The organism is Agrobacterium sp. MCAB5 (assembly GCF_052114365.1).
In the GTDB taxonomy this organism is placed as follows: domain Bacteria; phylum Pseudomonadota; class Alphaproteobacteria; order Rhizobiales; family Rhizobiaceae; genus Agrobacterium; species Agrobacterium tumefaciens.
In genome coordinates, this window is the sequence record NZ_JBFREP010000006.1 from 173,015 (window position 1) to 230,685 (window position 57,671).

Sequence of the window (57,671 nt, forward strand, 5' to 3'; positions counted from 1 at the left end):
GCCATTCGCGATGTTCGCGCCAATCTCTGCGCTCGCGCCATTCTCTGCGGGCCTGACGTTCACGCCACTCCCTGCGGGCTTCCCAGCGATCACGTCTGTCCCAGCCGCGCTCATATCTCGGCGGTCCATTGGGCCGGCAATATCCGCGCGGCGATAGATGAAAGCCGCGTCCGCAAGCATAGTCCACACTTTGAACGTTGGATGCCAGGGGTGCGGCCGGTTGACCGACAGGCATAGCGTTCGCGCCACTGCCGAACAGGGCACCGAGAATTATTCCAGCGCTTAAAATCATCTTACGCATTTCATCTCCCTCCTTCCGGGATGGAGGGATTTAGCGCCCTTGCCGGTGAACTGTGGCTGAATGAATCTTGATGTTTTCGTGGCAAAAACTCCACAATTGTGGCAGATGCCGGCTTCGCGTTTCGATCACTGCGAAAGGGTTAAGCGGCGTCAAAGCGGCGCGGCTCACTGCCCCGCCCCAGTCAATGCAGACCTGTTATTCTTTTATGTGCCAGTGGTTTGAAGGGGCTCGATGTATCCCCTCCGGTTGCAGTCCCGCGGTTTTCGTCATAGTCCTCAAGCGAATGAGGAGACGGTGATTGAACCCCAATCTGGACACAAAGCCCGAACCAAAGCCAAAGAGCAAACGCCTCATCTGGCCTTGGGTGCTGTTGGCCGTTCTAACGCTTGCAACCTTTCTCGCGCTTGCGGGCATCTATATTTACAGGGAGCTGACATCGACGGCCGAGGATCTGGCTCGAACCTGGCGCGACCTCGTGCAGTTGTTCTGGCTGATAATGCCGGACCGTCAGCCCTAGTCTAGGCTAACAGACAGGCGCTAGTGGCAAAGCCTGAGCGCAGCATGGAATCCCAAAAAAATTGAAGAGTTTGCGGCGGCGGTGTATCGGATCGCAAACTCTGTTTTTGGGAACCTGAATGCAACCGTCTTTTAGATTGCCGCCGCTGGAGGCGCTTGTTGTTTTTGAGGCAGCGTCCCGTTTGGGCAGCTTCTCCCGCGCGGGCAACGAGCTGGGCCTGACGCAGAGCGCCGTCAGCCGGCAGATTGGCAAGCTGGAAGCGTTCATTGGCTCCAAGCTTTTCGAGCGCGTGCCGACAGGCGTGCGACTGACGACCATCGGCGAAAACTACTCGATCGATATATCGCGGCTGATCCTCGATATCGCAAGTGTCACGGACGGCGTCCGCTCGTGGACCGGCGCCAGCCAAATCACCATCGCCTGCTCTCGCGGGATTGCGGATCAATGGTTCATGCCTCGCCTGCAGAAACTGAAACGCGATATTCCCGGCATCGAATTGCGGGTGCGGGTAACTGACGATGTGGCACATCTGCGTCTGGATGAATTCGACCTGGCTATTTTCTATCGCAAGGAAAGACCGATTGGCGTCTGGCTATCGGAACTCGGCCAGGAGGAGGTCGTCCCCGTTTCTGCCCGCGGCATGACCAATCTTATGGAGCAGAGGGCACCGGTTTTGATCTCCATCGAAGATTCGATGCGGGAATGGCAGGATTGGAGCGACTGGTGGCGCTCGTCACACCTGTTGCCGCCACAGGATGCAATCCAGTGGAAACTCGGAGACTATGGCCTCTGCGTCGCGGCGGCATCGCAGGGGCTTGGTGCAACGCTTGGGTGGACCTGGCTCATCCGCGACCAACTGGATAGCGGAGCGCTCGTTCCTGTGCATTCCCATGCCATGCGCTCGGAAGGCAAATTTTACCTGATGCGACCGGCAGATCGCCACCAGCGTAAAATTGTGCGCGAGGTTTCCGATTGGCTGATTGCAGACAACCATAAAACCGCGCGTTGAAAGCCGTCATGCCTGCGCAGGAGGTGTCTTGCGGCGCCGGTCCAGGAGAAACCGCGCGTAGCCGATGATGGTGAACAGCAGCCAGGCGACCTGTGAAATCAGCGAGCCGAGGTTGAAATTCCATATCAGCGAGTAGATCAGAAACACGCCACCCAGAACATTTAAGAGAGTGTAGCGCCAGTCTTCTATCGTCAGAAGTCGTAGCTGCAACAGGGCATAGGCGAAGAGATAAAAAAACGCTCCTGCAAGGCCGACAAGATCCGCTAGCCCCATTTGTAACCACTCCATAAACACGCCCGCCCGGCGAGCGCCTGCTACACCGGACCCGCTCCGGCGCATCCCTTTACTCCGCTTCGCAGATAACCGGATGCGCTCAGATTTCATGACCCCATGCGCAAAAATCATACCCCCCTGCGCGCATCGGTATCTAGTGCCGAACCGTCGAGTACGATACGCCACTGCCAGCCGCGCCTCGTCCGGCCCCGATAAAAAACAGGGAACCCAAACATGACATCCTCCCCCTTTTCCTTCTCGCTCGACCGGCGGCATTTTCTTGCCGGCGCGGCCAGCCTCGCGGCGCTTTCTGCCGGTTTAATCACAGACGCCAGTGCGCAAGGCGCGGACACACCGAAGAAGGGTGGCGTTTTGAAATTGGGTATCGGCGGCGGCAGCACCACGGATAACCTCGATCCCCGCATCCTGAAAGACTGGGTGCCGGTCAATCAGGCCTTCATGATCATGAACGGCCTTGTCGAGATCGATGCCAGCAATCACGCTGTGCCTGAATTGTTCGAAAGCTGGGAAGCGCAGCCCGGCGCCGTGGAGTGGGTCTTCAAGCTGCGTCAGGGTGTCACCTTCCACAACGGCAAGACCCTGACGGTGGAAGACGTCATCTACTCCATCAACCTGCACCGTGGCGAAACCACCTCTGCGGCACGCTCGGTCGCGTCTGCGCTCAAGAGCGTCGACAAGCTCTCCGACACCGAGGTCAAGATCGTCCTCGAAAGCGGCAATGCCGACCTTCCTTACATCCTGTCCGACTACCATTTCCTCGTTGTGCCTGAAGGCTGGACGGATTTCAGCAAACCTGTCGGCACCGGGCCATTCGTGTTCGAAAGCTACGATCCGGGCGTTCGTTCGCGCTTTACCCGTAATCCGAATTACTGGAAGCCGAATGCCGCTCACGTTGACGCCGTGGAAGTCATCGTCATCAACGATATCGCCGCACGCACCAATGCCATGATGTCGGGTCAGGTCCATGCGATCAACCAACTCGACTTCAAGACAGTAGACCTGCTGCGCCGTAACCCCAACCTCAACATCGTCCAATCGGCTGGCGGCCAGCACTTCACGTTCCTGATGGATTGCACGCAGGCGCCATACAAGGACAACAATATCCGCCTTGCCATCAAGCACGCCATCGACCGCGAGCAGCTTTTGAAAACCGCGCTGCGTGGCTACGGCCGCATCGGGAACGATCATCCGATCCCGAGTTCTGACCGCTTTTATGCCGCGGATCTGGCGCAGCGTCCCTACGACCCCGAGAAGGCGAAGTTTTATCTGAAGCAGGCTGGCCTCGATACGCTCAAGGTAGAGATTTCCGCTTCCGACGCCGCCTTCTCCGGCGCTGTGGATGCAGCGGCGATTTTCCGCACGAGTGCGGCCAAGGGCGGCATCGATGTTTCTATCAAGCGCGAACCCGCCGATGGCTACTGGGACAACGTCTGGATGAAAGCTCCATTCTGCATGTCATACTGGGGCGGACGCCCGACAGCAGACCAGATGCTGACCATCGCTTACCAGTCCACCTCGGCGCAAAATGATACGCACTGGAAGAACGAAAACTTCGACAGGAAACTCATCGAGGCGCGTGCACTTCTCGATGATGCGAAGCGCAAGGAAATCTATGCCGAGCTTCAGGCGCTCATCTCCAATGAGGGCGGCGCCATGATCCCGATGTTCGGAGATTATCTGGATGCGACATCCAAGAAACTGAAGGGCGTGACCACGCATCCGATGTTCAACTTCATGGGTGCCCGTCTCGCTGAAAAGGTCTGGTTGGACGCATAATGACTAAGCTTATCCTGAAGCGCATTGCTTTGGGTATTTTGACGCTTCTGCTGGTGTCGGCGCTTATTTTCGCCGGCACTCAGCTTCTTCCCGGAGATGTGGCGTCGGCAATACTCGGACAGAATGCGACGCCTGAATCTCTCGCCGTGCTGCGCGCCGATCTCGGTCTGGAGCAGCCCCTTCTGCAACGTTATCTTTCCTGGCTCGGCGGTTTCGTAACCGGCGACCTTGGAAATTCGCTGGCAAACCACCAGCCTGTCGCAGCTCTCCTATGGCCGCGGTTCTGGAACACCATGGCGCTGGCGCTGTATGCCGCCGTCGTGTCCGTTCCGGTTGCCGTACTTCTGGGTCTGTTCAGTGCCATCTGGCGCGGCAGCCTGTTCGATCGGGCTGTCAACATCGTTGCGCTGGGCTTTGTCTCCCTTCCGGAATATTTTCTGGGCCTGTTGCTGATCCTTTTCGTGTCCGTGCAGTACAATCTTTTGCCGAGCCTTGCCGACACTTATCCGGGTATGGGCTTTGCGGATTGGCTGAAAGCCACCACGCTTCCTGCTCTGACGCTGGTTCTGGTTACTGTGGCGCAGATGCTGCGCATGACCCGCACCGCCGTTCTTGCGGTGATGGATCAGGCCTATGTCGAAACAGCCTATCTCAAGGGATTGCGGACCAAACGCGTGGTTCTTCGCCACGCGCTTCCCAACGCCGCGGCCCCGATCGTCAACGTCGTATCGTTCAACATCGCCTATCTCATCACCGGTGTGGTGCTGGTAGAGGCCGTGTTCAACTATAACGGCCTTGGCCGTTTCATGGTCGATGCCGTTTCGAAGCGGGACCTTCCACTGGTACAGGCAGCAGCCCTCGTTTTCGGCGCAACCTACGTCATTCTAAACATCATTGCCGATGTGTCGGCAATTGCGCTTAACCCGCGCCTGAGGCATCCGCGATGAAAATGCTCCGCACCATCACCCCAACCGCATGGGTCGGTCTTTTCATCATTTCGGTCAACATCGTCCTGTTCGCAGCCGGTCCGCATATCGCGCCTTTCGGGCAGGAGGAGATCGTCGGTTCGCCTTTCGATCCGCCTTCGGCAATGCACTGGTTTGGCCTTGATCAGAACGGACGCGATATGCTGTCGCGCCTTTTGGCCGGTGCGCAAATCTCCATCGGCGTTTCGCTGGCGGCGTCCCTGCTCTCCTTCACAATCGGCATCACGCTTGGTTTCATCGCGGCCATCTTTGGCGGCTGGCTCGATATGGTTCTTTCGCGCATCGTCGACACTGTCATGTGTATTCCAGTGCTGATCTCGGCTCTTGTCGTGCTGCAGGCGCTAGGCTCGTCCATCCCCGTGCTGATAGTGACCATTGCGCTTCTGGATTCCACCCGCGTCTTCCGTCTGGCGCGCATTGTCGCCCAGGGCGTGAATGTGCTGGAATATGCCGAGACCGCGCGCCTGCGCGGAGAAGGCCTGATCTGGCTAGTGTTCAGGGAGATACTGCCCAATGCCCTGCCGCCGCTCATTGCGGAATTCGGCCTGCGTTTCTGCTTCACCTTTCTGTTCGTGGCCGGTCTGTCCTTTCTCGGGCTTGGCGTTCAGCCGCCTTTCGCAGACTGGGGCGGCATGGTGAAGGACAACCAGCAGGCCATTCTTTACGGCCTCTACGCACCGCTTTATCCGGCCGCTGCCATCGCCGTTCTCACCATCGGCGTCAATCTCGTCGTGGACTGGCTGCTGGCTGGCCGCAGCGCAATTCAGGGAGCAGACCGATGAGTAACAATGAGGTCCTGAAAATTCGCGGCCTGAAAGTTGCCGCACCGAATGGAGCAATTCTGGTTGATGGTATCGATCTGGATCTCAAGCGCGGTGAGGTCAAAGGGCTGATCGGTGAATCCGGCGCCGGTAAATCCACCATCGGGCTTGCCGCCATGGGATATGGCCGAAACGGTTGCCGAATCGTTGGTGGAGAAATCGTCGTGAATGGCGTTTCGCTGATGACGGTGGATCGCGCCGGTCGTGAGGCGGCGCGCGGTGCGCGCATCGCCTATGTGGCGCAAAGTGCAGCTGCGGCGTTCAACCCTGCCATGAAGATTGGCGAACAGATTATCGAGGGGCCGCTTTACCACGGCGTCATGAACCGGCGGGAAGCCGAAGCCTGGATGCTGGAACTGCTGCAAGCGCTGCAACTTCCCGATTATCAGCATTTCGGCGACCGTTACCCGCATCAGGTCTCCGGTGGGCAGTTACAGCGCGCGATGGTGGCCATGGCGATGTCATGCCGCCCTGACATACTCGTGCTGGACGAACCCACAACGGCACTCGATGTCACCACGCAGATAGAGGTTCTGGCCCTGCTCCGCAGCCTCATCCAGCGCTACAATACCGCCGCCCTCTACATCACGCATGACCTTGCCGTCGTCGCGCAGATTGCTGACAGCATCATGGTCTTGCGCCATGGCAAAAAGGTAGAAGCAGGTTCTGCCGAGGATATCCTCGAGCACCCGCAGGAAGACTATACGCTCCGTCTTGTTTCCGAACGCCAAGCCAGCATGTCCGGCGAATCCGTCCAGAACAGGGGTGGTGAAATCCTGCTCGAAGCGCGTGACGTCACCGCCTACTACGGTCGCAAGAAGGTGCTGGACAACGTTCACTGCGAAATCCGAAAGGGCGAAACACTGGCAGTCGTGGGTGAATCCGGTTCGGGAAAATCCACTTTGGCCAGGGTTATCGCCGGGTTGCCGCCGCAATCTTCCGGTGTCGTTTCGCTTGCTGGACACCGGCTTGCGGACAAGTACTCCAGGCGTTCGCGCGAAGATCTTCGCCGTATCCAGCTCGTTTACCAGCTTCCGGATGTGGCGCTCAATCCACGCCACACCGTCGGCGAGATCATCGGCCGTCCCATGTCGTTCTATTTCGGAATGAATGAAGATGAGCGCGCCTCCGAGGTGAACCGGTTGCTGGACCTGATCGGTCTGCCCCGGGAGTTTGCAGAGCGCCTGCCAAAAGCGCTTTCCGGGGGGCAGAAGCAGCGCGTGTGTATCGCACGCGCACTTGCCGCAAGACCCGATCTTATCATCTGCGACGAGGTGACATCGGCACTTGATCCTCTCGTGGCGGAAGAAATTCTCAGACTGTTGCGCTCGTTGCAGGATGAACTGGGCGTCTCCTATCTGTTCATCACCCATGACCTCGGCGTCGTTCGCCGGCTCGCCAACAGGACGATGGTGATGCAGCATGGCCGCATTGTCGAAACCGGCACGACCAAGGAGGTTTTTGCACCTCCTAACCAACCCTATACCGAACAGCTCATCACCTCGGTCCCCGAACTGCGGCGCGACTGGCTGGATGGCGTGCTGGCAAAACGTGGCCTCCCCGCCGCATGATCTGCGGGGCGGTTCACTCTTTGATGGGTGTCGCCTCGCATTCTTTCATTGTTGTCTCCCGGCAAAGCGATGCCCGCTTCAAATGACCCGACTGGAATACCCCAAATGACAATACGTGTTGAAGAACATATCTGGATTCCCATGAGCGATGGCGTACGCCTTGGTGCTCGCCTTTGGCTGCCGGAGGGCGCGGAACAATCGCCGGTTCCCGCCATTCTCGAGTATATTCCCTATCGCAAGCGAGACGGAACCCGCGGGCGCGACGAGCCGATGCACGGCTATTTTGCCAGCCAGGGATATGCCGCAATTCGCGTGGACATGCGCGGCACCGGCGAATCCGATGGCCACATGGCAGACGAATATCTGAAGCAGGAACAGGACGATGCACTCGAGGTGATCGACTGGATTTCCCGCCAGCCGTGGTGCAGCGGCAATGTCGGCATGATGGGCAAGAGCTGGGGCGGCTTCAACGGCCTGCAGGTGGCCGCCCGCCGTCCGCCGGCACTGAAAGCCGTCATCACCGCTTATTCGACCGACAACCGTTATACCGACGACATTCACTACATGGGCGGCCTGCTGCTGAACGACAATCTGTGGTGGGGCACCATCATGCTTGCTTATCAGAGCCGTCCGCTCGATCCGGAGATCGTCGGTGACACGTGGCGCGACAGCTGGATCGAGCGCCTGGAGAAGCTCCCCTTCTTTCCCGCACTCTGGCTGGAACACCAACGTTACGACGATTACTGGAAACACGGCTCGGTCTGCGAAGACTGGAGCGCCATTCAATGCCCGGTCCTTGCCATCGGCGCATGGGCAGACAGCTATACCAATGCCGTCCCGCGGCTTCTGGAGAACCTTCAGGTCCCGCGTCGCGGCATCATCGGTCCGTGGGGCCATATCTACCCCCAAGATGGTGTTCCCGGTCCCGCAATTGGCTTCCTGCAGGAAGCAACGCGCTGGTGGGACCATTGGCTGAAAGGCAAGGAAACCGGCGTCATGGACGAGCCGATGCTGCGCGCCTTCGTCAGCGACACGATCGAACCGACCGGTACGCGCACGACGACGCAAGGCCGCTGGGTGGGCGAAGCAACATGGCCTTCGCCTGAAATTGCAACCCGCTCACTTTACCCCGGTGCAGCGAAGGAACTGCGCGATACGGCAAGCGAACCGGCAATTCTCAGCATTCGTTCGCCGCAAAGCCACGGCAAGGCGGGCGGGGAATGGATGGCGACCGGATGCCCCGGCGAACATCCAACCGATCAGCGGCTCGACAACGGTGGCGCGCTCGTTTTCGAAACCGCCTTGATGGAAGAGGATTTCGATATTCTCGGTGCGCCGGTAGCGCGTCTGCGTATTGCCGCAGATTGCCCTGTCGCGCAGATTTCACTGCGCCTCAACGACGTCCTGCCGGATGGCCGTGTCACACGTGTCAGTTATCAGGTTTTCAACCTGACCCACCGCGATAGCCACGAAAATCCGGAAGCATTGGAACCCGGCAAATTTTACGATGTCGCAATCAAGCTCAATGATTGCGGTTATCGTTTTGCCAAAGGGCACCGGCTGCAACTCGCCATCGCCACGGCCTACTGGCCGATGGTATGGACATCGCCTTACGATGCGACGATCAGCGTTTCCGTTGCAGAAAGCGCGCTTGACCTGCCCGTGCGTGCCACCGGTGACGACAAGCCTGTGCGTTTCGAGGCCCCCGCCCACGGCCCATCGACACCCATGACGCAGGTCGATCCCGGCACGGTCCGCCGCTGGACCGAACAGGACCATGAGACGGGTATCAACACCTATGTCACGGAAGGCGTGGGCGGCTTGTTCGGCGAGGGCGTGTTGCGGTTTGACGACATCGACACCGAACTCAGCCATAGTCTGCGGCGTGAATTGACCATTCGCGACGGAGATCCCCTCTCCGCGAAATACGTCCTCACCCAGACATATGAAATTGGCCGGGATAGGTGGCGCATCAAGATCGAGAGCCGCACCGAGATGCGCTCCGACAGAGAAAATTTCTACCTGACAGGAGAACTTTCGGCACTCGAAAATGGCAGCCTCGTCAAAACCCGGAAGTGGGATGAGCGCTACAAACGCGACCTCATCTGATGTCGCATGGCCCTTGCAGCTATTTGCGGGGGCCTACAACATACCATTGTCTCGATACCGTATCTGTCAGCTTTCCTGTTCAGGAGCGATCAATGTCACGGTTGGGAAACAGGATCGATATCGGCCTACGTCTCGTGTCAGAAGCGGGAGACCTTGAACTGCGGCATGAGCCCCAATAAAAGAGTCTGGCAAAACGTCTGTGCGGGATCCGCCTGCACGACGATACTGCGTGAAGACCTTCCCGCTAAAAACAATGCAGAGCGAGTAAAAGGGATGGCCAAGCACAACTTTTTGTCGAGACGCAAAAATTAGAAAAACTAATAGTTGACGCAACCGTGCAAGCACGCTATAACGAACCATCGAATTTGCTTGCTTAGCTTTGCTTGTTGCGCGATTGGCACCGCGTTCTGAACGAACCTTTCCTTTCAAAATCGCTATCAATGTTCGCAGCGCTTTTTAGTGCTGTGGGTCCTCTATCGCTATGAAAGGGTTCATCATGACCACTGGCACAGTTAAATGGTTTAATTCCACTAAAGGCTTCGGCTTCATTCAGCCTGACAACGGCGGCACAGATGCCTTCGTTCATATCTCCGCCGTTGAGCGGGCTGGTATGCGCGAACTCGTCGAAGGCCAGAAGATCGGCTTCGACCTGGAACGCGACAACAAGTCCGGCAAAATGTCGGCCTGCAATCTGCAGGCTGCCTAACGGGTTTTGCTTCCCTTTGACCACGGATGTACTGGCACTGCCGGAAGCACCCCGAACCAATCAAGGCCAGGCAAATTGCCTGGCCTTTTGTTTTCCGCTCGCATGCCGAGCCTTACCACCGGAACACCCATGACAGAAAAATACAGTATCTCGCGCCAGAAGGCCGAGGTTGCCTTCAGCAACATCCAGACGCCGTTCTTCGCAAAGGACAAAGCGCTCGACGAGCTTGATTCGATCACGCAATCCCGCGACGCCAAGACCTTGCGGCTGCGGGAAGCACGTCTTGCAAAGGAACAGTCTGATCGCATTTCTGCGACATCCGCTCTTCTTGCCAAGCGTGCCCGTGCACGATGATGGTTTTGACGGCATCGTCAGAACAGGTGCCTGAAGCCAATTCGCATCAGACGGCTTCCTAACCATCCCGGTATATACAGACGCCGGGCCTTGAGCTGTTGCATGCCTGTCAACTCCCAGGCAAGCTTACGTTCCAGCTGCCCAAGCGCGGCGCCAGTTATATTAAATCACTAAATTAGAATTATATTTAAAAACCGAAGCTATCGGCGTTTACGTCTCGCTCCAAGTCATCGTGTAACGCGTTCCCTTGGCCTGTTCCGGGTGCGTATGCGTTTGCTCGACACGAGCACCAATGTTCTGAGCCATTGCCATAATCAGCTTTGTTCCGAGGCCAGTACCACGCGGAGATGCGTCGGGCTTTGAACCGACACCATCGTCTTCGACAACGAGAACAAATTGCCGATTTTCTTCCGAAAGTCCGACGCGAACCGTGCCGGATTGATCTGGATAAGCGTATTTCAGCGCGTTGGTCAGCAGCTCGGTGATGATGACACCCAGAGCTACGGCATGGTCTGCCTTGAGGCTGATGTCACAAAGCGATGTTTCGACGGTAATGGACGAAGATCCGGGAACCGCCTGAAACAACCCATCGATGATCGACGTCAGGTACGAATTGAGCGATACCAGACCTATATTGTCGGTATTGTAAAGGCTGCGGTGAACGCCGGCGATCGCCGAAATCCTGCTTTGGGTTTCCAGCAAGGCGACTTCGGCTTCCTCAGACTTGATGGTGTTTATCTGCAGGCGAATCATGGCGGATACCAGCGAGAGGCTGTTGGCGACCCGATGGTTCATCTCCTTCACCATCATTTCCGCATGTTCCTTGGCCTTCACCAGCAACCGGTCGGATTCCTCCTTCGTCTGACGCAGACGATGGTTTTCCAGCGACTGATCGATAGCCGTAAGCAACAGCGGGAAAAAGTCGTCACCGACATTCTTTATGACGTAGTCGGCGGCACCCGCCTTGAGGGCGTCGATCGCGATCTGGGCTTCGTTCGATCCCGTTACATAAAGAACGGGAACCCGCCCCGGCAAGGACTGAATCGCGGCAAGGAACTCCATTCCCGTCGATGTCTGGAAGTAATGGTCCAGAACGACGATATCGAACTGCTCGTCTTGAAACATCTTGAGCCCGGACGCCACGGATGCGGCATGGACCACCTCCATTCCGTGACGACCGAGGATCCGGCTGGAAAGCCGCGCCAGAGCCGGATCATCATCAACATACAAAACGCGCAATGCCATCATGCCTTCAAGGTACTTGAATTACGGAGAAGAACAGGCCGAGGTTCTTTATCGCACTCGCAAAGCCTTCGTAGTCGACCGGCTTGGTTATATAGACATTTGCACCAAGGTCATAACATTTCTGAATCTCGGTTTCGTCATCCGTCGTCGTCAAAACGACCACCGGCAAACGGCGCGTATATTCGTTACTCTTGATCTCCTCGAGAATTCGGATACCCGACATATCAGGGAGGTTAAGATCGAGCAAAACGAGAAGATATCGATCTTTGCTGACAACGCCATCGCGGTTTTCACCGAGGATGTAGTCGAGTGCCTTTGCACCGAGCGTAAAGGGCATGATCTCGTTATTCACACCTGCGCGACGTACGTTCTTCTCGATCAGCCGAGCATGACCTTCGTCATCCTCGATCATAATGATCGTTACCTCTTGACCGGTTGCCTTCATTTTTCGCCTTCTTTCGTCACTTTTCTGAGATCGCTCGGCAACAGCAATGTAAATGTACTGCCTTTGCCAAGTTCGGAACTCACCTTAATGTCTCCTCCTAAACTTCTTATTAGCGACCGAACATGGGCAAGGCCGATGCCTTCCCCCGGCTGATCCTGATCACCGGCGCGGCGAAAGAGTTCGAACACCCGCTCCAGATCATGCTCGCCAATGCCGCGCCCGTTGTCGCTGACTTCGATGCTGATGGCACCCCGCCCGGACGGATAAGCACGGGCAGTCAATCGCAGCGGTCGTCCCGGCATCTGGTATTTCACCGCATTGTCGAAAAGATTGCCAAGGATTTGGTCGATAGAGATACGATCCGTCACGACTGTCAGCTTTGATGTCTCGACACTGATCTCGCCGCCATTGGCATTGATCTGGTGACGAACCGTCTCGGAGAGCGATGACAGTAATGTCTCTATGTCGACTTTTTCCGGCTGCAGCTTTCGCTGACCATCGCGCGATATCTTCAAGATCGCATTGATCAGCTGGTCCATCTTGCGTGTCGAAGAGCGGATGAAACTGATCGCCTCGGGAAGATCTTCCTCGACAGCCAGTCTGGCATCCCGAACCACGTCGTCGGAAGGCATTTTGCCGTCTGCGAGCACATATGCGGTGACCGGCTTCAGGGACGTATCGAATTCGGAGAGGAACCCCATGATATTGACGAGCGGCGCACGCAAATCATGCGTGACGATATAGGCGAAGCGCTGAATTTCCTGATTGGCGCTGCGAAGATCACGGGTTCTTTCCTCAACCCGCTCCTCCAGATGGCGATTTAACTCGTCAACATCTTCCCGAGACCGGTTCAACGCACGGATATATGTGAAAACCAGAAAGATTGAACCGCCGACAACAAGCAGGATCGCCAGCGTGCCGCCGAGCGTTACCCATTGCAATGTATTGGCGGCGCCAAGTTGGTCTCCGACGATGATGCGGAGCCGATCGTCGGTCTGCGATTGCAGCTTCGACAAGATCGCCCTGATTTCGTTCATGAACCGTTTGCCGTCATTCTCACGGACGACTTCGACTGCCTCGGTGATGCGTCCTGCCTTTTGCAGATCGATGGTTTCCTGGGTTTCAGCCAGCTTGTTGGCGACGGCATTACCGAGATCCGTCAGATCCTGCTCGTATTGCTTCTGGTCCTTCAGCACTTCGAGAAGTCTGGACTGCCTCTGCGGCAACAGGCTCAAGGCCTCCTGATATGGGCTCAGATACTCGATGTTGTTGGTCAGCAGATAACCCCTCTGCCCCGTTTCAATGTCCTGCATCGACGTCAGGATATCGAGAATGGCAGCCCGCACACGGCGCAACTCGGCTGTTTCTTGCGAGTACCGGTTGTTCACCTGCACCAGCCACAGCGAAGTGGCGACCATTCCGGTCAATATTGCAACACCCACAGCGAGCATAAACAGGCTTCGCTGAGCAAAAGGCGAAAAACTAATCACAGTTGTAAATTCCCGGCATGCACCTCATTCGCGCGCAAACTAGAATATGCGGCGCATTGAATCGAACGTTTTATTTTCGATTCATATGGGAACCACTTTTGACGACGCGCGTTGAGCAAGGCTGTAAAAAATATTCCGCTCAGAATAGCGGATAGCGGTGCGAAACTTCACGGTTTTTCAACCCGGAATGCCAGAATTGCCTTAAACAACCTGAACCAGATGGCCCGGGGAAACGGTTTTATAGTTTCGCGTCGGCGTTTGAAATCCCATCGGCCGTATCGGGCTTTTCAGTTCATCGTTGGATATGCCGCGCTTTATTCCGCGTCGCGCCGGATCGGGTACCGGCACTGCCGCCATGAGTTTCTTCGTGTAGGCATGTTGCGGATTGTCGAAAACAGCAGCGCGCGGACCGATCTCCACAATCTCACCGAGATACATCACCGCGACGCGATGGCTGACACGCTCCACCACCGCCATATCGTGGGAGATGAAGAGGAAGGCGAGATTGAGGCTCTGTTGCAGGTCGAGGAGCAGGTTGCAGACCTGCGCCTTGATCGAAACATCGAGAGCCGACACGCTTTCGTCGGCAACAATGACCTTCGGATCGAGGGCAAGCGCACGGGCAATCGCGATGCGCTGGCGCTGGCCGCCGGAAAATTCGTGAGGATAGCGGCTCGCCATGTCGGCGGTTAGACCAACCTTTTCGAGGAGATCGGCAGTCTTTTCCTTCGCCTGCTTCGTGGTGCCCAGTTTGTGCTTGATGAAGGGTTCGGAAATCGCCGTACCCACCGTCATGCGCGGATTGAGCGACGAGAACGGATCCTGAAAGATCATCTGTACGGACTTACGCATATTGCGCAGGCCGACGGTATCGAGCCGCATCACATCGTAACCATCGAGCGAAACCTCGCCGGCCGTCGGTTCGACAAGACGCATGATCGAGCGGCCGGTCGTCGACTTTCCGCAACCGGACTCGCCGACCAGTGCAAGCGTCTCCCCCTGAAACAGATCGAAGGAGACGTTTTCGACCGCGTGAACCGCACCCGTCTGCCGGGCCAAAAGGCCGGAGCGGATGGGAAACCGCGTCACGAGGTTCTTGACCGACAGGACAGGTGTCTGTCCGCTCGCAACCGTTTCGGCCACTTCTACCGGCTCGGTCGACAGGCCGGTTTTCATGTCGAGCACCGGAAAGCGCGTCGGCCACTGCCGGTCGCGCATCGAGCCGAGCTTCGGCACCGCCGAAAGCAACGCCCGCGTATAGGGATGCTTGCCGCGCTGGAATATATCCCCGGTTGGTCCGGTCTCGACCTCATCGCCCCGGAACATCACAATGGTGCGGTCGGCGATCTCCGCCACGACGCCCATATCATGAGTAATGAAGAGGACCGACATGCCCTCCTCTTCCTGAAGCAGTTTGATCAGATCGAGAATCTGGCCCTGAATGGTGACGTCGAGCGCGGTCGTCGGTTCATCGGCGATCAGCAGTTTCGGCCGGGAAGCGAGCGCCATTGCGATCATCACGCGCTGGCGCATGCCACCGGAAAACTGATGCGGATACTCGTCAAAGCGACCGGCCGCGTTGGGAATACGAACCTTTTCGAGAAGCCGGACAGTCTCCGCCCTTGCCTGCTGCTTCGAAAAGCCCTTGTGCCGGATGAGGACCTCGGAAATCTGGCGGCCGATCGTGAAGATGGGATTGAGCGACGTCATAGGCTCTTGAAATATCATCGAGACGTCGTTGCCCCGCACGCCCCGCATTTCCTTCTCGGAAAGCGCCAGAAGATTGCGCCCGTTCAAGAAAACTTCACCCTCAATCCGGCTGAAAGCGGGGCTAAGCAGGCGCATGATGGACAGCGAGGTGACGGACTTTCCCGAACCGGACTCACCGACAATCGCGACGGTTTCGCCCGGAGCGACATCGAAGGAGACGTTACGGACGACGCTCTTCCAAGCATCATCGACGAGAAAAGAAGTGGTCAGGTTTCTAACGGAGAGAACAGGTGTCGTATTCATGATGTCATCGTCCCACAGCATAGGCCTGCATCAGTCGCGGGGTTGCGGCGGCCCGCAGCAGGCCATCGGCATCCCGCTTTGCGGCAGTCAGGCGCCCCACCGACCACGCATCGGCAACGGTGACCTTGTGTCCGCGGCGGCGAAGCTCCTGCAGCGTCATATCACCCACGGTGCTTTCCACCATGATCTCGCCCGGCGAACTGGTGCGCGGATAAAACGAGCCCGGAAAATGCGAGGTATGGAACAGCGGCATGTCGATGGCCGCCTGCAGGTTCTTGCCGTGATGCGCATAACGCAGGAAGAAGGGCAGCTGCCACTGATCCTGCTGATCGCCGCCCGGAGTACCGAACACCATGGAAGGGCGTCCCTGATGCAGCGCGAGCGAGGGTGTCAACGTGGTGCGCGGGCGTTTTCCAGGTGCGAGCGAGGTCGGCAGGCCTTCCTTCAACCAGAACATCTGGGCGCGGGAATTAAGCGCAAAGCCCAATCCCGGAACGATTGGCGATGATTGCAGCCAGCCGCCGGAGGGCGTGGTTGAGACCATGTTGCCCCAGCGGTCTATGACATCGATATGCACGGTATCGCCGCGTTTTTCGGTAAGATGCGACATGGTGGGCTCGTAGACGGTGCCCTTGCCGCTCATTTCGGCGAGCATGGCCATGGTGGCGTCCACCTGCTTCTCGTAACCCGGCACGATGCCGGGACGCAGATCGAGCGATGCCTCTGTGCCGATCAGTTTACGACGCCCGGCATTGTAGCCTTCAGAGAGAAGATATTCCGTCGGAATCTGGCCGAAATCAGGATCGCCGTAATAGACCTCACGGTCGGCAAAGGCGAGCTTCATGGCCTCAACGATGGTGTGGATGAAATCGGGGCCGGACGGGTCCATGGCCGCAAGATCGAAGCCTTTCAACAGGGCGAGCGACTGCAACAAAACCGGTCCCTGCCCCCAGGCAGGCGTCTTTGCAATCGTCCAGTCATGATAATCAAGCGTCTGCGGCGCTTCGATGGTCGCGCTCCAGTCCGCCATATCCTGCGCCGTCAGCACGCCCTTGTGCTTGGTGCCGCTTGCATCCATGACTTCAGCGGTGTTGACGTAAGTGTCGATGGCTTCCGCTACGAAACCCCGATAGAAAGCGTCGCGTGCGGCTTCAATCTGGTTTTCGCGACCCGAACGCGCTTCGGATTCAGTGACGATCCGCTTGTAGGTTTCCGCAAGTACAGGATTCCTGAAAAGGGCGTGCGGCTCGGGTGCGGCACCACCCGGCAGCCAGGTCTCGTAGGATGTCGGCCATTCCTTCTCGAAGAATTCCGCCAGCCCCTTGATGGTGGCGGAAACGCGCGGCAGAGTCGGATGTCCGTATTCGGCATAATAGATGGCTGGTTCCAGCACCTCGCGCACGCTCATCGTGCCGTAGTCGCGCAGCATCAACATCCAGCCATCGAAGGCTCCGGGAATGACGGTTGCAAGCAGACCATCGCCGGGGATCAGCTTAAGCCCCTCCGAGGTATAGTGCTCGATGGTAGCGCCACTCGGAGCAGGCCCCTGCGCGCAGATGACTTCGACCTTGTCCTTCTTCTTTGAATAAAAGACGGCAGGCATGTCGCCGCCGGGGCCACAGAGATGCGGTTCGACGATCTGCAGCACGAAGCCGGCGGCAACCGCTGCGTCGAAGGCGTTACCTCCCTTTTCGAGGATTGCCATGCCCACGGCCGATGCGATCCAGTGCGTCGAGGTGACGACGCCGAATGTGCCAAGGATCTCGGGGCGTGTGGTAAATTCGGTCATTCAGTCAGTTCCTTATGAGAAATCATGCTTCGCGCGGATCGAGCGCATCACGCAGGCCATCGCCCAGGAGATTGAAGCCTATGACGACGAGGAAAATTGCAATCCCGGGCCACATCGTCATCCACGGCGCTTGGCTCAGAAAGTTCTTAGCGGTGTTCAGCATGGAACCCCACGACGGCGCCGGTGCCTGCTGGCCAAGGCCGAGGAAGGAAAGGCTCGCTTCCGCAATGATGGCCGTCGCAACCGTCAAGGTTGCCTGCACGATGATGGGAGCAAAGACATTTGGCAGGATGTATCGTGTCATGATGTCGAAGTGGTTGAGGCCAATCGACCTTGCCCCCTCGACATAATCTTCCATCTTGACCGCCAGCACCTGACCACGGGTCAACCGAACGAAAATCGGCATGGCGGAAAGCCCGATGGCGATCATCGCATTGGTAAGGCTCGGGCCAAGGAAGGCCGCAAGGGCAATAGCCATGATGAGGAACGGCATAGCCAGCAGCGCTTCGGTGATGCGCGAGATGACCATATCCACCCAGCCACCGAAATAACCGGCGATCAACCCGAAGGGCACGCCGATGACCACCGCAATCATGACGGAGACAACACCCGCCATCAGCGAGGCGCGCGCGCCATAAATCATGCGCGAAAGGATATCACGGCCAAGATCGTCGGTGCCAAGCCAGTGGGCGGCGGACGGCGCCTTGCGGATGGCCGACCAGCTGGTCGCAATAGGGTCAGCAATCGGCAGGATCGGTGCTGCAACGGCAAGTACCGTGAAGAAAAGCACGATAATCAGACCGGCGAGCGCCGATTTGTTGCGCTTCATTTTCTTCCAGGCGCGGCTTTCCTGCCGCGGCACCGGTACGGACAGGTTTTGATCGAGAGCGGTCATGATATCAGGCCTCAGATCGTCGCCCTGAGGCGAGGGTTAAGCAGGACATAGGCAATGTCCGCCAGCAGGTTCATGAGGATGAAGCCGACCGCGGTGCAGAGCACGATGCCCTGGACGACGGCGTAATCGCGGGTGAAGACCGCATCGACGGTCATCTTGCCGAAGCCGGGAATGGTGAATATCTGCTCCGTCAGAACCGCACCGGCCAGCAACTCACCGAAAAGCAGTGCCAACAGCGTGATGACGGGCAGAAGCGCGTTGCGAAAACTGTGAGACAGGATGATCTCGCGCGGCGAAAGCCCCTTGGCCCGGGCGGTGCGGATATAGTCTGAACTCAAAACCGCAACCATTGCCGAACGCGTGTGGCGCATCAACGTTGCCGCAAGCGCATTGCCGAGCACGAAGGCGGGCATGATCATCGTCTCGATGGAGCGAACGGGGTCGACGAATATCGATTCATATCCGGATGCCGGCAGCCAGCCGAGCTTCACTGAAACCAGCAGGATCAGCATGATACCGAGCCAGAAATTCGGGATCGACAGGCCGGAAAGCGCCACGATATTGGCGGTGTAGTCGATCCATGTGTTTTTCTTGACGGCGGCCAGAATGCCGATCGGAATACCGATGACCATCGCAAAGAACATCGCCATCACAGCCAGCTGAATGGTGACCGGCAGCTTCTGGCCGATCAGTTCCAGCACCGGCTGGTTGGTCCTCAGCGAAATACCGAAATCGCCGGTCACCACGCCGCCCAGCCAGTTGATGTACTGGAGCGGTACCGGGTCGTTCAGGCGATACTTCTCCCGCAGGAATTCAATCGTCGCCGGATCACGCTCCTCACCCGCCATGGCGAGAACCGGATCACCCGGCAACAGTTTCTGCAGCGAGAAGACGAAGATGGAGATGATCAAAAGCGTCGGGATCGCGACCAGCAGTCGCTTGCCGATATAGACAGGCATGGCATTGCCCCCGTTCGTGCACGTTCTGGAGGGCCGCACGGCAAGCCGTGCGGCGGATTTGAAGCGCTTAGTCCTTGCTGACGCCGAGAAGGCGGATCATGCCATCAGGCGAAGGCTCCCAGCCCTTGACCTTCTTGGAGATGGCATAGGCATAGGGCTGATGGCCGAGATAGATGATCGGCATGTCGTCGTTTAGGATGACGCTTGCCGCATCGTATTTCTCCTTGCGGACCGCATCTTCAGTCGAGGCGCGTGCTTCGTTCAGCAGCTTGTCGACTTCAGGATTACAATATTTCACATCGTTGATGCCGCCCTTGCAGGTGACGAACTGGTGAAGATTGCCATCGGGATCGATACGACCAGACCAGTCGGAACGGCTGAGCTGATAGTTGCCGGCGGTCTGTTCGGAAAGAAGCGTCGCAAATTCGGTGGCCTTCAGCGTAACGTTGAAGCCAGCCTCCGCCACCATGGACTGGATCACCTGCATCATCTGCGTCTGCGTGGTGTTGTTGGCGTGCTGAAGTTCGATATCGAGCTTCTCGTAGCCAGCCTCCTTCATCAGCTGCTTGGCCTTGTCGATATCGCGTGGCGGCACCGGCAGGTTCTGGTTGAACCATGGGCTTGTCGGCGGGAATGACTGATTGCCGGCCTTGGACGTACCCTCAAACACGATCTGGCCGATCGCTTCGCGGTCAATCGCGTAAGAGAAGGCCTGACGCAGGCGCTTGTCCTTGCCGAGCGGATTGTCAGCGCGCGCGCCGTTGTTGATGTTGACATACATGGCCATGTAGCCCGGACCGATCACGTCCGCATATGTCAATTTGGGGTCATTCTTGACGGATTCCGCATCGGACGCCGAGATACGTTCGGCAATGTCGAGATCGCCAGAGCGGAGGTTTGCAAGCTTCACAGTGGTATCGGGAATTGGCAGGTAGACGATCTTGTCGACCTTGATCTTGTCCTTGTCCCAATAATCCGCGAATTTTTCGAGGACGATACGGTCCTGCTGGATGCGCTCGACGAATTTGAACGGTCCGGCGCAAACCGGCTTGGAGCCGAAATTCGCGCCCAGTTCCTTGGCGGCCTTCGGCGCGACGATCATGCCCGCGCGATCTGAAAGCTGGGCAAGCAGCGTGACATCGGGCGTCTTCAACGTGAACTTGACTTCCAGCGGCCCGGTGGCCTCAACCTTTTCAACCGAGGACAACTCGCTCTTACGGCGGGATTCCGGAAGGGTCATGTTGCGCTCGATGGTGGCAACGACGGCGGCCGCATCCAGCGTCTCGCCGTCGTGGAACTTCACGCCGTCGCGAATTTTCATCGTCAGCACCTTGCCACCCTCGGACCAGGCCCATTCGGTGGCAAGCTGGGGAACGATCTTCATGTCCTGCGAGATATCCACCAGCTTGTCGCACATGGAGGTGTAGACGATACGGCCGACGAAGGTGCGCGATTGCGCGGGATCAAGCACGTCCGCGTCATCGTTGAGGCCGATGCGCAATTCGGAAGCCATGGCTGGTGCGGTCAGAAACGCGCTTGCCAATAGCGCCGCAGTCAGTGTGTAGATTTTCTTCATGTTCGATCCTCTGGTCTGGTTTTCTTTGACTTTTATCATTGGCCGGCCCCGAAGGACCGGCGGGTTTACGTCCGCGGCCTATGAGGCCGGGGTAAGCGGATTGTCGGCTTCGTTGATGCTCTTCGCCGCACGGTCTTCCGCAGCGCTCTCCTCCTGAAACCCGAGCGAAGTGGCGCGGATCAATCGTTCCTGATGCATGAGAAGGTGCTGGCGCATCGCCTCTCCGGCACGCGCCGGATCGCGATCGGCAATGGCATCGACGATGGCGACATGCTGTTCGAAAGACGCCTTGCCATTCGTGCCACTGCGCCGGGCGAGTTCGCGTATCGACTGCCAGGCATCGTCCTGGCGAATACGGTTCACGACATCGAAGATCGACAGGAACAGCTTGTTGCCAGCACTCTGGGCTATCTGGCGGTGGAGCGAGCCGTCCCACAATTCCTTGGCATCGGCATCCGTGCTTTCGCCGGTCTTCTTGACGAGCGCGCGCATGCGCTCCAACTCGGCGGGCTTGGCGCGCATGGCTGCAAGCTGCGCCAGTTGCGGTTCGATGCGCAGGCGGACTTCCATGATTTCCATGATATCGGTGCTGGCGACCATTTCGGTCACCTGGGTGGACCAATCGTCCGGCTTTTCACCCACAAAGGTTCCGGCCCCCTGGCGACGCCAGATAAGACCCTCGGCCTCCAAAACCTCCAGAGCACGGCGGATTGACCGGCGGCCGACATTGAAGGTCTCGGCAAATGCCCGCTCCGTCGGCAGACGGCCGTCATTCGCGAGATTCTTTGTCTGAATGTACTCGCGCAGCTTTGCCAGAGCGTAGTTTGAATTGTCGTTAGGGTTTGTCGCCAAGCCGCACCATTTGCGTGAACCAATCGAACATTGGTTCATTTGGTGAGAAATTTCGGCAGACGTCAAGCCCATTTTTGAGCCTTGATTACAAGCGCTCAAAATATGGGCATACGCCGATTTTCAGGGACATAAATGCATGCTTTCAAGGCAAGGATGACAATGCCGGCGAGCAAATGAATTACGACCGAAATGCCACCCTTGTCCTGTACGCGTTTACGCCAGCATTGACATCATTCGGAGCTTTTGAGTCCGTTCAAAATCTCGTAAGCCACGGCAACACGATCCTCATTGGGATAGTTTTTATTGGCCAGAATGACGATACCGAGTTTTTGCTCCGGTATGAACGCCACATAGGCGCCGAAACCGTTGGTGGAGCCGGTCTTGTTGATGAAGACATCGCCACGCGGCTTCATCGGCGGCGAAATTTCCGATACCGGCACCGTCTTGAGCAAGGCGCCGGAGTTCGTTTCGATCAGTGTTTTCAGCGCGGCCGGGTGGGCATATTGCTCCCAAATCATATCCTGCGTCATCGCGCCGACGCTGAAATATCCCGTATGAGTGTTGGCGATCGCCTGCTGGAGTTTTCCGTCCAGCTTTTCCAGCCCCATATTCGCATTGACGAAACGGATCATGTCGGTCGCCGTCGATCTGACCCCGTAAGCCTCCGATGAGAGAATGGCTGGCGTCATGCGGGCCGGTTCGCCGGTTCTCTTATAACCCTGCGCATAATCGGCCATCTTTGCCTTGGGCACCACGGTGAAGGTGCTCTTCAATCCAAGCGCCGGAAACAGTACGTCCTGCATAGCGCTGTCATAGCTTTGGCCAATTGCCTTTGCGGTGACGTATCCGAGCATTCCGATGCTGGGATTGGCGTAGGTTCTGTGCGTTCCCGCCTTGTATGCAGGCATCCAGGCCTTGAGATAGGCCAAAAGCTGCGGCTCCGTCTTGACATTGTCCGGCACCTGCAACGGAAAGCCGCCGGCGGTGTGAGTGCCAAGATGCATCAGCGTGACATCGCCAAACGGCTTGCCCTTCATGGAGGGAAGATAGTCTTCGACCTTGCCTGATAGTGACAGTTTGCCCTGCGTCTCCGCATAGGTACTGAGCGTGACCGTGAATGTCTTGCTGATGGAACCCAGCTCGAAAAGCGTATGCGGGGTAACCGGCTGGCCCGTAGTTTTGGACATGACACCGTAGGTGAAGACGTGATTTTCGCCATCGACACTGATACCAACGGCCAGACCCGGAATACCGTTCTTCTCCATCACCGGCTTGATCGCTGCATCTGTTATCGCTTTCAGCCTGGCATCATCAGCGGCAAAAGTCTGCGTGAACAGGCTCGTCGAGATCAATGTGGCCAATGCAATATGTCTGCGATTAAGTTTCATCTTTCGCGTTCTCCAAAACCTCAAGTGGATTTTCGGCGCCTGCGCCGTCCCCAGCGAAAGACGTTTAACCGCCCTACATTGCACGAACAAATCATGATATCTCGGACGAGGCATAACAAAATCTAGGTCTTGAATGGTTCGGCAATTTCTTCCACTGAACGGCTTGAGGGCATTTGAGGCATCAGCGCGGCACCTCAGTTTCACCCGCGCGGCCATAGAACTCTGCGTGACGCAGGCGGCTGTGAGCCAACAGGTGAAGGGCCTCGAAAAACGACTGGGGGTTTCCCTTTTTCAACGGCTTCCAAGAGGCCTGAAAATCACCGCGGAAGGCGAAGCCCTGCTACCGACGGTCACCAGCTCTTTCGACCAGATGGCGATCACGCTCGACAGGATCGAAGCCGGTCAGGTGCGCGAACTGCTGTTTCTGGGCGTCGTGGGAACCTTTGCCGTGGGCTGGCTGCTGCCGCGGCTGAGGGAATTTCAAAAGCGGCACCCGTTCATCGACGTGCGCGTTTCCACCAACAACAACCGCGTGGACATGGCCGCCGAAGGCCTCGATTTCGCCATTCGATTCGGCCAGGGCTCCTGGCATGGCACGGATGCATTCCGGCTTTTCGAGGCGCCCCTTTCGCCTCTCTGTACGCCGAAACTGGCGGAGACACTGAAATCCCCCGCTGATCTCGCGGACGCCACGCTGTTGCGCAGCTACAGGTCTGACGAATGGGCCACGTGGTTTGCAGCGGCTGGCGTAACACCGGTGGCGCATGTGAATGCCGGCATCGTTTTCGATACCTCGCTCGGCATGATGGAGGCCGCATTGCAAGGGCTCGGCGTGGCGCTCGCCCCGCCATCGATGTTCTCGCGGCATCTGGCATCCGGGGCTATCGTGCAGCCCTTCCCCGTCACCATATCGCTTGGCAGCTACTGGCTGACGAGGCTGCAATCAAAGCCGCCGACACCAGCCATGCAGGCCTTCTCGGACTGGATGTTTACCAATATCGGTCCTGCGCAAGACGGCCTATGACAGGGCGAGCAGAACGCCACCAATCGCGCAGATGACCACCACGATCCATGGCGGCGTCTTCCACACCGTCAACAGGATGAAACCCGTCAGCGCAAGCGCAAAATCCTTCGGCATGAATATGGCGCTTGTCCACACCGGATCATAAAGCGCGGCCCCGAGAATGCCAACGACGGCGGCATTTGCGCCGCGCATGGCAGCCTGCGCCAGAAGGTGCTTGCGAAAGCCCTCCCAGAAGGGCAGCGCACCGACGAGCAGTAGCATGCCCGGCAAAAAAATCGCGACAAGCGCAATGCCTGCTCCCGCAATACCGTTCGGGTGCGGCCCCACCACAGCGCCGAGGTAGGCCGCGAAGGTGAACAGCGGGCCGGGAACGGCCTGGGTTGCACCGTAACCGGCGATAAACGCATCTTCCGTCACCCAGCCCGTGGAAACCACTGCCGATTGGAGCAACGGCAGCACCACATGGCCGCCACCAAAGACAAGGGCGCCGGCACGATAGAACGCATCGAACAATGAGAGGCCTTGCGAGCCGGCCATCGCCACGAAGACCGGCAGGAAGGCCAGCAGGAGCGCGAAAGTGGCAAGCGCAATGTATCCGACACTTTTCGGCACCCGGAATGCGAGATGAGTAGCCTCCTGCACGGTATCAGTGCGACAGAAGACAAGCCCCGCAATGGCGCCCACGGCAAGCGCCAGAATCTGGCCAAAAGCCCCCGCGACAAACACGACGCAGATGATGCCGACGAGCGCGATGCTGGCACGCTGTCTATCTGGGGCAAGGCTCTTTGCCATGCCCCAGACAGCCTGCGCCACCACGGCGACCGCAACGATCTTGAGGCCATGCAACAGGCCGTTGCCGACAGGTCCTTCTATGGACGCCGCAACCATGGCGAATAGCAAGAGAAGAATGGCGGACGGCAGGGTGAAGGCCGTCCAGGCCGCCAGCGCACCGAGCGGCCCTGCCCGCAGCAACCCAAGTGCAAAACCGACCTGGCTGGAGGCCGGCCCCGGCAAGAACTGGCAGAGCGCCACGAGATCGGCATAACCCGCCTCGTCGATCCATTTGCGCCGCACAACCAGCTCATCGCGAAAATAGCCGAGATGGGCGATGGGACCGCCGAAGGAGGTGACCCCGAGCTTCAGGAACGCCGTAAAAACTTCGCCGGGCGTGCCGCTTCGAGGGGTGGCCGCTTCAGTGCGGATGGTTTGCGTTGACGACTTCACGAAAAAGCTCCCTGAGCGTGCAACGGCTGTTCGTCTACACAATGTCCGTATCAAAAACGATATCGATATCAGACACTATTATGACAGGGATATGAAGAGGCGGGAGCGCATCCGGAATGGCCGGGGTCGTTGGACGCGCTCCATATATTTGTTTTCACGCCTTTTCGAGCCTCAGACGATCAGTCCCTTCATGGGCCGGATGGCCTCCGAACCGGGAAAGACCGCCTTGTCGAGCATGACAGCGCTTGCGCCGAGATGATCGACCGCGAGGCCCTTGATGATCGCGCGAATATCCGTCGTGGGCGCAAGGTCCCGCCCATCCCGCAACTGCGCGAGCTTGAGGCCGGGCCAATCGGCGATGACACGCCCGCCACGGATGCTGCCGCCGGCGAGAAAGGCCGTTGTTGCCGTTCCGTGGTCAGTTCCTTCCGTACCGTTGATACGGGCGGTACGGCCAAATTCCGTCGCGACCAATATGGCCGTATCCTTCCAGACCGGCCCCAGCTCCTGCTCGAAGGCGGCAAGCGCATTGTCCAGCCCGCTCAACAATTTTGAAAGACGCTCGACCTCATGGGCATGGGTGTCCCAACCCTCGAAGGCCAGCGCCGCAACGCGCGGCCCTTCCGGGTGCGCAATCAGCCGTGCTGCACCCCGCGCCATCTGCTCCATGCCAACAGGATCACCCGGACCACCTCGCGCCTTGATATCGACGCCGGAGGCGATCCTGCCGGTTTCGATGCCCTCGGCAAGCAATGCCGCCAGCATCGGGTCCGTCTGGCCGTAGAGATCGGCAAGGCGCGGGGCGAGATCGCCATCGGCGGGCTTGAGAACGGATGGCGCCCATCCCAATATCGGTGCCTTGCCGCGAATGACAAGCGGAGCGCTGGCGCCAATGGCAAGGCCGCTCACCCGCTGCCCGGCCGCAGCTGGATTGATGGTTTCACCCGCCGGCAGCTGTTCGAGCAGACGGTTCAGCCAACCCGTCTCGACATGGCCGGGGGTCGGAAAACCAGATTCCAGCACATCCTGGCCATCAAAATGCGAACGGTCACGATAACCGGTTGCGCTGGCGTGGACCACCGCTGCCTCGCCCTTCCGGTACAGCCGCTGGAAATTGCGAAGGGATGGATGGAGCGCAAAGAAACCATCCAGCGCGAGGGCTGGATTGTCGCCTTCAGTGCGCATGGCGATCTGTTGCCTTAGCGCCTCATAGTCGGGGTCGCCGACGGGCGGCACGGCGGTCAGCCCGTCGAGCGCGCCGCGCAGGATGATGGTGACGAAACGTGGGTCGCGCCCGCCGGCAGCAAAAGCAAAACGCGGCATGAAGGCCCAGGCAAAAAGAGCGCCGCCTGTGCCAAGAAGAGCGCGGCGGGTTGGGGAAAGATGTTCACACAGCATGGTCAACGCCTCTGGAATTCGGGGGAAAGGAAAGCAATCGTCAGTCCCTGCGGTTTGCTCTCAGCCCGCTGCACGGCCTTTTTCGTCTCCTCGGACAAAAGCGGCCCCAGCCGGTCTGCGACGAAGTCGCGCGGATCGGTTGAACCCGCAACCTGATGGGCGAACAGACTGGCGGCATCGATACGCGTCGCCAGCCCCTCGGAAGAACCCCAGCTATCGGTGACATCGGCAAAACCGTTCGGGCCGGAGGGGTTCCACAGCGGCTGACCCAATGCGTTGAGCACTGAAATTACCTGCTCGGGTTTTGGCACTATTCCACTCGCCCTGATGACGGTCGTCACGAAATCTAACGGGGGTCTGAGCTTGGTCAGCGCCGGGCTCCAAGACTGTTCAGCCTCGATAAGCGCCATATAGGTGGCGGAAAGATCGCCGTGGCTCTTGGTGTAGGCGGCAGCAAGTTTCGCCACCAGTTCCGGTGGTGGATGGTCGCTAACGAAATGCCGTACCAGCTTGTAAGCGAGATGGCTGGCCGTCGCTGGATGATGCGCGAGATCTCGCAGCGCCCGCCGCCCCTGCTCTACCCCCGCTTCACCATAGGTGATGCCCATCACGGCATGGTCGCCGGGTTCATGGTTGTTGGCGTTAAAGGAAAATCGGCCAAGCGGGCCCGGACGCTTCTCGTCGCGATAGACGCTCCAGCCGGTGATGATGCGGGCAAGTGCTGTAACGTCGGCCTGACTATAGCCGCCATCCACCCCGAGCGTATGCAGTTCCATGATTTCGCGCGCGAGGTTTTCGTTGAGTCCGCGCTTGCCATTCCTGTTGGCCTGCGAATTCGGTCCGATCGATTGCTGATTGTCGAGAAAATACAGCATGGCGGGATGGGTCTCGACTGCGACCAGCATATCCTCGAAATTGCCAAAGACATGCGGACGGATCGCCTCACGCTCGAAAGCGCCGGCGAGAATGTGCACATCACCGCCCTTGCCGGTGGCAACCGCGAAGTGATTGGCCCAGAACATTGCCAACCGCTCGCCAAAACCGATCGGCGGCTGGCGTATCGTGCCGTTGAAGCGGGCGTCCGCCTCCGCAAGCAGTATCTGCTGGGGAAAATAGGGGCGCTTGGTGGCCGTTGCGTCCGGCTTCTTGTCCTGTGAAGCACTGGCAGGCGGCACCATGCCCGCATTGTCCATAGCGTTTGCGGCAGTTGCCATTGCCGGCGATGGTGGGCTCATGGCTCCTGCGGTCGCACCCGCGGCGCCGGTGGTGGCCGCGACGGCAAGGACAGCAGGTTTTTCACGCTCGGCCTTGATCTCCTTGTTATACGCCATCAGCGATATCAGAAGATCGGCGCTGGAATGAAGCTGTGCGCCGACAGGAATTGGTGTGGCGCGTTCGGTAATTTCCAGCCGCAACAGATCGCGCGGGTCGTCTTTGATCGCCTGGATATCGCCTTCACGCGCGCCGAGGCCGAAACGCCACAGACAGAGTGCTGCATCCAATTCCCTGGAATTTGACATGGCCGATACGAACTCCGTTTCGTTATCGACCATTCAACGGGCGCCAGGGCCAAAATCCGTCGCTGTTGAAATGTGATTATTTCGTGGCCGGTTTCGGCGCCTCACGGGCGAGCAAGCCTTCCGCCAGCCGGCGCCGCGCCTCTAGCGACAATGTGCGGGCGAACTCCACGGCCTGCATCTCGGTTGCGGCGCGGACCTCATATTCCGCCTTGCGGGCACGCTCGAGCGCTGCGGACAATGCCTCCGGGTCAAGCGTTTCTGCCCCCATCAGGGACGCCGCCTCGATACGCGCCTGGCGCGCCTCGGCGGAGGTTTCCCGCATGGTCCTGCGTGCATCGCTAAGGCTGCGCCGGAAGGCCTCCCTTTCGGTCTTTGGCAATTGTTCGCCCGCAAGCGGCATGCGGGCAGCGGCAGCGGCCGGGTCGTTCCGCAGATAAACGAACCCTGCACCGGCAAGCGCGCAGACAAAAAATGTATTCGCGACGAGAAGGACAACGACTATCCAGCGGAAATTCTGATCGCTCATTTCGTCTCCTCGGTCATTTCGTTTTCGGTTTGCAGGTTTCCGAACGCGGTCAACGTATCGCCCAATGTCAGGGCGGGCGGTGGCGTGAGGTTGATGACGGCAACCGCTCCCGTCAGCGCACCCGCAAGGCTGATGCCGATCATGCCCGCACCCAGCCCGTACCGGACGATCCATCTGCGTCTGGTGGTCTGCGCCTTTGCCTGCGCCATGATCTTCGCGTTGAGCATGGCCGAAGGGTCGCGAAGACGATATGCCGACAGCGTAAAATCGAGAGGCGCCGCCTGCGCAATCAGGCGCCTGCCGTCTGCCGTCTCCGCATAAGCCATGGCCTCCGGCCGCCGGTCTTCCGGCCAGCGTTGTGGATCGGCACCATAGGCCGCCACAAGATCGGAAAAAACCTTGTTATCCATGAGCGTCTTCTTCGCCCCGTTCATTGGTCGCCCTCATTCAAAATCGCATGGAGTGCCCGGCGGCCACGCGCCAGAAGGCTTTCCAGTGCGTCCACACTGACATGCATGACATCAGCCGCCTCGCGGTTCGACATCTCCTGATAATAGACCAGAACGATCGCCTCCCTTTGTCGCGCGGGTATGGCCTGCAAGGCGCGCGCCACGGCACCGCTCTCGTCACCATCATATGGCAGGGCGGCATCGGGCAGCACACTGCCGTCAATCTGTTCGGGCGGCTCAGCAACCGATATTTCCCGGCGCTTTCGCAACCGGTCGTAACAGAGGTTCAGCGCCACCCGGTGGATCCATGTGTCGAATTTCGCACGCCCCTGCCGCCACGTGCCTGCATGTTTCCATATGCGCAGGAAGGTCTCCTGCGCGATGTCTTCCGCCTCTGCCGGATCACCCAGCATACGCGTGGCAAGCGCCATGATCCTCGGCAGTTTGGCCGTCACCAGAGCCTGCATCGCGCGGACATCTCCCGCAGCGACATCCGTCACCAAATCTGCATCCGGATCGCTTACCATGTATCGGGGTTTGTCTCCGTACTGTCCTGTCGGACACGGGCGAAATCCATGCGGAATGACGGCGGCTTCAGTGAGGATGTCCCGCACCTTGCCACTTTAACGCAGACCCGCGCAAAATCCGTCGCCGATTTCTGGGAAATATTCGCGTGCACTTTACGGCAGACCGCGGCACCGTCCGAACACATTGGAACGGCTGTTTCAACTATCCACAGATACCCCGGCAAGCCTGTCCGGCCCGAACGCTTCAAGCAATCCGCGATAGGGCTTGGCGAGTGGCGTGGCATAGGCGCCGCGCTTGGCGGTCGAAAGCCCCATCGATACCAGCGATTCCGCCTGTTTCACCGCCGCAGCGACGCCATCGATAACAGGCACGCCGAATTCGCTGCGCAGCTCGGCGGTCAGATCCGCCATACCGGCGCAGCCAAGCACGATCGCTTCGGCGCGATCTTGACGCAGGGCCAGTGAAATCTCCTCCCGCAGCCTCTCCCTGGCATTTGATGCCGGATCTTCCAGCGACAGGACGGGAATATCGGCGGCACGCACATTGCAGCGGGCAGACATGCCATAACGGTGAACGAGATGTTCGAGCGGCAGCCGCGAACGCTCCATCGTCGTAACGATCGTAAACCTCTGCGCGATGAATGCCGTGGCTGAAACCGCCGCTTCGCAAATCCCAATTACGGGTATGTCGGCGAGCGCGCGGGCCGCATCGAGCCCGGTGTCGTCGAAACAGGCGATGACGGCTGCCCTGGCACCAAGCGTCGGCGCCTTGGCAAGCTCGAGCAGCAGGCCGGGTACCGCGAAAACCTCATCGTAATATCCTTCGATGGAGACAGGCCCCATGGAAGAGGTCACTGCCAGGATTTCCGTATCGCAGCTGGCCGCCCGCGTCGCCGCGTCGGCGATCGTCGCTGTCATGGATTGCGTCGTATTCGGATTAATGACGAGGATGCGCATGTTCTGTTTTTTCATCAACGCGAATGGCGACGGTTCAGAGTGACGATCAGGCCAAGCGTGGCCGCAATAACCAGGAAGGAGAAAAGGGTCGTGACGGCTCCGAGCGCGTAAAGCACCGGCGTCGTGACGTTGGTGGTCATGCCGTAGATTTCCAGCGGCAGGGTGTTGTAGGTGCCTGACGTCATCAGCGTACGGGCAAATTCGTCATAGGAAAGCGTAAAGCCGAACAGGCCGACGCCGATCAGGCTCGGTGCAATCATCGGCAGCACCACATGGGCAAACGTCTGCCAGGCGGATGCCCCGAGATCGCGGGCGGCTTCTTCATAGGATGGAGAAAAACGGTTGAAAACCGCCAGCATGATGAGCACGCCGAATGGCAGCGTCCAGGTCAGGTGCGCGCCAAATGCTGATGTATACCATGAAGGTTCCAGCCCAAGCTGTTGGAAAAGAACGCCGATACCGAGTGATATGATGATCGATGGCACCACGAGGCTTGCGACGGAAAGATAGAATAGCGGCGTCGCGCCGATGAATTTGCGCCGGAAAGCGAGACCCGCCAGAAGCGAGACGAGCACCGTGACGACCATGACCATGACGCCAAGCCCGAAGGAACGGCGGAACGAGCCGCCAAAATCGCCGACCGCCTGCTGTTCGAAAAGATTTCCGAACCAGTGCAGCGAAACGCCGTTGAGTGGAAAGGTCAGTCCGCCATTCGGCCCCTGAAAGGCAAGGATGAGGATCGCCGACAGCGGGCCGTAGAGGAACAGCACGAAGAGCAGAAAAAAGAAGGCGAGGACATAGAATTCACGGCCGCGTTTTTCCGAATGCATGGGTCACAGCTCCTTGCGGATATCGACGATGCGCAGGATGCCCGCGACCATCAGAAGAACGAGGATGAGCAGGATGACGGCATTTGCGGCCGCCGCGGGATATTGCAGCAGCGACATCTGGTTCTTCATCATCAGTGCCACCGACGCGCTCTGCCCACCGGACATCACCTGAACCGTGGAGAAATCGGCCATGACAAGCGTCACGACAAAGATGCTGCCGATCGCCATGCCGGGTTTGGCAAGCGGAATGATAACGTTCCAGAGGGTCTGCCAGCCAGTCGCCCCGGCATCGCGCGCCGCTTCGATCAGCGATTTGTCGATGCGCATCAGCGTGTTGAAGATGGGTGTGACCATGAAAAGCGTATAAAGATGCACCATGGCCAGCACCACGGCAAAATCCGAATAGAGCAGCCATTCGATTGGCGCAGGTACGATGCCGGCGCTGACCAGCGCGCTGTTGACCAGCCCGTTGCGCCCGAGAACGGGAATCCAGGAAATCATGCGGATGATGTTCGACGTCAGGAAAGGCACGGTGCAGACGAGGAACAGAACCATCTGCATGGTGGTAGTGCGGATATGAAAAGCGAGGAAATAAGCGACCCAGAAACCGCAGAACAGCGTGATCGCCCAGACGATGGCGGCGAATTTCAGCGTGTTGATATATGTTTGCCACGTGACCCAGGAACCAAGCGTCTCGGTATAGTTGAAGGTCACGAAACCCGGATACATCTGGGCAAAATCATAATCCCAGAAACTGACGACGGCGATCATGACGATCGGTAAAAGCAGGAAAAAGCCGAGGATCAGGAAAAGCGGTGTGGCCTGAATATAGGACACAAGCTTCTGCGGCAGGGCGAAGCTGCGGGACGGCTTGTCCTTTTTTTCGCTCACGCCGATGAATCTGACTGTCACCAAGGCTTTTCTCCTGCTGGCTGCCTGTGAAAGAGAGGCCGCGTCGGCGCGGCCTCATGTCTGCGAAAGGTGAGAAGATCAAGCCGCGATGAACTCGTTCCAGCGACGAACCATGTAGCGGTCCTCGTCCATGACGGAGTTCCAGCAGGCGACCTTGCCCATTCGCTCCTGGAACGAACCGCCGTCGCGCACTGCTCCGGCCTTTTCCATGACCTTGCCATCAGGCGCGATGATATCGCCCTGCGCGGGCTTGCCTTCGACCCAGTAACCCCACTCGTCGGCCGACATATGTTCCTTGGCCGTATCCATGGCGGCGGAGTAATAGCCCTGACGGTTGAGGTAGGCGCCGACCCAGCCGGAGGTGTACCAGTTGATATACTCATAGGCCGCATCCAGCTTGGCACCGGAGAGGTGCTTGGCAAGGCCAAGGCCGCCGCCCCATGAGCGATAGCCTTCCTTGAGCGGCTGGTATTTGCAGGCGATGCCCTTGGAGCGAACGGCGGCGACGGCGGGCGACCACATGGACTGGATCACGACTTCACCCGACGCCATGAGGTTGACGCTTTCATCGAAGCTCTTCCAGAAAGCGCGGAACTGGCCGTCCTTCTTGGCCTTGATGAGGAAGTCGATGGTCTTGTCGATCTCCTCCTTCGTCATGTTGCCCTTGTCGGCATATTTGATGTTGCCCATGGCTTCCATGATCATCGCCGCATCCATGATGCCGATGGAGGGGATGTTGAGGATAGAGGCCTTGCCCTTGAACTTGGGGTCCATGATATCGGCCCAGCTGGTGATATCGCGGCCGACGAGATCGGGGCGAATGCCGAGCGTATCGGCATTGTAGATGGTCGGAACCATGGTGAAATAATCGGTTTCGCTTTTCGCAAACTTCTTGTCGCCGGGCTTTTCGACGAAACCGACCGTGTGCGGGGCGGTACCCTGGGCCACGACGCTATCGGGCGTCAGCTTGCCGTTTTTAAACAGCGGAACGATCTTGTCGTAATATTTCAGCTTCTTGATTTCCATCGGCTGAATGACACCCGCCGGGTAGACCTTCTTCAGGATCCAGTATTCGATATCGGCGATATCGTAGGAGTTCGGCTGGGTCACGGCGCGCTGCGCGGCCGCATCCGAATCCGTCGCCGTCATCTCCAGTGTGATACCGAGATCAGCCTTGCACTTTTCGGCAATCGCATTGAGGTTCGAAACACCCGTGCCGAACTGGCGGATCGTGATCGGGTTCTGCGCCCATATGGTCGGGAAACCGGTGACAAGGCCGGAGCCGATGGCCGCGCCTGTTGCGGCGGCACCTGCCTTTAGAAGGCCACGGCGGGACAGGCCCTTGTTGCTGTTGGAGTTGTCGGTCATTTCAAAGTTCTCCTCTGGTTATTTTTGGGGTCACTTCTCTACCCGGCCGAGCACGATGGCATCGGCCGCATTCCATGAAAGCGGTATGGCGTCGCCGGTCTTTACCGGCTTTTCGAAGAAGGCGACGTCGCTGAGGATGGCGTTGAAATCCTCAATGCCCGCGCCGGTCACGGCGATCTTCACGCTTGCACCGCGATACTCGACATTCGAGACGATGCCGGTAAAACCGAAACCGGGTCGATCCGCCTCGCCGACGCGCACACGGTCGGTACGAACGGCGATATCGACCGCGCCGTCATCCGGGGCAACGCCGCCTGCCGTGAAGGTGCCGCCGCCCGCAACCTCCAGCGTGACGAGATCGCCGTTCTTTTCCTTGAACCGGCCGGAAATGACATTGTGATCGCCCATGAAGCGGGCGACGAAAGCGGTGGCCGGGCGCTCAAACAGCTCGCGCGGCGTCGCTGCCTGCTCGATGCGGCCATCATTCATGACGACGATGACGTCGGCCAGCGCCATTGCCTCTTCCTGACTGTGTGTGACGTGAACAAAGGTGATGCCGAGCGCGGTTTGCAGCTTCTTCAGCTCGGCCCGCATACGGATCTTGAGGAAAGGATCGAGTGCTGAAAGCGGCTCATCTAGCAGCAACGCCTCGGGGTCGGTGATAAGCGCGCGAGCCAACGCCACACGCTGCTGCTGCCCGCCGGAAAGCTGGGCCGGGCGCCGGGTGGCATAGGGTTCGAGCTGCATCAGCCGCAGCATCTCCAGCGCCTTGGCGCGGCGCGCTTCCTTGTCCACCCCCTTCATTTTGAGGCTGAAGGCAACGTTGTCGACGAGATCAAGATGCGGAAACAGCGCATAGGACTGGAACATCATTGCCGTGCCGCGTTTGGCGGGCGGCAGATCGGTGACGACCACATTACCAAGCCTGACATCGCCGCTTGAAATGCTTTCGTGGCCGGCGATCATTCGCAGTGTCGAGGTCTTGCCGCAGCCCGAAGGACCAAGCAGGCAGCAGTAACTTCCTGCCGGTATCTTGAGGCTTATGGCATGCACCGCGGTGGTGTTGCCATAAATCTTGGAAACGGAAGCGATGTCGATTGCTGCGGCTTTGCTCATGAACACTCTCCTGCGACGTCTTTGTCATGCAGGAGCCGTGCCAATCGGCTTTGCCATTGATATAAAACGGGAATTTCGATGTGTCCACCAGTCCCGCCATCGGTCTGCTCAAATTTCCATCGATTGTTTTCGATTTGGTGCGGAAATTGTATGCGATCCGAGCGACCGACAGGGGAACATGAAATCGGGAAAAGAGCGCCATCGGAACGAACTGGCTGACACCACTGGAATAGCGGACATTTTCCCGGCAAACACAACACAAAGGCTACTGCCGACGCACGCACCGCTCCGGTCGCGTGCGTCGGTACTGTGCTTAGATCATGCCAAGGAACTGCTTGAGTTCCGGCGTCTGGGGATTGGCAAAAACATCTTCCGGCGGGCCGATCTCGTGCACGCGGCCCTGATGCATAAAAACAACGCGCGAGCAGACGTCGCGGGCAAACTTCATTTCATGCGTCACCATCAGCAGCGTCATGCCTTCCTTTGCCAGTTCGCGCACGACGGCCAGCACCTCAGACACGAGTTCAGGGTCGAGCGCCGAGGTAATCTCGTCACAGAGAAGGGCGATAGGCTGCATGGCAAGGGCGCGGGCAATCGCCACGCGCTGCTGCTGGCCGCCGGACAGTTCATCCGGATAGGCATCGAACTTGTGCGCCAGCCCGACACGCTCCAGCATCCTGCGCGCCGTCACCTCGGCCTCCGGCTTGGTGACCTTTTTCACCACCATCTGCGAAAGCATGACATTGCCGCCGGCCGTCAGATGCGGAAAGAGGTTGAATTGCTGGAAGATCATGCCGACCTTCAGCCGCAATGCCTTCAGATGCAGCTCATCGTCCAGCAACTGCGCACCTGCCACCTGGATCGAGCCGGCGCTGATCGTCTCCAGTCCGTTGATGCAGCGAAGCAGCGTCGATTTTCCAGAGCCGCTTTTGCCGATGATGGCGATCACCTCGCCGGGTTCGACATCCAGATTTATGCCCTTCAGCACCTCATTGTCGCCAAAGCTCTTGTGGACTTCAGTGATTTCGATGAGCGACATTGAGCTTCCTTTCTAGGAACTGGCTGGATTTCGACAGCGGCCAGCAGAGGGCGAAATAGATGAGAGCAACCAGCCCATAGACGGTGAAGGGCTGGAAGGTGGCATTGGTGACGATCGTGCCGGCCTTGGACAGTTCAACGAAACCGATGATGGAGGTGAGTGCTGTGCCCTTGACGACCTGCACGGAAAAACCGACCGTTGGCGGAATGGCAATCTTCAGCGCCTGCGGCAGGATGACGTAACGCATCTGTTGCAGGCGGCCCATGGCAAGGCTGGCGGACGCCTCCCACTGGCCCTTCGCAATCGCCTCAACGCAGCCGCGCCAGATTTCCGCAAGGAAGGCAGCGGTCCAGAGGATAAGCGCCACGCCAGCCGCAAGCCAGGCCGGAACATCAACCCCGAGGAGACCTAGGCCGAAAAAAGCGATGAAAAGCTGCATAAGCAGCGGGGTGCCCTGAAAGACTTCGATATAGATGCGGGCAGCACGGTTCAAAGCCCGGCGCGGACTGATGCGCAACCACAAAAGCACGATGCCCACCATACCCCCGCCGATGAAGGAAACGAGCGATAGCAACAGCGTCCAGCGGGTGGAGAGCAGCAGGTTGCGCAGAATGTCCCAAAAGGTGAATTCAGTCATCGTGCCGCCCTCCTCGGGAAAAGAAAGCTGCCGAGCGCCAGCATGCCCTGCCGCAACAGGATGGCGAGCAGCAGGTAGATGACAGTTGACAGGATGTAGGCTTCGAAGGCGCGGAACGTGCGCGACTGGATGAAGTTCGCCGCAAAGGTCAGGTCTTCCACCGCAATCTGCGAAACGACGGCCGAGCCGAGCATGACGATCACCACTTGCGAAGAAAGCGCCGGCCAGATGCGTTGCAGCGAGGGTGTGAGCACCACATGGCGAAACGTTTCGAAGCGCGTCATGGCAAGGCTCGCGCCCGCCTCGAACTGGCCCTTCGGCGTCGCCTGAATACCGGCGCGGATGATCTCGCAACTATAGGCGCCCAGATTGACGATCATCGCCAGATTTGCCGCGGTCAGCTCTGTAAGCTTGAAACCAAGTGAAGGCAGGCCAAAGAAGATGAAAAACAACTGGATCAGAAAAGGCGTATTGCGGATGAGCTCCACATAGGTGCCGACGATGGGCTTCAACCATGAAGGTCCGAGCGCCCGGGCCCAGGCGCAGGCGATGCCAAGTGAAACGCCGACCACGCCGCCGACCAGCGTGAGTTGGCTGGTAATGGCGATGCCTTTGGCAATTTGTGGCCAATATTCGCCAAGCCACAGGAAATCAAATTGATAGCTCAAGAAACAGTCCCCTTGCGCCGGTGGAGAAAGGCGTCATCCCGGCGGATCCGGGATGACCATGGCAAACGATGATCAAAGGTCTTTCGGCAGATCCTGGCCAAGCCACTTGGTGGCGATCGCATTCAGCGAGCCGTCGGCCTTGGCTGCAGCTACGGTGGCGTTGACCTTTTCCAGTAAGGCCGGCTCGTTCTTGTTGAGGCCGATGTAGCAGGGAGAGTTCTTGATGAGGAACTTCAATTCCGGACGCTTCGGGGGGTTCTTGGCGAGGATGGCGGCTGCAACCACGTTGCCTGTCGCGACAACTTCCACCTGGCCCGAAAGGAAGGCAGAGATGGTGCCGTTATTGTCCTCGTAACGCTTGATGGTGGCGTCCGAAGGCGCGACCTTCGTCAGTTCCAGATCCTCGACGGCACCGCGCGTGACGGCGATGGTCTTGCCCTTAAGGTCTTCGGCCTTGGAGATCGCGACGTCGGCCGGGCCGAAAACGCCGTTGAAGAAAGGCGCGTAAGCATCAGAGAAATCAATAACTTTTTCACGATCTGCATTCTTGCCGAGGCTGGAGATAACGAGATCGACCTTGTTGGTCTGGAGATAGGGAACACGGTTGGCACTGGTGACCGGGACGAGTTCCACCTTCACGCCCAGCTTGTCGGCGATCATCTTGGCCATGTCGATGTCATAGCCCTGCGGGGTCATATCAGCAGCAACGCTGCCGAAGGGCGGGAAATCCTGCGGTACGGCCACACGCAGCGTGCCGCGTGCGGTGATGTCGGCAAGGGCATCCGCCTTGGCGGGCGCGGAAAGACCAAAGGCGGCAGCCATGGCGGCGGCAGCGATGAGGGTCCGTCTGAAGATCATATGTCATTCTCCTTGTGTTGATTGTGTTGCATGTGAATTTTATCCGGATCGCCGCCATTCATTTCCGGTAGGGCGAGCGACCGGCGAAGGCCGGCGAGAGGATCGGGGCGTCGAGTGAGGTCGAGGCCGGTTTCCACCTCGTCCAGATGCTCGATGGAAAGCTCCGCCGCTCTCACGAAATCGCCCGCAGCCATCGCGTCGAAGATACGGCAATGCCCCTCATGGGACTGGAGGGCATGAAACTCCGACTGGTAGAGCATGGAGATCAGAATTGTCCGGGCGGTCAGATCGCGTAGCAGCTCGATGAGCACGGCATTGCCGCAAAGCTCGGCGATGCGGATATGAAAATCGCCCATGAGGCAGGTAAGGCGCTGGCGGTCACCTGCGGCTATTGCGACTTTCTCTTCCTCAAGATGTGCGACGAGGACCTTGCGCCCCTCCTCCGACAGCATCCGCATGCTGCGAAGCAATCCGGATTCGATAATCCGCCGCGCCTCATAGATGGTCATCGCCTCCTCGGCGGAGGGCTCGACGACGAACCACCCTCGCCGCGCGCTGACATGGACGATGCCACGTGTTTCCAGCCGCATCATCGCCTCCCGTACCCGCGTACGTGAAACGGAGAAGAGTCCAGCCAGCTGATTTTCGCTGAGCCGCGTGCCCGGCCGGATGCGCGCCGAAAGAATGCCGGAAACGATGGCTTCTTCGATGTTTATCTGACGGTCCTGCTTGGTATGTAAATCTTGCATACAAGACTGAAAGCAAGGCCCGTGCCAGAACAGATATTGTTTTAAAATCAAAATGCCGCGAAAAAGCTCGCGCCTACTCGCTCAAATTTTGAGCAAGAAAATCGACAAACATCAAAAAAAACGCAGAGCTGTGCAAACTTGACGGTATGGCCGTCGCGGTTTCTTTCTAGCCGGCTTTGAACCGGTCGAATGCCGTCAGATACTTGACCGTGGGATCGGCGTCCCAGCGGTAAATTTCGGTTCGGAGGAAATGCAGCTCTTCTTCGAGCTTTTCCTCCGCCAGTTCCACCCACCAGGATTTCGGCCGGCCATCGGAACCATCAGACCAGCGATAGCCCCGCTTTTTCAGATGATCCTTCATGTCGAACGGGCTGTTCTCCGCGTAAATGCGAACCCGGGAGTGCTGGCTGGCTTCATGGAGTTCCATGAAGGGCGTCCCGCTTTGGCCGGCGCGTACCTGTTCCAGCACCTCCAGCAGAGCGAAACAATCGTCGACTGCTCGGTGGCCGTCATGGAAATAGCCGGATTGCCCGATGAGGTAGGCGAGCTTGCTGCCCTCAAAACCCCGACCACTCCAGTCAACCTCAGAGACGGAGCAGGCCCAGGCCTTATTGCGGAAGATCGGCGAGAAGGCCTCGCAAAACGGACGATCGAAGCCGGCATTGTGGGCAATGATCAGATCAGCACCTTCAACCAGGGAGGTCAGCCGGTCGATGTCTATCGTCTGTCCGGCAACCATTTCATCGGTGATACCCGTCAGGCGCGTGATTTCTTCCGGAATGGAAGTGCCCGGCTGTCGCAGACCGCCATAGACCCCGGTGACATCGCCGATCGTGCCCTGATCGTCGAATGTGAAGGTAATGACGCCGATTTCGATGATCTCGTCAGTTCGGTGGTTGAGGCCCGTGGTCTCGGTGTCGAGGATCACGCCCTGACGTGGAAACCCCGGTCGCGGCTGCTCGCATATCGCGCGCGGCTGCAACTTGCGCAGGACGCGGTAATTGCCTGTGGATTCGAGATATCCGACCAAGGCCTCATCATCAGGAACCGATTTCAGCGTCGTTTCACGACCACCCGCTTTTCGCCCGCGCTCAGCCTGAGGAAGCCGCGCCGTCGCGGAAGCGAAAAAATCCAACTGGGAGGTCATTGTTCTTCTGTCCGCTTTGGCCGGAAATCGATATTGAGTTTTCCAACATATGCGCAGAGGCTCACACTAACAACAGCGGTTGCCGTGATCCACAGAAACCGGGGGCATTGCCTGCATCGGATTCAGAAAGGGGGCGGAATGTTCCGCCCCCTTTCTGCATTACCGTTATCGATCGAAATACCCGTGGTCAGCGTGTGTGGTGAACCGGTTGCAATGCATAGACAGGTGTAGGAAGCCCCTCCATGCGCGCTTTCAACTGCAACGCGAGATATTGCGAATAATGCCGCGACTGGTGCAGGTTGCCGCCGTGGAACCAAAGCGCCTCCTGCTGCGTCGGCTTCCACATGTTGCGCTGCTCGCCTTCCCACGGCCCCGGGTCTTTCGGCGTATCCGAACCGAGACCCCAGACCTTGCCGACCCTGTCTGCCGTTTCCTGATCGATGAGATCAGCGACCCAGCCATTCATCGAACCATATCCCGTCGCATAGACAATGACGTCAGCAGGGATCTCCTTGCCGTCAGCGAGCTTGATCGAATTTTCGGTGATCTCGTCCACCTGACCGGCGGCAAGCTTCACCTTGCCATCGATGATCAGCTGCGAGGCGCCGATATCAATATAATAACCGGAGCCGCGCCGCAGGTACTTCATGAAGAGGCCCGAGCCATCCGCACCCCAGTCTAGCTGGAACCCGGCTTTTTCCAGTGCGGCGTAAAAATCGGCGTCGCGCTCCCGCATCTTGTCGTAAAGCGGGATCTGGAACTCATGCATGATCCGGTAGGGCAGCGACGCGAAGATGAGATCGGCCTTCGCCGTCGTCACCCCATTCGCCAACGCCTGTTCGGAATAGAGCGCACCGAGCCCTATATCCATCAGCGTATCGGATTTGACGATATGGGTCGTCGAGCGCTGGATCATGGTCACATCGACACCCGCTTCGTGGAGTGCGGCGCAGATATCATGGGCCGAATTGTTGGAACCGATCACTGCGACCTTCTTGCCCTTGTACCCATCCGGCCCCGGATGCTGCGAGGAATGGTGCTGATCGCCGTTGAAGCGCTCGCGCCCCTTGAAATCCGGAATATTGGCCTTGCCCGACATGCCGGTGGCAAAGACCAGTTGCTTTGGCCGGAGCACGACTTCCTCGCCATCGCGATCGACGACGATCGACCATTCCTTCGCCGCCTCGTCCCACTTGGCGGATTTGGCAGTGGAGCGGGTCCAGTAGTTCAGTTCCATCACCTTCGTGTAGAATTCGAGCCAGTCGCCGATCTTGTCCTTGGGAGCAAAGACCGGCCAGTTCTTCGGAAAATCGATGTAAGGCAGATGGTCGTACCAGACCGGGTCATGCAGGCAGAGCGACTTGTAGCGCTTGCGCCAGCTATCACCCGGCCGCTCGTTCTTTTCGAGTATGATCGTCGGCACGCCGAGCTGGCGCAACCGGGCACCGAGCGCGATGCCGCCCTGCCCACCGCCGATGATGACGGTATAGGGCTGCTTGTCATAACCGAGCGTGCGCGCTTCCTCCTCGCGCTCCTCCATCCAGGTTTTGGCACCAAGGTTCTGGCCGTGCCTTGCGCCGAGCGGGCGGGTGAAGCCCGATTTTTCCTCATGGCCCTTCAGTTCGGAAAGCGCCGTCAGCAGCGTCCATATCTGCCCGTTCCTGAAGCGCACGAGGCCGTAGCCGCGCCCTGTCGCCGTCTCGAAGGTGATCCAGCTTTCAAGCACACCATCCGCCTCCGTTGCCTCCTCGCCGGTAGCGATGCGCCAGTTTGTGGGTCTGGCCGTCGAAAGCTGCGCCTGCAGCATGTCGCGCACCTGATCGCGACCTTCAACGGTCTTGATGTTCCAGGTAAAGGCAACGAGGTCGCGCCAGTAGCAATCCTCGGCAAACAGATTAACGGCATCATCGATGCGGCCAGCTTCGAGTGCTGCCCCGAACGTATCGAGAAGCGCCTGAAGGCGGGTGGTGGGGGTCTTGTCGAGCATGTATTCCTCCTCCTGCTCAATGTGGAAACGGGACGGCTCCTCAACCGCCCCGCACTTCAAATCGGCCTATCGCGACAGGTCGATCAGGATCTTCAGATGCTTGCCGGCCGGGTCGAGCAGCTGGTCGAACCCTTCCGTGACCGCCTCGCTGAGTGAAACGTTTTTGGTAACGATCCGGCTCGCCGGGATCTGGCCGCTGGCAATCAGCCGGGCAACACGCGGCCAGTAGTGAGTCGGATAGGCCCAGGAGCCGCGGATATCGATGTCCTTGAAAGTCACGTCGAACCAGTTCAGCGGGTTTTCGCCGGGGTGGAGGCCGGTCTGCACCACAACGCCCTGCTTGCGCACGGCATCGGCGCAGTTCTTCAGCGCATATTCATTGCCGACGCATTCGATGGCAACATCGCAGCCAACATTGCCTTCGGTCTCGGCACGGATGACATCGCCCACCTTTTCCGTCTTGGGATTGATCGTGCGCACCTCGCCAAGCGCCGCCCGCGCCAGCGCCAGACGCGTGTCGTTGAGATCGGAAAGAAATATCTGCGAGGCACCGGCCGCCCTGGCCGCCATGGCGACGAGAATGCCGATCGGCCCGGCACCGGTCACAAGCACGCTGCTGCCGGCCGTGACACCGCCACGGTCGCAGGCATAAACCGCGACTGCCGTCGGCTCGATGAGGGCCGCTTCCTGATCGGAAAGCGCATCGGGTATCGGCTGTACGTTATAGTCGTTGAGAAGAGCGGCCTGCGCCATGCCGCCGGAATGCCAGGACAGACCGGCGAGAGCGAGATTTTTACTCAGGTGATAAAGACCGCGATCAGCATAATAGTCGCCATGGCGCGGCATGATGAGCGGCTGGATCGATACCCGGTCGCCGGGCTTTACATGGCTAACGCCCTCGCCTACGGCCTTGACGACACCGCCGAATTCATGACCGAGAATTTGCGGCCCGTGCGCGCCGGTGAAAGGATGCGGCTCCTTCGGCACGAAGATCGGGCCATAGGCATATTCGTGCAGGTCCGTGCCGCAGATGCCGCAGAACTTGTTTTCGACGAGCACCTCACCCGGACCGGGCTCGGGCGGCATATCCACATCCTCGATGCGTAGGTCCTTGGCGGCGTGAAAGCGCAGTGCTTTCATTGCATTTCCTCCTGTAGTTCTTGCACAGAAGGATCAGCAAGCGGCATGCCAGATTGGCTTGCGCCATATCTTGACGTATTTTCAATTGGTTACAAATTCAGCTCTGAGGCTCGCCGGCAGAATGCAACAGGTTCCGTGCAACAGGTGTTGCAATGGTCGCACCGGTTCGGCCGCAGTCAATTCAGGCGTTTGAGACGGCGGTGAATGGTGGAGCGGTTGACGCCGAGGCTTCGCGCCAGCGCCGAGACGTTGTTGCCGCAGTCCTTCAGCGCCCGGCGCAGATCGTCGTCATCGCGCAAAGCATCATCGGTCGCGACTTCGGCAAAGAGGTGTTCAGGCAGGCAACCCGGATCGATCTTGCCGCCATCGGAAAGCGCGGCTGCAACCCGCAGTGCATTGAAGAGTTCGCGCAGATTGCCTGGCCAGTCATGGTCAAGCAGAATTGCCCGTGCCGCCTTATCGATCCTGTAGGTCTCGCCGTTTTCCTTCTCGATGCGGCGGAGAAACTGATCGATCAGCCAGCCGAGATCCTCGCGCTCCCGCAGCGCCGGCAGCGTCACCGTTGCGGCGTTCAGGCGATAATAGAGGTCCTGCCGGAAACGGCCTTCCTTCACCAGCTCGGCAAGATCGCGGTGCGATGCGGACAGTACTCTCAGACGCACCGGCTTGGCTTTCAATGCGCCAACCGGCTGCACCTCGTTTTCCGAAAGCACGCGCAGCAGGCGGCTTTGAAGAGAACGCGGCATGTCGCCAATCTCATCCAGGAACAAAGTGCCGCCACTTGCCTCCTCGATGAGACCGCGCTTGCCCTTCTGGCTGGCGCCGGTGAAGGCACCGGGTGTGTAACCGAACAATTCGGATTCGATCAGATGCTCCGGGATCGCCGCACAATTGACGGCGACGAAATTGCCGTCGCTGTTGCAGCTGTCATGGATCGCCCGTGCCAGATATTCCTTGCCGCTGCCCGTCTCACCCTGAATGAGGATGGGAATATCGCGGGCGGCAAGCTTTGCTGCCCGCGCCTGCACCTTTTCCATCGCGGGATCGCCGTTGCTCATGTCCCTCAGCGCTCGCGGCAAGCGTGGCTCTGGCGTGACAGGAGCGCGAATGCTGACGGCGGGCGCGATCGCGCTGGCAAAAAGCACCAGACCGTTGCGGGCGCGCAAAAGCCGCTCGCCATTCGGCCGCCCGCGCATAAAGCGCGGCAGGTCGTCCACATCGATATCGAAGACCGAGGAAATCGGCTGGCCGAGAAAATCGCGGGTGGCAAGGCCGTGCATGTTCATGGAGCGCGCCAGCGCCCCGAAGCCACCATGGGTCATGCCGGTGATACGTCCGCTGCCATCAAGGGCGATCGCCGCATCGGGATCGACGTCAAGAAACTCAGGTGAACGTGCAAGACGCAACACCCAGTCATTGCGGGTGCGGGTCATGAGATTGGCAAGCTCGATGCGCCGCGCGGTGGAGGCAACGAGATGCAGCGCCAGTTGCTGGCTGGCCTTGGCCGTCGGCGAGCGCAGCTGGGAAATGTCGAGCACGGCGGTGAGATCGCCGAGCGTATCGAAGACGGGCGCCGCAGTGCAGGTCAGCCCGATATGGCTGGTATCGAAATGGTCATCCTGATGGATGATCACCGGCTCGCCGGAAACGAGGCAGGCGCCAACAGCGCAGGTGCCGGCCCGGTTTTCCGACCATTCCGAGCCAAGGTAAAGCCCCGCCCTCCGCAACTGGTTGTCGAAGGTCGGGTCGCCCATGAAATCGACGGTAACGCCGCGCGCATCCGACAGCAGCAGGACGTAATTCTGCTCGGCAATCTGGTTGAACAGGGCTTCGAGACCGGAGCGGCCGATACGGATGAGCTCCTCGGCCTGCTCGCGATGCTCCCGAAGCTTCAGCTCGGGCACGATATAGGCTTCCTGCGCAATCGTTGGGTCGAGCTTGTAGTCATTGAGGCAGCGCAGCCAGGACTGGATGACCGGCGTATCACGGGGGCTGACCGCGCCCATGCCGACACGTTCGATCTCTCGTATATGCGACAGCGTCGATACCATGCACGCATCCTCCGGCACGGATGGTCGCATATTAGGAGATCGCCCACAATCCACCTCTTACGGTGGTTCGGTCGTTCGAAGCGATGCAACAGTCTCGAATGCGACCGCCTCAGGTGTTTGGGCGATTGATAATGTTCTCGCAATTGGCCGGATTGCCGATGATTTCGCTGGTCTTGATGGTGGAAGCGGGATCCGCGGTGATCTTGATGATGCAGTCGCGGCGATGCTCCTTGATCTTCATGCCTTCCGTTTCCGATATCCGCACCTGCCCGTTCAAGGTGCGGATTTCCCGCTTGTTGGAGAGGCCGGCATAGGTCTCAACGTCCACCTTCAGCCAATAGGATTCCGTCGCGCCCTTTTCGATGATCACCTTGTTAGGACGGCCGAGTCTGGCGATAGCCGCATCCAGGGGCTGGCCCACGAGGCTCGCCACCGTTTGCGATGCGTCCGTCTGCCCGGTCGTGGCGCACCCAGAAATGGCGGCCAGCACGCCGACCAGACATCCCGCTTCAAGCCATCTCATTTTCAGTTTTCTTCCCTCACAGAATACCATCAGCCGACACGTTCCGTCGTCAGCGTTGCAATCTAGGCTCGATAATTTTGCTCTGAAAGGAGGTGCGACCCAGATGCTGATCAACTTGTTATGATCGACAGGGTCATACAGGTGTTCTCATCTGTTGCGGAACACGGTGCAGGGAATGCCGGCCTGGCGGATTTCGCCGCAAAGCTCGTTGGCCTGGGCGCGTGTATCGCGGCCGATGCGGGCGGCATAACGCGGGCGCGAACCGAAATTGCCGCCTCGCTGCCGCACGATCAAAGCCCGCTCGGCATTAAGCGGCCCGGATAGTTGGCCAATGGCGCGGGTAAAAAGCCGGTTCGCCACCGCCGGATTATAATGCGCGGCAAGCTGCACGCCCCAGGGCGCCCAGTCGGCCGACGAGATGAGGACAGGATCGTTCATCGTTCGCGTATCGGCCAGACGCAGACAGGCATCGATGAAAGAGCGGGTCTCATCCAATGCCGGGGCCGCCTTTTCCGGCGGGTTGTCCTTCCATTTCTCAACCGGATATCCCGTTATCGCAAACACATAATCCCGGGTTTCCGTCGGCAGCCGACCGGTCGCGATAAAATTCCGCAATCCCCCCTCGCCCGCATTATAAGCTGCGGCGGCGAGACCGAAATTGCCAAACTGCTTATTCAACTCGGACAGATACCGGGAAGAGGCCTCGAGTGCGGCGATTATGTTGAAGCTGTCTTTGAGACCACGCAGCTTTGCGGTTCCAGGCATGAACTGTGCTATGCCTTCCGCGCCCTTCGGGCTGACCGCATTGGCCCGGAACAGGCTTTCCCGCCAGATGAGCCGGGCGAAATAATCCGGCGGAACGGCGTGGCGCCCGGCCAGAACCTCGATGGCGTGACACAGGTCGTTATTGTAGCTTTCGACACGGATGCACAATTCCGGCGCGACATCATGGGTGTAGGCGCAGGAGACTTTGCCATCGACCTTCTCCTCGGCCCCGGTCGTGCCACTGGCAAGCGCCAGCAACCACAGAGCAAGACTCACGCAGCGTGTCGATATCACCGCCAAGCAAAACTCCCCGCAAATCCCACGCCCGATACGCCGATTATCAGGCATTCTGCAAGATATGCCCAGACCTAGGGCTCTTCTTCAATGGAAGCTTCGGTTTGGGCCTTGCCGAGGCTTCCATGCGTCCAGAATAAAGGTCGCATTTCCGCGTCGGCAAGGCCATCTTGTGTGCTTAGAAGTCCTGCCAATCCTCATGTTCGACGGCGACTGCAGCGGAACCGCGCACCGCAAGCGGGCGGGATGCCGGGCGACGCGGAGTGGCAAAGGTAGCCTGCTGCTCGAAGCCGCTCCGCGACGACGATGTCGAGTGCGATGCGTCATCGAACCGGAATTGCCCTAGAAGCTCAAACAACGCTGCCGCTTCCCGTGCAAGGCTGTGGCTGGCAGCCGTCTGCTCCTCAACCATCGCGGCATTCTGCTGCGTTCCCTGGTCAACGGTGTTGACTGCCTGATTTATCTCGGCGAGCGCGGTCGACTGTTCGCGCGCGGCATCGACGATCGCTACGACATTGGTGTTGATGTCGCGCACCTGTTCCGCGATTTCCTGCAAGGCAGAGCCCGCTTTGGTAACAAGGCCAACGCCGTTTTCAACCTGCGTGCCAGACGCGTTGATCAGGCTCTTGATTTCCTTTGCGGCAGTCGCCGAGCGTTGCGCAAGTTCGCGAACTTCCTGCGCGACCACGGCAAAACCCTTGCCTGCTTCGCCTGCGCGGGCAGCTTCCACGCCTGCATTCAGCGCAAGCAGATTGGTCTGAAAGGCAATCTCGTCGATAACGCCGATAATATTCGAAATCTCACGCGACGATTTTTCGATCTGGTCCATGGCACTGATCGCATCGCGCACAACCTGACCTGAATGTTCGGCGTGGTCGCGGGCACGGCCGACGATTTTTCCAGCCTCTTCCGCACGGCGGCTTGAATCATTGACGGTGGTGGTGATTTCCTCGAGGGCTGCAGCCGTCTCCTCGATAGAGGCGGCCTGCTGTTCCGTACGTCTGGCGAGATCGTCGGCCGCGGACCTTATTTCATTCGACCCCGAAGAAATGGCGCCGGCATTTTCAGAGACCAGCGTCATGGCCTTCTTGAGCTTTTTCGAGGCTGCGTTGAAGTCGGACCGCAATCTTTCAAGCGAGGGGATAAAGGGTTTGTCGATGCTCTGCGAAAGATCACCGTCAGCCAGATTGGTCAGGGACTGCGCGAGCTTTTCGACATTTTCAACACGTCCGGTCACGTCGGTGGCAAATTTGACGACTTTGAACACCTTGCCGGACAAATCGAAGATCGGATTATAGGAGGCCTGAATGAAAACCTTGCGACCGCCCTTGCCAAGCCGCATGAATTCATCCGCCACCAGATCGCCGCCGGCAAGCCTTTTCCAGAATTGCGCATATTGCGGGGACTGTGTGTAGGCGGGTTCGCAGAACATCGAATGATGCCTTCCCTGCACCTCGGCGAGCGAATAGCCGAGCGCCGCCAGAAAATTCTCGTTGGCCGTCAGGACCTCGCCGTTCGGAGAGAACTCGATGATGGCCTGCGCCCGCGACAGGGCGTCGATCTTGCCCGCATCTTCCGCCGCCTTCAGCTTGCGCTCGGTAATATCAGTGGCGATCTTGACCACTTTGACCGGCTTGCCGCGACGATACACCGGATTATAGGAGGCCTCGATCCAGACTTCCCTGCCACCCTTGCCAATGCGCTTGTACTGCCGCTGATCGAACTGGCCGGCCGAAAGCTTTGACCAGAAGGCCTTGTAGTCCTGCGATGACACGACTTCAGGTTCAACGAACAAGCTGTGATGTCTGCCGACTATTTCCGCCAGCTCGTAACCGAGCGCACGACAGAAATTCTCGTTGGCGGCGAGAATCTTTCCGGCCATATCAAATTCGATGATGGCTTGAGATTTGGAGAGCGCGGCAAGAACCGCGAAAGCATTGGCACCACGATCAAGAAAACTCACGCGCGATCCTCCGATGGCAGCTGGACAGTTTCTACTGAAAATCGTTCGCCAACAATATGATTGCATTATTAAATAATATTTAAGGATAATCTTGACGTTGATCACGCGAGTTGATGGTACGGGCGAAATTTGGGCAATACGCGTCTTCCTGCCGCAAAAATCTGCATATTAGGTCAAGCACGCGCTTCACGTTACAAAGAGACATTGTTTCATATTTATTCTTCAGAACGGGCGCGGCTGGGCCCGGCATATGATGCCTATCGCCGAAGGGTGAGGCGCTGGATTTAAATATCCATGCGCGTCGTGTTTGATCATCGCGCCGGCACCGTCATGACGCACAACCTTTATTCCTTTGCAAAATTGCACCTTCCCGCCTCCTTTCGGAACGATCGGCGCATGGCGACATTGTTTACCGAATGGGGCTTTCTTTTGGGAGGAACACGCCGTGAAGAAGAACATGATCTGCATCTGGTACGATAGGGATGCCGAGGCCGCAGCCAGATTTTATGCCGAGACCTTTCCCGACAGCACCGTCAATTCCGTCTATCGGGCGCCGGGCGATTACCCCTCCGGCAAGGAGGGGGACGTGCTGATGGTGGAATTCACGGTGGCAGGCGTCTCCTGTATCGGCCTCAACGGTGGCCCGACATTCAAGCACACCGAGGCTTTCTCGTTCCAGATTTCGACTGAAGATCAGGAAGAGACGGACCGATACTGGAATGCCATCGTCGGTAACGGCGGAGAAGAAAGTGCCTGCGGCTGGTGCAAGGACCAATGGGGCATCTCCTGGCAGATCACCCCGCGGGTGCTGATGGAAGCAATGTCCGCCGGTGGCGCCGAGGCCAAACGTGCCTTCGCGGCAATGATGGATATGAAGAAAATCGACGTCGCCACCATCGAGGCGGCACGTCGGGGTTGATGCTAACAGATCATTCAGCGACAAGTAGCGAAGAAAGACATTTCAAGTAAAGAACTGAAAAACAACGGAAAATCAGATAAAACCCGTTTATCTGATTTTCCCTGGACGCCTATGCGTGCCTGTACCTTCACTCATCACAAAACGTTCAACAAAGTGTAAGCGATCCGTCAAAGACGGCTGCTAGCAGAGCCCGTGGCTTCGTGTTGGGGACGTGACGTCCTCGCCGGTCATGCCATTACTCCATCAACGGGGCTCAACTTATGAAATCTTCCGCTCTGACCTCTTTCGTGGCAGGCGTTGCCATTGCCGCCGCCTTCGGCGCCACGGCTGCCCACGCAGAAAAGACCAAATTCGAATTCTGGCACGGCCTTTCCGGCGATCTCGGCGACCGCGTTCAGGAAACCTGCAAGAAGTTCAACGACTCCCAGGCTGAATTCGAAATCGTCTGCACGTCGCAGAACGACTACGACGCCACGCTGCAGAACACCATTGCCGCCTACCGCGCCAAGAAGCAGCCCGCCATTACCCAGATCTACGATGCCGGCACGCTGGACATGATGTTGTCCAAGGCTTTCGTTCCCGCCAAGAAGCTGATGGCCGACAACGGCTACAAGATCGACTGGAACAACTATTTCCCCGGCATTGCCAATTATTATGCAACGGCTGACGGCGAGCTGAACTCCTTCCCCTACAACTCCTCCACTGCGGTCTTCTATTACAATGTCACCGCTTTCGAAAATGCCGGCATCACCTTCAAGCCCGACACATGGGAACAGGTTGAAGAAGCCGCCCGGAAGCTCAAGACGGCCGGTTTCGAATGCCCGCTGGCCTTTAATTTCGACACCTGGATGCTGATGGAACAGTTCTCTGCCATCCACAACCAGCCAATCGCCACCAAGGGCAACGGTTATCAGGGCCTCGACGCCGAACTGACGATCAACAAGACGAAGTTCGTTGATCAGGTCAAATTCTTCAAGAAGATGCAGGACGAGAAGCTGTTCGTCGTCAAGACCAAGCAGCTCGGCATGGATATCCTGCCCGCTTTCACCTCGCAGACCTGCCAGATGTTCATGTCCTCGATTGCCGGCCATGGCACCGTCGGCAAGACCATGCCTGAGGGCGTGAAGTGGGACGTCGCCATGCTGCCGATCTGGAAGGGCACCGAGCGCCACAACTCGCTGGTTGGCGGCGCTTCGCTCTGGGTCATGGCTGGTCGTCCGGAAGCTGAATACAAGGGTGCGGCCGCATTCCTAAACTTCATCGCGCAGCCTGATATGGTTGAGTGGTGGTCGACCGTTACCGGCTACATCCCGGTCACCAAGACCGGCTTCGACGCCATGAAGGCCAACGGCTTCTACGACAAGGCGCCCTACAAGGGCCGTGAAAAGGCAATCGAAAGCCTCACGTTTACGCCGCCTTCCGAATATACCCGCGGCATCCGCCTCGGCGGCTTCACGCAGATCCGCAAGGAAGTCTCGACCTCGCTCGAAGCCATCTTCATGCAGAACGCCGATATTCAGACCGAACTCGACAAGGCTGTCGAGCGCTCGAATGCCGGCCTGCGCCGCTTCGAAAAGACCTATGCCGGCGCCAAGCTGAACTAAGCGGTCCTTTTCGCCTGGGTTTGCCCGTCTCCGCGCGGGCAAACCCTTAATGCCATTTTCTGTTTCGGATATTTCATGGAAAAGCGCGCCGTTTTCAAAAGCACATGGTTGCCGCTGCTGTTCGCATTGCCGCAGCTGGCACTGATCCTCCTGTTCTTCTACTGGCCCGTGGCGGCGGTGATCAACTGGGCCTTCACCCTCCAGCCGCCCTTCGGCGGCGCGGCAGAATTCGTTGGTTTCGCCAATTTCCAGGAAGTCTTCTCTGATCCATTCTACTGGCATTCCGTTACCGTCAGCCTGATCTTCGCGACCGTCGGCCCCTTCGTCGCCATCCTCATCGGCCTCACCCTGGCGCTCTCCGTCGACCGCCAGCTTCCCGGCTCCGGATTTTTCCGGGTTCTGTATATCCTGCCCTTCGCCATCGCAGGTCCCGCCGCAGGCATGGCCTTCCGCTTCATCCTGTCGCCGGAACGCGGGTTGGCCGCTTCACTCAACGCCGCCTGGCCAGATATCTGGAACCCGGCGAAATACGGCGAACATGCACTGGCGCTCGTCATCGCCATCTTTATCTGGAAATGGGCGGGCTACACCTTCATCTTCCTGTTTGCCGGCCTGCAATCCGTGCCCCGTTCGCTGACGGAAGCTGCGGCGATGGATGGCTCCGGCCCGATCCGCCGCGCCATAGACATTCAGGTGCCGTTGCTCGCACCCACGCTGTTCTTCCTGATGGTGACGATGATGACCGAGGGTTTCGTCGGCCAGGACACGTTCGGCATCGTGCATTCGCTGACGGCGGGCGGCCCCAATCGCGCCACCGATGTGATGGTTTACCGCATCGTCACCGAGGCCTTCGAAGGGCTGAACTATTCCGGCGCCTCGGCACAAACCATCGTCCTCATCGGCCTCATCATGGTCTTCACCTTCATCCAGTTCCGCTTCATCGAGCGGCGCGTCCATTACAAGTGAGGCCTGAGAGATGATACAGCGCACGCCCTATGCCGACGCCTTTACCTACGTGGTCATGGTCGCGGGACTTCTGCTTCTTATCGGCCCCTTCATCGTGGTATTGGCAGGCGCCAGCCAGACGGTGCAGCAGGTGAACCACACGCCCTTCAGCTTCATGCCGCAGGGCGAGCTTTTCAAAAATCTCAGCACCGCCTGGAACCGCGCCAATCTGGGCAACGCCATGTTCAACAGCCTGGTGATGGCCTCGCTCGTCACAGCGGGCAAGGTAGCCCTTTCCGCTCTGACCGCCTTCGCCATCGTGTTTTTCCGCTCGCCGCTGAAACACCTGTTTTTCTGGTCCGTCTTCATCACGCTGATGCTGCCGCTCGAAATTCGCGCCGTTCCGACCTATGCCGTGGCAGCGGATGTGTTCCAGCCGTTCCGTTACCTTATAGCGCTGGTGAGCGGTGTCGAAGTCAACATCGAATGGAACCTGCTCAATTCCTATGCGGGCCTGTCGCTGCCGCTTGTCGCCACGGCCACCGGCACCTTTCTCTACCGGCAGTTTTTCATGACCCTACCTGATGAACTTGCGGAGGCGGCGCGCATGGATGGCTCCGGCCCCGTGCGTTTCTTTTTCGACGTGCTGCTGCCGCTCTCGCGCACCAACATGCTGGCCCTAACCACCATTCTCTTCGTCTCCTCGTGGAACCAGTATCTGTGGCCGCTGCTGATGGTCACCGACCCCTCCTACAAGACGGTGATGATGTCGTTGCGTGCCCTTTTGCCTTCGGAGGACGGCACGCCGGACTGGAACGTCACGCTTGCCGGTTCCCTCATCATCATCATGCCGCCGCTTCTCGTCGTGGCGTTCCTGCAACGCTGGTTCGTGCGCGGTCTAGTGTCATCCGACAAGTGACGACGCGACGCGTGGCTCTCAACAACAAGGTTCTTAATATCATGGCTCAGATCGATATTCGGCAGGTCCGCAAATCCTATGGCAAGACCCCGACCCTGCACGGCGTGGATCTCACTTTCGAAACCGGCGAATTCGTCGTCATCCTCGGCCCCTCGGGCTGCGGCAAGTCCACACTTCTGCGAATGATCGCTGGGCTGGAGGATATCACGTCAGGTGAAATCGCCATTGGCGGGCGCGTCGTCAACACGCTGGAGCCGCGCGAGCGCGGTTGCGCCATGGTGTTCCAGAACTACGCACTTTATCCGCATATGACGGTATCAGGCAATATCGGTTATGCGCTGAAGGTCGCAGGCGTTCCCAAGGCTGAACGTCTTCGCCGCATCGAGGAAACGGCCAAGATCGTTGGCCTTTCCGACTATCTCGAACGCAAGCCCGCCGCCCTTTCCGGTGGCCAGCGCCAGCGCGTGGCCATGGCCCGCGCAATCATCCGCGAACCGCAGGTATTCCTGTTCGATGAACCGCTGTCCAACCTCGATGCAAAGCTGCGTGTGACGATGCGCGCCGAAATCCGCAAACTGCACCAGCGCCTATCGGCCACCTCCGTCTTCGTCACCCATGATCAGGTGGAAGCCATGACGCTGGCCGACCGGCTGGTGGTGATGAACAAGGGCAATGTGGAGCAGGTCGGTCATCCGCTCGATATCTATCACCGCCCCGCCAGCACCTTCGTAGCCTCCTTCATCGGCTCACCGGCGATGAACCTGTTCAACACGCGGGTGGAGGTCGAATCTCCATCCGTCATGCTGGGCGGCCAGCCGGTGAAACTCTTCCCCGAGACCGCGCTGGAGCTGCGCGGGCGCGACGTGACAGTCGGCATTCGCCCTGAACAATGCCTGGTCAGCATCGAGGGTGCGGGCGTGCCCGCAACCGTGGACTTTGTAGAAGAGCTGGGCTCGGGCCGCATCGTACATGCGGAAATCGCCGGCGAAACTTTCTCCGCAGCCATAGGCGAAGATCTGTTGGTCAAACCCGGCCAGCGCATCCACTTCGAACTGCCCCCGGCCCACCTCCACTTTTTCGATCCGGCCACCGGCAAGCGCATCGAAACGGAGGGTGCCATCGAGACAACCCGCATCGGCAACGAAAAGCTGCTGGCAGTTTGATGGCGGACGTTTGAGCACGGATCAGTCCGGCGCGGTTTGGGGGTGTCCCAACCACGCCGGATCTCCAAACGACGTTTTCGATCTCGAACTACGATTTCGAAATCATCCAATACATTAGCTATATAGACCAATATTTTGAATTTACGACATTTTCTCATTTGAATCATTGCGCGAAATACGTCGAAATTTGCTTGGCGATCACAACGTGAAGCACATTGCTTGCCGGATATTACGTCAACACGATGAGGCAAACCCGTTGCAGGCAAAGCGATCTTGCGAAATGAATGATTTCAGGAAAAATCTTTCTGTTTGGAAATCATAATCGCAATAGTCTTTGCCGCACCGAGCCGCCAGCAAGGCTATCGTCGCGATGAGGACCGAGCCGGTCTTCGATCCTTGGCGGCCGACAGAGAAAACGCTCGGGTCAAAACTTCAACGAAAGAGTGAAGCCCAATGGCAAACGATCGCAAACTGCATCTCGGCGCCTTCATGCGGCCCGTCAGTCTTCACACGGGTGCGTGGCGTTATCCCGGATCCTTCCCGGACGCGAACTTCAATTTCGGCCATCTGGCGCGATTTGCGCAACAGCTTGAAGCCGCGAAATTCGATGCATTTTTCATGGCCGATCATCTGGCGGTGCTTAACATGCCGACGGAAGCACTGCGCCGCAGCCATACCGTCACGTCTTTCGAACCCTTCACCCTGCTTTCGGCGCTCGCCGCCGTCACCTCCCGCATCGGGCTGGTTGCCACCGCCTCCACAACATTCGATGAGCCCTACCACGTAGCGCGGCGTTTCGCCTCACTCGATCACCTCAGCAATGGTCGCGCCGGCTGGAACATCGTCACCACAGCAAATCCGGATGCGGCGCTTAATTTCGGCCGGGACGAACAGCCTGACCACACGGAGCGTTATGGAAGAGCGCGGGAATTTTACGACGTCGTTACCGGGCTGTGGGATTCCTTTTCCGATGATGCCTTTCTCCGGGATGTCGATAGCGGGTTGTTCTTCGACCCTGAAAAAATGCATGTGCTTAATCACAAGGGACCGGAATTTTCCGTGCGCGGTCCGCTCAATATAGCGCGTCCGGTGCAGGGCTGGCCCGTCATCGTTCAGGCCGGGGCTTCAGAGCCGGGGCGCCAGCTTGCAGCCGAAACTGCCGAGGTCGTTTTTGCGGCAACACCCACGCTTGCGGCGGGAAAAGCGTTCTACAGGGACGTCAAGGACAGAACCGTTGCGGCAGGCCGTTCCCGCGACGGCATTGTCATCCTGCCGGGCGCTTTCGTTCTGGTCGGCGATAGCGTGGAAGAAGCCAAGGCCAAACGCGCCAGGCTCGACAGCCTCGTCCATTATGAAAGCGCGATAGCCTCGCTTTCGATTGCGCTCGGCCACGATGCTTCGAGTTTCGATCCCGATGGCCCCTTGCCTGACATTCCCGAAACCAATGCAAGCAAATCCAGCCGCGAGAGGGTGATCGAACTTGCAAGGAGCGAGGGGCTGACGGTGCGCCAGCTGGCGCAGCGGCTGGGTGGCTATGGGGGTCTCGCATTTGTCGGCACGGCAAAAACCATCGCCGACGAGATGGAACAATGGCTATACGAAGAGGGGTCGGATGGCTTCAACGTCACCTTCCCGTTCCTGCCTGCCGGACTTGACGATTTCACGACCCTGCTTGTGCCCGAACTGCAAAGGCGCGGCCTGTTCCGAAAGGACTATGAGGGACCGACATTGCGCGATCATCTCGGTTTGCAACGTCCGGCCAATCGTTTTTTCCCTGAATAACGCGCCGTCGCGCCGATCCGGCCAGCGGTAGGGAGATTTTCCACGCCCGCCCTGAAGTTTGGGATGAGGTTCCAGAAGGCTGGATTGACGTCATAAACGCCTGCCCATACCCTTTAAATACACAAATTACATAAATTAGGTACACTATTATGAAGGCTAAACATTCTCGCCGCCAGATCCTGAAACTCAGCATTGCCGGGGCTCTCGCAGCACCCTTTGCCACGGGCAGCGCGCAGGCCCAGAGCTCACAGGAGTTTCCTGCTGAGCTGAAGCTGGATTGGGGATTTTACTCCTCACACACGCTGCTGATAAAGAACAAGGGCTGGCTTGAGGAAGCGTTCAAGGATGTCGGCACCAAGATCACCTGGGTACAATCCCGCGGAAGCAACAATTCGCTCGAATTCCTGAAGGTCGGCTCGACGGATTTTGCCGGTTCGGCAGCACTTTCCGCGTTTCTGGCCCGCGCCAATGGTGTGCCGCTGAAGGTGATCTATGTGGCAAGCTGGGGTGGTTCTTCCATCATACAGGTTCGCCCGGATTCGCCGGTCAAGACCGTCGCCGATCTCAAGGGCAAAACCATTGCGGTCACCAAGGGTACCGCGCCCTATTTCACCCTCCTGCGCGCCCTTGCCCAAAACAAGCTTTCGATCGATGACCTCAAGGTCGTGAACCTGCAGCATCCGGAAGGATTCAACGCGCTTCAGCAGGGACAGGTTGATGCATGGGTCGGCATCGATCCACACACATCCCAGGCAGAACTTGCCGGTGACAGGGCGATTTTCGATGAGCGTAGCTGGCGCGACGGCAGCGTCTTCAGCGTTTCCGAGGAGTTTCTGGCGAAATACCCGAAAGCGGTCGAACGCCTCCTCGGTGTCTGGGTCGAGACACAAAGATGGATCCGTGAAAACAACGGCGAATTCATCGATTTCGTCACGAAGGTCACCGGAAACGATCCCCAGATCACCAAGCTGACGATCGAAAAGCGCGACTGGAAGGATCCAGTTCCGGGCGAGGAACTGCTGAACTCGATCCGTATCGTGACCCCGTTGCTTGGCGACGATGTGCTGCGTCCTGGCGTCAATGTCGACAGCGTCCTTTCGTCGCTGATCGATCCGGCACCGGCGAAAAAGGCGCTGGGAGCATGAATTCTCATCCGCGCGAATTTCAGCGCGTGAAGCAGACTACGAAACAACTCCCTGCCCGACTGCCGTTCGTGCAAATAGTGGGGAATTTCCTGGGACGGTTCGACCTGCGCGGCGCGATCGTGCCGGTCGGCTCATTGTTGCTGCTGGAATTCTTTGTGCGCGTGGGCTGGGTAAGCCCCTATGTGCTGCCGCCGCCCTCCGAGCTTTACGACACGTTTCTAAGGCTCGCCGAGGGTCCTTTGTGGACGAATGTCGCAGCCAGTACCGCACGTGTCTTCGTCGGCTTCGTCATTGGCTCCCTTCTTGCAATCGTCGTCGGTTCGCTGGTCGGGCTGGTCGTTGCCGCCGAGCGTTATATTGAACCGACGTTTCAGGCGCTACGCGCGGTTCCGAGCCTCGCCTGGGTGCCGCTGCTGATGATCTGGT

Annotated in this window: 53 protein-coding genes and 1 pseudogene (2 of these 54 running past the window's edge); 18 read left to right on the forward strand and 36 right to left on the reverse strand. The window is 58.5% G+C overall.

What is annotated here, in order from left to right:
* Positions 1–301, reverse strand: the 5' portion of a protein-coding gene (locus AB4Z23_RS15725) for a GCG_CRPN prefix-to-repeats domain-containing protein (protein ID WP_013761339.1). It extends 26 nt beyond the left edge of the window; 301 of the gene's 327 nt are visible here — the first part of the coding sequence; it begins with the start codon at positions 299–301; its stop codon lies off the left edge, out of view.
* A gap of 298 nt (positions 302–599) precedes the next feature.
* Here AB4Z23_RS15725 and AB4Z23_RS15730 point away from each other — a divergent pair, with 298 nt between their 5' ends.
* Positions 600–818 carry a hypothetical protein gene (locus AB4Z23_RS15730; protein WP_025596007.1) on the forward strand — a complete coding sequence of 73 codons (219 nt, stop codon included), beginning with the start codon at positions 600–602 and terminating at the stop codon, positions 816–818.
* A gap of 118 nt (positions 819–936) precedes the next feature.
* Complete coding sequence (locus AB4Z23_RS15735; RefSeq protein ID WP_013761341.1) at positions 937–1,827, forward strand: LysR substrate-binding domain-containing protein; 891 nt, start codon at positions 937–939, stop codon at positions 1,825–1,827.
* A 6-nt stretch (positions 1,828–1,833) separates the two neighbouring features.
* Here the strand turns inward: AB4Z23_RS15735 and AB4Z23_RS15740 are convergent, their stop codons facing one another.
* Positions 1,834–2,100 (reverse strand): CBU_0592 family membrane protein, encoded by a 267-nt coding sequence (locus AB4Z23_RS15740; protein WP_003517727.1) that lies wholly within the window; start codon positions 2,098–2,100, stop codon positions 1,834–1,836.
* Positions 2,101–2,334: 234 nt separating this feature from the next.
* Between AB4Z23_RS15740 and AB4Z23_RS15745 the strand changes: the two genes are divergently transcribed.
* The 5 genes from AB4Z23_RS15745 to AB4Z23_RS15765 all read left to right on the forward strand — a co-directional run bounded on the left by AB4Z23_RS15745 (position 2,335) and on the right by AB4Z23_RS15765 (position 9,384).
* Positions 2,335–3,897, forward strand: a complete 1,563-nt coding sequence (locus AB4Z23_RS15745; protein WP_441360340.1) for an ABC transporter substrate-binding protein — start codon at positions 2,335–2,337, stop codon at positions 3,895–3,897.
* Entirely contained in the window at positions 3,897–4,844 is a 948-nt protein-coding gene (locus AB4Z23_RS15750) for an ABC transporter permease (protein WP_003517729.1), read from the forward strand. The genes AB4Z23_RS15745 and AB4Z23_RS15750 overlap by 1 nt, the downstream gene beginning before the upstream one ends.
* Positions 4,841–5,665 carry an ABC transporter permease gene (locus tag AB4Z23_RS15755; protein WP_019566413.1) on the forward strand — a complete coding sequence of 275 codons (825 nt, stop codon included), beginning with the start codon at positions 4,841–4,843 and terminating at the stop codon, positions 5,663–5,665. The genes AB4Z23_RS15750 and AB4Z23_RS15755 overlap by 4 nt, the downstream gene beginning before the upstream one ends.
* Positions 5,662–7,275, forward strand: a complete 1,614-nt coding sequence (locus AB4Z23_RS15760; protein ID WP_112959733.1) for an ABC transporter ATP-binding protein — start codon at positions 5,662–5,664, stop codon at positions 7,273–7,275. The genes AB4Z23_RS15755 and AB4Z23_RS15760 overlap by 4 nt, the downstream gene beginning before the upstream one ends.
* 105 nt (positions 7,276–7,380) lie before the next feature.
* Complete coding sequence (locus tag AB4Z23_RS15765) at positions 7,381–9,384, forward strand: CocE/NonD family hydrolase (protein WP_025596005.1); 2,004 nt, start codon at positions 7,381–7,383, stop codon at positions 9,382–9,384.
* Positions 9,385–9,450: 66 nt separating this feature from the next.
* On the opposite strand, the pseudogene AB4Z23_RS15770 reads toward AB4Z23_RS15765, so the two are convergent.
* Positions 9,451–9,656: pseudogene (locus AB4Z23_RS15770) on the reverse strand (type II toxin-antitoxin system VapC family toxin); the annotation flags it as partial.
* A gap of 224 nt (positions 9,657–9,880) precedes the next feature.
* Between AB4Z23_RS15770 and AB4Z23_RS15775 the strand changes: the two are divergent.
* Positions 9,881–10,090, forward strand: a complete 210-nt coding sequence (locus AB4Z23_RS15775) for a cold-shock protein (RefSeq protein ID WP_003517737.1) — start codon at positions 9,881–9,883, stop codon at positions 10,088–10,090.
* A 129-nt stretch (positions 10,091–10,219) separates the two neighbouring features.
* Positions 10,220–10,444, forward strand: a complete 225-nt coding sequence (locus AB4Z23_RS15780; RefSeq protein WP_003517740.1) for a hypothetical protein — start codon at positions 10,220–10,222, stop codon at positions 10,442–10,444.
* Positions 10,445–10,654: 210 nt separating this feature from the next.
* On the opposite strand, the gene AB4Z23_RS15785 is transcribed toward AB4Z23_RS15780, so the two are convergent.
* From AB4Z23_RS15785 to ampC, 10 genes are all read right to left on the reverse strand, one after another.
* Complete coding sequence (locus AB4Z23_RS15785; RefSeq protein ID WP_025596004.1) at positions 10,655–11,692, reverse strand: sensor histidine kinase; 1,038 nt, start codon at positions 11,690–11,692, stop codon at positions 10,655–10,657.
* 4 nt (positions 11,693–11,696) lie between these two features.
* On the reverse strand, positions 11,697–12,134 hold the full coding sequence (locus AB4Z23_RS15790) for a response regulator (RefSeq protein WP_003517744.1): 438 nt from the start codon (positions 12,132–12,134) through the stop codon (positions 11,697–11,699).
* A complete protein-coding gene (locus AB4Z23_RS15795; protein WP_025596003.1) occupies positions 12,131–13,585 on the reverse strand; it encodes a sensor histidine kinase in 1,455 nt (484 codons plus the stop codon). The genes AB4Z23_RS15790 and AB4Z23_RS15795 overlap by 4 nt, the downstream gene beginning before the upstream one ends.
* Positions 13,586–13,825: 240 nt before the next feature.
* Positions 13,826–15,637, reverse strand: a complete 1,812-nt coding sequence (locus tag AB4Z23_RS15800) for an ABC transporter ATP-binding protein (RefSeq protein ID WP_025596002.1) — start codon at positions 15,635–15,637, stop codon at positions 13,826–13,828.
* Positions 15,638–15,641: 4 nt separating this feature from the next.
* A complete protein-coding gene (locus AB4Z23_RS15805) occupies positions 15,642–17,426 on the reverse strand; it encodes a gamma-glutamyltransferase family protein (protein ID WP_441360341.1) in 1,785 nt (594 codons plus the stop codon).
* Between the two features lie 22 nt (positions 17,427–17,448).
* Complete coding sequence (locus tag AB4Z23_RS15810; protein ID WP_013761355.1) at positions 17,449–18,321, reverse strand: ABC transporter permease; 873 nt, start codon at positions 18,319–18,321, stop codon at positions 17,449–17,451.
* An 11-nt stretch (positions 18,322–18,332) separates the two neighbouring features.
* Positions 18,333–19,280: an ABC transporter permease gene (locus tag AB4Z23_RS15815; protein WP_003499573.1), complete on the reverse strand. Its 948-nt coding sequence runs from the start codon at positions 19,278–19,280 to the stop codon at positions 18,333–18,335.
* A 67-nt stretch (positions 19,281–19,347) separates the two neighbouring features.
* Positions 19,348–20,856, reverse strand: a complete 1,509-nt coding sequence (locus tag AB4Z23_RS15820; protein WP_112959735.1) for an ABC transporter substrate-binding protein — start codon at positions 20,854–20,856, stop codon at positions 19,348–19,350.
* A gap of 78 nt (positions 20,857–20,934) precedes the next feature.
* Positions 20,935–21,747 (reverse strand): FadR/GntR family transcriptional regulator, encoded by an 813-nt coding sequence (locus tag AB4Z23_RS15825; RefSeq protein ID WP_112959736.1) that lies wholly within the window; start codon positions 21,745–21,747, stop codon positions 20,935–20,937.
* A gap of 191 nt (positions 21,748–21,938) precedes the next feature.
* Positions 21,939–23,096: a class C beta-lactamase gene (gene ampC / locus AB4Z23_RS15830; RefSeq protein WP_112959737.1), complete on the reverse strand. Its 1,158-nt coding sequence runs from the start codon at positions 23,094–23,096 to the stop codon at positions 21,939–21,941.
* 133 nt (positions 23,097–23,229) lie between these two features.
* On the opposite strand from ampC, the gene AB4Z23_RS15835 reads away from it, so the two are divergent.
* The gene (locus AB4Z23_RS15835) at positions 23,230–24,120 is read left to right on the forward strand and encodes a LysR substrate-binding domain-containing protein (RefSeq protein ID WP_441360342.1); all 891 of its coding nucleotides are present in this window, start codon (positions 23,230–23,232) and stop codon (positions 24,118–24,120) included.
* On the opposite strand, the gene chrA is transcribed toward AB4Z23_RS15835, so the two are convergent.
* From chrA to AB4Z23_RS15950, 23 genes are all read right to left on the reverse strand, one after another.
* Positions 24,115–25,344 (reverse strand): chromate efflux transporter, encoded by a 1,230-nt coding sequence (chrA, locus tag AB4Z23_RS15840; protein ID WP_112959739.1) that lies wholly within the window; start codon positions 25,342–25,344, stop codon positions 24,115–24,117. The two genes, AB4Z23_RS15835 and chrA, sit on opposite strands and share 6 nt — an antisense overlap.
* 171 nt (positions 25,345–25,515) lie before the next feature.
* A complete protein-coding gene (locus AB4Z23_RS15845) occupies positions 25,516–26,742 on the reverse strand; it encodes a DUF1501 domain-containing protein (RefSeq protein WP_112959740.1) in 1,227 nt (408 codons plus the stop codon).
* A gap of 2 nt (positions 26,743–26,744) precedes the next feature.
* Entirely contained in the window at positions 26,745–28,295 is a 1,551-nt protein-coding gene (locus AB4Z23_RS15850) for a DUF1800 domain-containing protein (protein WP_112959741.1), read from the reverse strand.
* 43 nt (positions 28,296–28,338) lie between these two features.
* The gene (locus tag AB4Z23_RS15855; protein ID WP_035199298.1) at positions 28,339–28,788 is read right to left on the reverse strand and encodes a periplasmic heavy metal sensor; all 450 of its coding nucleotides are present in this window, start codon (positions 28,786–28,788) and stop codon (positions 28,339–28,341) included.
* Positions 28,785–29,198, reverse strand: coding sequence for a hypothetical protein (locus tag AB4Z23_RS15860; RefSeq protein WP_236735840.1), 414 nt, complete (start codon positions 29,196–29,198; stop codon positions 28,785–28,787). The genes AB4Z23_RS15855 and AB4Z23_RS15860 overlap by 4 nt, the downstream gene beginning before the upstream one ends.
* Positions 29,199–29,218: 20 nt before the next feature.
* Positions 29,219–29,764, reverse strand: coding sequence for an RNA polymerase sigma factor (locus AB4Z23_RS15865; protein WP_035199299.1), 546 nt, complete (start codon positions 29,762–29,764; stop codon positions 29,219–29,221).
* Between the two features lie 198 nt (positions 29,765–29,962).
* Positions 29,963–30,721, reverse strand: a complete 759-nt coding sequence (locus AB4Z23_RS15870) for an aspartate/glutamate racemase family protein (protein WP_035199300.1) — start codon at positions 30,719–30,721, stop codon at positions 29,963–29,965.
* A 14-nt stretch (positions 30,722–30,735) separates the two neighbouring features.
* Positions 30,736–31,551, reverse strand: coding sequence for an ABC transporter permease (locus AB4Z23_RS15875; protein ID WP_003517782.1), 816 nt, complete (start codon positions 31,549–31,551; stop codon positions 30,736–30,738).
* Between the two features lie 3 nt (positions 31,552–31,554).
* Positions 31,555–32,466: an ABC transporter permease gene (locus AB4Z23_RS15880; protein ID WP_019566429.1), complete on the reverse strand. Its 912-nt coding sequence runs from the start codon at positions 32,464–32,466 to the stop codon at positions 31,555–31,557.
* 75 nt (positions 32,467–32,541) lie between these two features.
* Complete coding sequence (locus AB4Z23_RS15885; RefSeq protein ID WP_003517786.1) at positions 32,542–33,831, reverse strand: ABC transporter substrate-binding protein; 1,290 nt, start codon at positions 33,829–33,831, stop codon at positions 32,542–32,544.
* Between the two features lie 30 nt (positions 33,832–33,861).
* Positions 33,862–34,947, reverse strand: coding sequence for an ABC transporter ATP-binding protein (locus tag AB4Z23_RS15890; protein WP_035199302.1), 1,086 nt, complete (start codon positions 34,945–34,947; stop codon positions 33,862–33,864).
* Positions 34,948–35,260: 313 nt separating this feature from the next.
* Complete coding sequence (locus AB4Z23_RS15895; protein WP_019566431.1) at positions 35,261–35,986, reverse strand: amino acid ABC transporter ATP-binding protein; 726 nt, start codon at positions 35,984–35,986, stop codon at positions 35,261–35,263.
* Positions 35,964–36,623 (reverse strand): amino acid ABC transporter permease, encoded by a 660-nt coding sequence (locus tag AB4Z23_RS15900; RefSeq protein ID WP_019566432.1) that lies wholly within the window; start codon positions 36,621–36,623, stop codon positions 35,964–35,966. Before AB4Z23_RS15900 ends, AB4Z23_RS15895 begins: the two co-directional genes overlap by 23 nt.
* Positions 36,620–37,291 (reverse strand): amino acid ABC transporter permease, encoded by a 672-nt coding sequence (locus AB4Z23_RS15905; RefSeq protein ID WP_003517793.1) that lies wholly within the window; start codon positions 37,289–37,291, stop codon positions 36,620–36,622. The genes AB4Z23_RS15900 and AB4Z23_RS15905 overlap by 4 nt, the downstream gene beginning before the upstream one ends.
* 72 nt (positions 37,292–37,363) lie before the next feature.
* The gene (locus AB4Z23_RS15910) at positions 37,364–38,149 is read right to left on the reverse strand and encodes a transporter substrate-binding domain-containing protein (RefSeq protein WP_060642688.1); all 786 of its coding nucleotides are present in this window, start codon (positions 38,147–38,149) and stop codon (positions 37,364–37,366) included.
* Positions 38,146–38,898 carry a GntR family transcriptional regulator gene (locus AB4Z23_RS15915; RefSeq protein WP_003517798.1) on the reverse strand — a complete coding sequence of 251 codons (753 nt, stop codon included), beginning with the start codon at positions 38,896–38,898 and terminating at the stop codon, positions 38,146–38,148. Before AB4Z23_RS15915 ends, AB4Z23_RS15910 begins: the two co-directional genes overlap by 4 nt.
* 166 nt (positions 38,899–39,064) lie before the next feature.
* Positions 39,065–40,045, reverse strand: coding sequence for a 3'-5' exonuclease (locus tag AB4Z23_RS15920; protein WP_013761373.1), 981 nt, complete (start codon positions 40,043–40,045; stop codon positions 39,065–39,067).
* A 187-nt stretch (positions 40,046–40,232) separates the two neighbouring features.
* Complete coding sequence (locus AB4Z23_RS15925) at positions 40,233–42,032, reverse strand: NAD(P)/FAD-dependent oxidoreductase (RefSeq protein ID WP_003517801.1); 1,800 nt, start codon at positions 42,030–42,032, stop codon at positions 40,233–40,235.
* Positions 42,033–42,098: 66 nt separating this feature from the next.
* Positions 42,099–43,172: a 2,3-butanediol dehydrogenase gene (locus AB4Z23_RS15930; protein ID WP_035199305.1), complete on the reverse strand. Its 1,074-nt coding sequence runs from the start codon at positions 43,170–43,172 to the stop codon at positions 42,099–42,101.
* 176 nt (positions 43,173–43,348) lie between these two features.
* Entirely contained in the window at positions 43,349–45,223 is a 1,875-nt protein-coding gene (locus AB4Z23_RS15935; protein WP_441360343.1) for a sigma-54-dependent Fis family transcriptional regulator, read from the reverse strand.
* Between the two features lie 109 nt (positions 45,224–45,332).
* A complete protein-coding gene (locus AB4Z23_RS15940; protein ID WP_112200858.1) occupies positions 45,333–45,746 on the reverse strand; it encodes a hypothetical protein in 414 nt (137 codons plus the stop codon).
* Between the two features lie 147 nt (positions 45,747–45,893).
* Positions 45,894–46,787: a transglycosylase SLT domain-containing protein gene (locus tag AB4Z23_RS15945; RefSeq protein WP_441360344.1), complete on the reverse strand. Its 894-nt coding sequence runs from the start codon at positions 46,785–46,787 to the stop codon at positions 45,894–45,896.
* Positions 46,788–46,983: 196 nt separating this feature from the next.
* Positions 46,984–48,768, reverse strand: a complete 1,785-nt coding sequence (locus tag AB4Z23_RS15950; RefSeq protein WP_112959743.1) for a methyl-accepting chemotaxis protein — start codon at positions 48,766–48,768, stop codon at positions 46,984–46,986.
* Between the two features lie 445 nt (positions 48,769–49,213).
* Here AB4Z23_RS15950 and AB4Z23_RS15955 point away from each other — a divergent pair, with 445 nt between their 5' ends.
* The 8 genes from AB4Z23_RS15955 to AB4Z23_RS15990 all read left to right on the forward strand — a co-directional run.
* The gene (locus tag AB4Z23_RS15955) at positions 49,214–49,687 is read left to right on the forward strand and encodes a VOC family protein (protein ID WP_112959744.1); all 474 of its coding nucleotides are present in this window, start codon (positions 49,214–49,216) and stop codon (positions 49,685–49,687) included.
* Positions 49,688–49,947: 260 nt separating this feature from the next.
* Positions 49,948–51,291, forward strand: coding sequence for an extracellular solute-binding protein (locus tag AB4Z23_RS15960; protein WP_112959745.1), 1,344 nt, complete (start codon positions 49,948–49,950; stop codon positions 51,289–51,291).
* A gap of 75 nt (positions 51,292–51,366) precedes the next feature.
* Positions 51,367–52,257, forward strand: coding sequence for a carbohydrate ABC transporter permease (locus AB4Z23_RS15965; protein WP_003517818.1), 891 nt, complete (start codon positions 51,367–51,369; stop codon positions 52,255–52,257).
* A 10-nt stretch (positions 52,258–52,267) separates the two neighbouring features.
* A complete protein-coding gene (locus AB4Z23_RS15970; RefSeq protein WP_003517820.1) occupies positions 52,268–53,155 on the forward strand; it encodes an ABC transporter permease subunit in 888 nt (295 codons plus the stop codon).
* A 41-nt stretch (positions 53,156–53,196) separates the two neighbouring features.
* Positions 53,197–54,318 carry a sn-glycerol-3-phosphate import ATP-binding protein UgpC gene (locus AB4Z23_RS15975; protein WP_025595982.1) on the forward strand — a complete coding sequence of 374 codons (1,122 nt, stop codon included), beginning with the start codon at positions 53,197–53,199 and terminating at the stop codon, positions 54,316–54,318.
* A gap of 453 nt (positions 54,319–54,771) precedes the next feature.
* Positions 54,772–56,100, forward strand: a complete 1,329-nt coding sequence (locus tag AB4Z23_RS15980) for an LLM class flavin-dependent oxidoreductase (RefSeq protein ID WP_112959746.1) — start codon at positions 54,772–54,774, stop codon at positions 56,098–56,100.
* Positions 56,101–56,249: 149 nt separating this feature from the next.
* A complete protein-coding gene (locus tag AB4Z23_RS15985; RefSeq protein ID WP_112959747.1) occupies positions 56,250–57,245 on the forward strand; it encodes an aliphatic sulfonate ABC transporter substrate-binding protein in 996 nt (331 codons plus the stop codon).
* Positions 57,242–57,671: the start of an ABC transporter permease gene (locus tag AB4Z23_RS15990; RefSeq protein WP_112959748.1), read on the forward strand. Its footprint extends 440 nt past the window's final position; 430 of the gene's 870 nt are visible here — the first part of the coding sequence; the start codon lies at positions 57,242–57,244; the stop codon falls past the right edge of the window. Before AB4Z23_RS15985 ends, AB4Z23_RS15990 begins: the two co-directional genes overlap by 4 nt.

Excerpts from the sequence above, each read along its gene's own strand:
- AB4Z23_RS15810 (WP_013761355.1), bottom strand. The coding sequence starts at position 18,321 with ATGACCGCTCTCGATCAAAACCTGTCCGTACCGGTGCCGCGGCAGGAA.
- AB4Z23_RS15845 (WP_112959740.1), bottom strand. The coding sequence starts at position 26,742 with ATGCTGTGTGAACATCTTTCCCCAACCCGCCGCGCTCTTCTTGGCACA.
- AB4Z23_RS15735 (WP_013761341.1), top strand. The coding sequence starts at position 937 with ATGCAACCGTCTTTTAGATTGCCGCCGCTGGAGGCGCTTGTTGTTTTT.
- AB4Z23_RS15915 (WP_003517798.1), bottom strand. The coding sequence starts at position 38,898 with ATGCAAGATTTACATACCAAGCAGGACCGTCAGATAAACATCGAAGAA.
- AB4Z23_RS15740 (WP_003517727.1), bottom strand. The coding sequence starts at position 2,100 with ATGGGGCTAGCGGATCTTGTCGGCCTTGCAGGAGCGTTTTTTTATCTC.
- AB4Z23_RS15960 (WP_112959745.1), top strand. The coding sequence starts at position 49,948 with ATGAAATCTTCCGCTCTGACCTCTTTCGTGGCAGGCGTTGCCATTGCC.
- AB4Z23_RS15875 (WP_003517782.1), bottom strand. The coding sequence starts at position 31,551 with ATGCATTCGGAAAAACGCGGCCGTGAATTCTATGTCCTCGCCTTCTTT.
- AB4Z23_RS15790 (WP_003517744.1), bottom strand. The coding sequence starts at position 12,134 with ATGAAGGCAACCGGTCAAGAGGTAACGATCATTATGATCGAGGATGAC.
- AB4Z23_RS15780 (WP_003517740.1), top strand. The coding sequence starts at position 10,220 with ATGACAGAAAAATACAGTATCTCGCGCCAGAAGGCCGAGGTTGCCTTC.
- AB4Z23_RS15785 (WP_025596004.1), bottom strand. The coding sequence starts at position 11,692 with ATGATGGCATTGCGCGTTTTGTATGTTGATGATGATCCGGCTCTGGCG.
- AB4Z23_RS15860 (WP_236735840.1), bottom strand. The coding sequence starts at position 29,198 with ATGGATAACAAGGTTTTTTCCGATCTTGTGGCGGCCTATGGTGCCGAT.
- AB4Z23_RS15890 (WP_035199302.1), bottom strand. The coding sequence starts at position 34,947 with ATGAGCAAAGCCGCAGCAATCGACATCGCTTCCGTTTCCAAGATTTAT.
- AB4Z23_RS15885 (WP_003517786.1), bottom strand. The coding sequence starts at position 33,831 with ATGACCGACAACTCCAACAGCAACAAGGGCCTGTCCCGCCGTGGCCTT.
- AB4Z23_RS15835 (WP_441360342.1), top strand. The coding sequence starts at position 23,230 with ATGGTTCGGCAATTTCTTCCACTGAACGGCTTGAGGGCATTTGAGGCA.
- AB4Z23_RS15750 (WP_003517729.1), top strand. The coding sequence starts at position 3,897 with ATGACTAAGCTTATCCTGAAGCGCATTGCTTTGGGTATTTTGACGCTT.
- AB4Z23_RS15805 (WP_441360341.1), bottom strand. The coding sequence starts at position 17,426 with ATGACCGAATTTACCACACGCCCCGAGATCCTTGGCACATTCGGCGTC.
- AB4Z23_RS15825 (WP_112959736.1), bottom strand. The coding sequence starts at position 21,747 with ATGAACCAATGTTCGATTGGTTCACGCAAATGGTGCGGCTTGGCGACA.
- AB4Z23_RS15800 (WP_025596002.1), bottom strand. The coding sequence starts at position 15,637 with ATGAATACGACACCTGTTCTCTCCGTTAGAAACCTGACCACTTCTTTT.
- AB4Z23_RS15975 (WP_025595982.1), top strand. The coding sequence starts at position 53,197 with ATGGCTCAGATCGATATTCGGCAGGTCCGCAAATCCTATGGCAAGACC.
- AB4Z23_RS15745 (WP_441360340.1), top strand. The coding sequence starts at position 2,335 with ATGACATCCTCCCCCTTTTCCTTCTCGCTCGACCGGCGGCATTTTCTT.
- AB4Z23_RS15755 (WP_019566413.1), top strand. The coding sequence starts at position 4,841 with ATGAAAATGCTCCGCACCATCACCCCAACCGCATGGGTCGGTCTTTTC.
- AB4Z23_RS15910 (WP_060642688.1), bottom strand. The coding sequence starts at position 38,149 with ATGATCTTCAGACGGACCCTCATCGCTGCCGCCGCCATGGCTGCCGCC.
- AB4Z23_RS15865 (WP_035199299.1), bottom strand. The coding sequence starts at position 29,764 with ATGGTAAGCGATCCGGATGCAGATTTGGTGACGGATGTCGCTGCGGGA.
- AB4Z23_RS15920 (WP_013761373.1), bottom strand. The coding sequence starts at position 40,045 with ATGACCTCCCAGTTGGATTTTTTCGCTTCCGCGACGGCGCGGCTTCCT.
- AB4Z23_RS15760 (WP_112959733.1), top strand. The coding sequence starts at position 5,662 with ATGAGTAACAATGAGGTCCTGAAAATTCGCGGCCTGAAAGTTGCCGCA.
- AB4Z23_RS15765 (WP_025596005.1), top strand. The coding sequence starts at position 7,381 with ATGACAATACGTGTTGAAGAACATATCTGGATTCCCATGAGCGATGGC.
- AB4Z23_RS15925 (WP_003517801.1), bottom strand. The coding sequence starts at position 42,032 with ATGCTCGACAAGACCCCCACCACCCGCCTTCAGGCGCTTCTCGATACG.
- AB4Z23_RS15855 (WP_035199298.1), bottom strand. The coding sequence starts at position 28,788 with ATGAGCGATCAGAATTTCCGCTGGATAGTCGTTGTCCTTCTCGTCGCG.
- AB4Z23_RS15795 (WP_025596003.1), bottom strand. The coding sequence starts at position 13,585 with ATGCTCGCTGTGGGTGTTGCAATATTGACCGGAATGGTCGCCACTTCG.
- AB4Z23_RS15935 (WP_441360343.1), bottom strand. The coding sequence starts at position 45,223 with ATGGTATCGACGCTGTCGCATATACGAGAGATCGAACGTGTCGGCATG.
- AB4Z23_RS15985 (WP_112959747.1), top strand. The coding sequence starts at position 56,250 with ATGAAGGCTAAACATTCTCGCCGCCAGATCCTGAAACTCAGCATTGCC.
- AB4Z23_RS15965 (WP_003517818.1), top strand. The coding sequence starts at position 51,367 with ATGGAAAAGCGCGCCGTTTTCAAAAGCACATGGTTGCCGCTGCTGTTC.
- AB4Z23_RS15970 (WP_003517820.1), top strand. The coding sequence starts at position 52,268 with ATGATACAGCGCACGCCCTATGCCGACGCCTTTACCTACGTGGTCATG.
- AB4Z23_RS15895 (WP_019566431.1), bottom strand. The coding sequence starts at position 35,986 with ATGTCGCTCATCGAAATCACTGAAGTCCACAAGAGCTTTGGCGACAAT.
- AB4Z23_RS15775 (WP_003517737.1), top strand. The coding sequence starts at position 9,881 with ATGACCACTGGCACAGTTAAATGGTTTAATTCCACTAAAGGCTTCGGC.
- AB4Z23_RS15815 (WP_003499573.1), bottom strand. The coding sequence starts at position 19,280 with ATGCCTGTCTATATCGGCAAGCGACTGCTGGTCGCGATCCCGACGCTT.
- AB4Z23_RS15820 (WP_112959735.1), bottom strand. The coding sequence starts at position 20,856 with ATGAAGAAAATCTACACACTGACTGCGGCGCTATTGGCAAGCGCGTTT.
- ampC (WP_112959737.1), bottom strand. The coding sequence starts at position 23,096 with ATGAAACTTAATCGCAGACATATTGCATTGGCCACATTGATCTCGACG.
- AB4Z23_RS15980 (WP_112959746.1), top strand. The coding sequence starts at position 54,772 with ATGGCAAACGATCGCAAACTGCATCTCGGCGCCTTCATGCGGCCCGTC.
- AB4Z23_RS15850 (WP_112959741.1), bottom strand. The coding sequence starts at position 28,295 with ATGGTCGATAACGAAACGGAGTTCGTATCGGCCATGTCAAATTCCAGG.
- AB4Z23_RS15870 (WP_035199300.1), bottom strand. The coding sequence starts at position 30,721 with ATGCGCATCCTCGTCATTAATCCGAATACGACGCAATCCATGACAGCG.
- AB4Z23_RS15930 (WP_035199305.1), bottom strand. The coding sequence starts at position 43,172 with ATGAAAGCACTGCGCTTTCACGCCGCCAAGGACCTACGCATCGAGGAT.
- AB4Z23_RS15940 (WP_112200858.1), bottom strand. The coding sequence starts at position 45,746 with ATGAGATGGCTTGAAGCGGGATGTCTGGTCGGCGTGCTGGCCGCCATT.
- AB4Z23_RS15900 (WP_019566432.1), bottom strand. The coding sequence starts at position 36,623 with ATGACTGAATTCACCTTTTGGGACATTCTGCGCAACCTGCTGCTCTCC.